The sequence below is a fragment of the Paenibacillus allorhizoplanae genome (assembly GCF_927798215.1).
Classification (GTDB): domain Bacteria; phylum Bacillota; class Bacilli; order Paenibacillales; family NBRC-103111; genus Paenibacillus_E; species Paenibacillus_E allorhizoplanae.
Window position 1 is genome coordinate 8,544 of sequence record NZ_CAKMMW010000013.1, and the last position, 57,671, is coordinate 66,214.

The following is a 57,671-nucleotide window of genomic DNA, read 5'->3' on the forward strand; positions in this document are numbered from 1 at the left end:
AACTTCACCTACTGCAGTTCCCGTTAATAAGCCAGTCGACTCGTTTATCTCCGCATTTCCTGTACCTGGCTCGATGCTCCATACAACGGTAGCATCCGTCGCATCCTCGGGATATACCAACGCTCTCAATTGCAGCGTTTCTCCATTTCGTACGTTTGTTGTTTCGCTTTCACTTATTACGTCTATACCTGTAACAGGTATCGCTTTAATTGTAACTGTCAGCGTTCCCACAATGTCTGGATTATCATTCGCCGTTGCCTTAACGATAACTTCACCTACTGCAGTTCCCGTTAATAAGCCAGTCGACTCGTTTATCTCCGCATTTCCTGTACCTGGCTCGATGCTCCATACAACGGTAGCATCCGTTGCATCCTCGGGATATACTAACGCTCTCAATTGCAGCGTTTCTCCATTTCGTACATTTGTTGTCTCGCTCTCACTTATTACGTCAATACCTGTAACCTTTTTAGGTGCAATCGTAATACTCTGCGTCCCAACTACACCAGAACCATCTTTAGCTGTTGCCTTGACAAGTACCTCGCCTAACGCTATTCCAGTCAATAATCCGTCAGAATTAATACTCGCATCTCCCGTACCAGCAACTACACTCCAGGTTAGTGTCTTGTTACCAGCGTTCTCGGGTAAGACGTTGGCACTCATTTGCAACGTTTGTCCAATCGTCACAGATGCTGCATTATCACCACTTAATACTTCAATACTACTCACAACAGGTAAAGCACGATTCACGGTAACCACAGTCGTAGTCGTTGTTCCATCTTCTGCTCTCACCGTAATAGTAATCTCTGTATTACCTACCAGAAGAGAAATAGGTTGGCTCAAAGTTCCACTTTCAACTGAACTATTGTTAACTGTCACTGTTGCATGTGATTCATGAACAGTTGGCATAACTTTCAAAGTGTCGTCCACATAAGGAAGGCTTACTGTGTATGCCCTTTTACCTGCGTCGAAAGCTGGTGCTAATATGCCTTTAGAAACTGTTAAATTACTTAACAGGGAATCATTACTCACAACGGTTGTAGTATATGACGCACTATTATTTGAAGTATACATCTCCGTGCCGCCAGATACTGTTACCGAACTTGTTAATGTGCGGGCTGCATTTGCTGCAACATTCACAGTCAAATCAATAGGTGGATACGCAGATTGACCTTGCGGAATATCGGATCGTGAACAAGTCCGTGTAGTATAAGTACAAGACCATCCATTCCCACTCATGGCTGTTGGTGTCAATCCTGTTGGCAACGTAACTACCGTAGTCACTGGACCACTCACGGGTGGCGTCCCGGAATTATAAACCGTAACCGTATAATGTGCTCCCGTTTTCCCTGGTGAAAAAATTCCGTTTGACCCAGACGCTGGCGCTATGGCTACTTGCAAATCTTTTTTGTCTGGATTAATCGTAAGATCCCCGCCATTATTTCCGCTCATCACAACACCATTAATCAGATTAGGTATTGATAAGCCAGTTACATAGATCGCTCCGCCACGAACAGCGGTATTACCTGTTAATGCCACAGTATTTAAAGATACCGATCCGAAATAATGATCAACAACAAGACCGCCACCATCTCCATCAGCCACATTATTAGTTATCGCTGTCTGTGAAATAATCGCAGGTACACCTAAATATATACCTCCAGCTTGCCCCTCGGAGCCTGCACCGGATGCTTTACTGGCTGCCCTATTCCCAGTGAACAAACCATCTGTGATAGTAACTATCCGCGAGGTTGTAGTCTCCGGAGTTATCGCCATACCACCCCCAAGTCCATAAGAGGTATTGTTTGTAACGGTAACATTAACCAGATCAAGGTTCATATCCCCCTGCAAAAATACTCCTCCGCCTTGCGAACTATAGGACGAAGAGCTAGAAATTCCGGCCTCATTATTTTGGAAAGTAACATCATTTAGTTTAACTGTCCCACCTGCTGCACCCGATAAATAAGCGCCACCTCCGAAACCAACTCCAGACGTGTGGTTATCCTGAATGATCGAATGAGCTATCTCAATCGTACGGGTTCCCGCGTCTCCATCTATTCCACCTCCACCATATCCAAGCGGGGCTTTACCATAACGAATCGTGAGTCCTTGAATCTTGACATCATATCCAGGAGTACTGACATTTGGATTAATGGACAATACACGGTTCGTTGCAGACGCAGCATTGCTTGCTGCTTGAATAATCGTATTCGCAGGATTACCTAAATTCCCATCTAAAATGACGTCGCTACTTATCACCAACTGCCCGAGCGTTGAATTCAACGTATATGTGCCAGGCGGTATCGTAATCGTATCAGTACCTGCCAACTCATTTGCTTCCATTAAAGCTGCTCTGATCGAGCAGTCTCCATTGCCATCATCACAAATCCCGTTTCCAGGATAAGCATCTACAACGTCCATCGTTGTATTTACTGTAAATGTGGTAGCAGCTTTAGCTGACCCAACAAAGCTAAACCAAACGCCAACAATCGCAACCAACATTAGAAAAAAAACTAACAAACTCCTATTAAATTTCTTAAAAGCCAATGGTTCCTTTCGACCGAATGCCACTTCCTCGCCCCCCTCTCCCTCATTAAAAAACAATAAAATAAGCTATTTAATATCGTGGTGGAAATATTCCTTGCGTAGCAATACAAAAATTAAGAGTCAGATACGGTTGCATATTATTATGAGGCTGGCTATTTCCAGTTGGAGCAACGGCTTGTGCTCCCATTGGCTTCAAGTTAGTCATCTCTGTATAAGCAGCTGCCCCACGTCTACCTTGAATATCCATTAACATCTGATCTTTCGGAGATTCCTGAGCAAATCCAGATCTTTCATATTGCATTGCATGAGAGTGCGCTGGTATTTGCGAAGTCAGCAACGTGACTGACTCAGAACCCTCCGATTGACCCAGATCATACTGCGACAATCCCGGTCCTTGTCCTGGGTGCAAGGGAACTTTCCCTTGTAAATTCGGAAGGGCAAAGGTAGTTCTCCCATCTCCTCCATACGTTGTGCCTAATAATGAAAATAATGCTGCATTTTGCTGTATAGATAGTATTTGGCCGTTGCACTGCACCCACCCTGTAGGAGCGAAATTAAACGGGAAAATGCGAATTTCTCCAAGATATTGATCCATAAAATCTCTCCTTAATTTCTACTAGGGAAAATCCCCTCAGTTGCGATAATTGCATTCAGACAAAGGAACGGCTGTCTATTCTCATGTGGTTGCCCCCCGCCTATATAAGCAACCATGGAGCTGTTAGATGCATTATCCGCGATATAACCATACGAGCTCGTAGTGGTCATAGCAAATGTATGATTTGCGAGATTTTTGGAATCCGCTGTGTTTAAACTTGCGCTAAGTGAATGCATGTGGGCAGGCATTTCATTTGTAGTTAAAGTATGGATTTTCTCTCCGCCCGACTCACCAATTGTAAACCCCTCCCCCATATGAATGGGGATTCTATTCTGTAAATTAGGTAAAGCAAATGTCGATTGTCCATTTCCGCCATAAGTTGTCCCCATTAAAGCGAAAAGTGCTTGATTCTGAGCAATGGGAAGTGTTTGACCGTTACAAAGTGCCCAGCCACGTGGCACAAAATTAAATGCAACCCAACGTATTTCAGCCAAATACTCTTCATCATACATGCCTCCTTCTATGCTAGGATAGTCCCCCTCCACACAAATAATATAATTGATAGCCAAATATGGCTGAATATTAGAATGCGCCCCACTTCCACCAGTACTTCCGAGGATTCCTGTAGTTTGCGTCGCCCCAACGCTATCCGTGAATTGATTGAGTGTTGATCTTGCTAGGACAGTCCCCTCAGGTGTGTTCGTACTTCCAAATTTGGACGATACACCAAAAGCATGTGAATGAGCAGGAATTTGATTTACGGTTAGCGTAACCTCTTCCACACCACCTTGTTCACCAAATGTTGCCTCATTCCCTACGTGTAGCGGTACCCTGCTCTGTAAATTGGGCAAAGCGAAGGTACTAATTCCATCACCGCCATAAGTCGATCCTATTAAACTGTATAAAGACTCATATTGGGAAATCGGGAGTATTTGACCATTACAAAACATCCATCCATACGGAGCAAAATTACCTCCAAACATTCTAATCTCACCAACATAGGCCATTATATGTATCCTCCTAATTTTGAATTGACGGTTGCATGCTAATTAAACAAAAACGAGTTATCTTCCACTCTAAAAATTTCGACAATATTCTCTATTATTCTAGCAAAATTTAGGTAATAATACATGCATATTTTTTATTTTATGGTATGTTATTACTATAATAAGCTCATTCAAGTCGGGGGGAACGTCATGGAGTCAAAAAAAACATTTTCACGGCGACATTTTTTGCAATATTTAGGCTTAAGTGCAGTTTCAGTTGCTTCCACCTATACAGGTCTCGCAGCATTCACTCAGAAAGCAAGTGCTTCAGAGGTCATTGATGCCTATGAGCAGTTGCCAGAAGTATTCAACCCTACCTTACATACAGCAGCTGATGCGGATCAACTTCTATTAAGTAATGGATACTCCTATCAGGTCATAGCGGCATACGGGGATAAAATCAACAAAAATGGTGATACCTTTGGCTTTAACAGCTGCTACACCTCCTTTTACCAACTGCCTCATTCAAATAATGAAGCCTTGCTATGGGTCAATCATGAATCAGGTCAGTATCCTTGGCTCATAGATCGTTCTAAACCTATCGTATGGGAACAACAGAAACAGCTGCTTTACGAGCAAGGTGGCTCCTTGTTACATCTCAAGAAAGATACCTTCGGAGCGTGGAAACTTGTTGACGATTCCTCCCTTGCACGACGGATCTCAGGCTTATCTCCGATCGAGTTAACAGGACCCGTTCGAGGAACATCATCGGTTCATGGTGCTACGCGTGTCCAAGGGACATTCGCTAACCGCGGTGGCTCCAAAACCTTATGGAACACGCAGCTTGCTTGCGAAAACCAGTATGAAGCAACTTGTCGTGATGCCGGATTAGCACTGTCTCATTACGGCTGGATCGTCGAGATCGACCCTTTCAATGTGCAGAATCAACCCGTGAAACACACAGCTCTAGGCAGATTTCATCACGGCAGTGCGGCTATGACTTTAAATGCGAGTAACCAAGTTGTCCTTTACATGGGGGAAGACTCACCGACCGGATTTGTATACAAATTCGTAAGCAAAGACCAATGGAGCAATGGTCAAGATAAAGAAAATCTTTTAGCAGAAGGTAATCTATATGCCGCAGACTTCATTCAGGGGCGTTGGATTGAACTCTCCCTTTCGAATGTCAATAAAATGCTAAAAAGCTTTACCTATCAAGTACCTGAGTCTATGTATAAATCGAAAGAAGTCCTGCTTGAACAGTTCACAACCCAAAGTGATGTGCTTACTTATGCCAATGAAGCAGCACAAATTATAGGAGCAACCATCTGTGATCGTCCTTCTGAGCTTACCCTGCATCCCATAGATAAATCTGTATATATTGCTTATACGCAGAATACTAACCGAGGCAACCTTCATGGTCAGATAATTCGTCTAAAAGAAAAAGGCAGCACTAGCTTTGAGTTCGAAACGTTTCTTACAGGTGGACGACAAAGCGGTTTTAGCTCTCCTGGCAGTTTATCCTTTGATAAACATGGTAACCTATGGGTCGGTTCAGATCTTGCTCCTGACCAATTAAATTCCGGTGCTTGGTCCGAATTTAAAAATAATGGCATGTATCTCATCCACCGTGCAGGTGTTGCAAGTAAAACGAAACAGTTCGCTTCTGCCCCAACGGAAGCTGCACTTAGCGGCGTTTCCTTCACCGAAAACCAGGATACTGTATTTGTGTCCGTTAACCATCCAGGTTCAGCAGGTGCAGGTACGGACAAACCTACAAGTCAATGGCACCGTAAGTTTGGAGATAAAAACCCACGTTCAGCAGTCGTGACGATTACGCTTTAAAACCAAACAAAAAAGTCGTGTGCATCATGCACACGACTTTTTTGCATATCAATTCCCTGGTCATTTTCACGAACATTAACCCATTGACAACCAATAATGTTCGTATTATGATAATCAAGGCAATGATAATCAGCCACATAACTATGAATCGTTCGTATATCCTCGAGGATTGGCTTGGGGGTCTCTAGAGGAAGCCATAACTTCCTAGCTACGACGGGTGCTCTTTTTCGCATACCCGTGTGGCTAGGTTTTTTTGCGTCCAAATATGATTGTTCCAGAGGAGATTGCTGCTATGAAAGCTTATGATTTTATCGTTGTTGGTGCAGGACCTGCCGGTATTTTTGCTTGCTATGAGATGACATTGCTTCACCCTAACGCGAACATTTTACTCGTTGACAAAGGCCACGATATTTACAAACGCAGTTGTCCGATTCTTGAAAATAAAATCAAACTTTGCCCACCTCCAGCTGGTAAGAAGGACTTCTCTGGTTGTCTCCCTGCGTGTTCCATCACCTCCGGTTTTGGCGGAGCTGGTGCTTACAGTGATGGCAAATTCAATATTACAACCGAGTTCGGTGGCTGGATGACAGATTATTTGGCACCTAGTAAAGTTATGGAGCTGATCCGATACGTGGATAGTATCAATCTCCAGCATGGAGCTACAGAAAACATTACGGATCCTACAACCGAAGCAGTGAAAGATATAGAGCAACGCTCCTACGCGGCGGGCTTAAAGCTGCTTCGCGCTCAGGTTCGTCATTTGGGCACAGAACAAAATCTAATGATTCTCAAATCCATCTATGAATATTTAAAAACACGCATCGATATGCAGTTCAAAACCGAAGTCGATGATATCATCACAACGAAAAAGGAAGATAAAAATGTCATTCAAGGCATTCGTTTGAAGGATGGCACGGAGCTCCTTAGCAATTATGTCATGCTGGCTCCAGGACGAGACGGTTCAGCTTGGTTAACGCAGGTTCTCAAGAAGCGCCGACTCAAAATGTCCAACAATCAAGTCGATGTTGGTGTCCGTGTTGAAACCTCTGATGTCGTCATGCGAGAAATTAACGAACATCTGTATGAAGGTAAATTTGTGTATAACACTTCAGTTGGTACACGAGTTAGGACCTTCTGCAGCAACCCTTCTGGACATGTCGTTGTTGAAAATCACAGCGGCATCATGGCAGCAAATGGCCATTCTTACAAGGATCCTGCACTTGGATCCAACAACACAAATTTCGCGTTACTCGTTTCTCATAAGTTTACGGAGCCTTTCGATAAACCGAATGAATATGCGAGAGAAATATGTAAACACGCGAATGACTTATCTAGCGGTGGCGTCATCGTTCAGAAATTCGGCGATATTATGCGAGGACGTCGATCCACCGCTGACCGGATACGTGAAGGCTTCTTAGAACCAACGCTTTCGGAAGCAGTGCCAGGGGATCTCGGACTTGTCCTTCCCTACAATACGATGAAAAGCTTAATCGAAATGATTCATGCTCTTGAAAAAGTTACACCAGGTATCGCATCCGAACATACGCTTTTCTACGGTGTAGAAGCGAAATTTTACTCGGCTCGACCTAAGCTGAGCGAGAGTTTTGAGACTGAAATCAGAGGTCTCTTCTGTGGTGGGGACGGTGCTGGTATTACTCGAGGATTAGCACAAGCAGGTGCTGCTGGCGTATGGGTTGCACGTAACATTCCACTGTAAATTATTTCCGAGGAAATAAGTGTTCGTTCGTCAAAATTAGCGAAAAACCAACATACTCAACCTAGAAAGGGAGAAACATGTTGGTTTTTTTTCGATGAAAAAGCCTTCCCATGCCTCACAGATTATGGTAAGATAAAACCGTCACAGTGAATGTAAGCGTTATCATTTTAAGAAGGGGGCAAATAAAATGAATGTAGCGCTCGAGCTCGAAGTAAAAAATACGTATGAGGATTTTATTTTAGAAAAGGACATCATGTATTTCCGCGTTGGTGAGCATGGCCTAGTCTCCTTTCATGGGAAGAACTATCATGTCAAGAAACGTCTTAATACGGAAGAGATCCAGAATATAACCTCAGATAGTAGCTTTTTCAAAGTAAACACAGATAGTTATGTAAACACTCGTAAAATTCAACATATTGGGGACGGTAAAGTATTTTTCGAAGTTAGAGGATCCGAATCCAAATACACGTCGATTACGAAGCTTCGCCAACATAAGCTGAAAGAAATTGTTTTACAACAAAAGGCTGATGCATAAACACAATCAAATATAAGCGCCAAAAAAGGAGCCGTGCGAATTGATCGCCAGCTCCTTCCTTGTTTTTAAACCATTATGATATTTTAGCTAGTGTCTCTTGCTGATGCTCGCGGATCAGAAAGCGTATGTAATCGACGGTTGTATCTTTCACTTTTTTGGCTTCTTCCAACGTAGCGAAGCTGTATTCAGCATAATCTGTGCTTTCATACTTGTTCAACTCTTCATTGTTCATGCCAAGCGTGGAAAAGTTATGAATGAGCTCATAGGATGTTTTCGAATCCACATTTTTCACAAAAATATCTTTCGAAAAGAAGGAGCCTTGTTTCTCTACTTTAAAGATGACTCGAAACGGCTTCTCCTTATCCGAAACAAAACATTTAATGACAACGTCGATTTCCATCGTTTTGTAATCCACAGTGTGCTTCGGTTCCTGCATTGGTTTCTGCATCCATTTCTTCAATATCCCCAGCACAAGATCCCTCCTCACACATGAACTTATCCTCATATTGTAGCGAATCCCTAGTTAATTGACAACCCAAATGATAGAATCTTTATAATATAAAAAGTCGAATTTACTCTTTTTAAGCCATTTCCTGCTCTTTAAGAGATTGTGTTGAGAGCGACGACTTATATTTCCAAGTAATAAACAAGCAAAGCAGCCCCGTTAGAACTCCACAAGCAACAAATGCGCCATTCGCCCCAAATCGATCCGCAATGAACCCAGAGAACAGACTGCCAATCGGTGTAGAACCCGCAAATACAAGGGAATACACACTCATAACACGTGCACGATACTCATCCTTTGCATACATTTGAAGTGCAGAATTACTATTTGTCGCGAATAAAATATTAAAGAATCCCGTGAACGCAAGCAGCGTACCACAGACCCAAACGGAACCGCTTAGACCATTAAGAATTAAGCAAATGGCAACCATGCAGCTTGCTGCCATACTCAACTTCAGCTTTGGTCCTCGCTTACTGCGAAACGACATCGTCAGTGCCCCAGCAAGAGAACCCACACCCAAACAAGACATCAACGTACCGTAAGTCGTCTCTCCCATGTGCAGGACATTTTTGGTGAACACAGGAATTAGAATATTAAAGTTAAAAGCGAGCGTACCAATAACAGTGACGAGCAACACAGTTGGTGAGAGAATCGGATCTTTGGCAATGTAGACGATACCATCTTTAATTTCCTTCAGAATACCTTCTTTCGCTCTCATCTTACGTACGTAGGGCGCTGCTTCAATATGAATCAGTCCATATAGAACAGCTATAAAGCTGACTCCATTTAGCAAAAAACACCAACCTGCACCTAACCAGGCCATCATAACTGCACCAATCGAAGGACCAACAATTCTTGCCATATTAAACGTCGTTGAGTTGAGTGCAATCGCATTCATCAAATCTTCCTTACCCACAATTTCTACATTAAAAGCCTGCCTTGTAGGCATATCCAATGTATTATTTAAGCCTAGAAGCAATGCTAAGACAAGAATATATTCATATCGAACCGTATCCGTTAGTACCAATGTCGCCAATGCGAAGGCAAGTATCATCGAAACCGTTTGAGTTAGTATAAGAATCTTCTTCTTCGGAAATTTATCCACAATAATGCCGGCAAACAGCGAAAACAATAGAATCGGTAGAAACTGACACGCAGCCACAATCCCAAGTTTGAGAGATGATCCCGTCAGTGTGAGAACGAGCCAGGACTGCCCGATATTTTGCATCCATGTACCGATCAGCGATACACATTGCCCTAACCACATATAGCGATAATTCTTGTGTGTCAACGCATGGAAATGCCGATCAATGAACACAGCTCCCGCAACTCTCATATTCATTGGTCTACCTCTTCCTCAGCAAAATGAGCCGCATTATGACCCATTTTCTCTAAAATCGTAAGAGCCATCTGCTTCTCCTCATCCGACAATCCGAACGTCAACCTCTCTCGCCAATCGGTGAGTACTTTCCGCACATCTTCTTTAATTCCGCGAGCTTTATCCGTCAATAAAACCTCGTAGCATCGCTTATCTTTTTCACTGACAGTGCGCGTTATGTAGCCTTGCTCTTCTAGCTTTTTCAGCGCTTTTGCCGTGGTTCCTTTATCGATTTTCAAATAGTCGGACAGCTCCTCTTGCGTTAAACCGTCCTCTTTATACAACGCATTGAGGAAAATATGCTGACCTCTACCAATCTCGAATTTCTTCAAATGATCACCAATATACATCTGTCCGTAACGGTAAATCAGCGAGACCCACCTTGGAATCGAATTCCTCGTTTCAATCATTGCAACAACCCCTCCTAGTATCTGATTGTACAACTAACATACACTTACCTACCGAATCGTTGCACTTGCCACTAATTTAGTGTACGCCGAATACGTTGCATGTGCAACTAATTTTTGGCGGATTTTTTAGCCCTCGCATCGCGTTGGGGTGGGGGCATATTTCATGAGTGTAGTGATGTTTTTCATCACTACAGAATGACTTTCGGCGGATTCATCCACCTCCAACCTCTGTAAGCGTGTTTTTCAATGTTACAGCTCACGCCACACAAAAAAAAGGAGGCGCAAGTCGAAACTTGCCCCTCCTTTTTCAGAAATAGCGCCTAACGCCGCTGCGCGTTCAGCGCTTCTTATAGAAACCTCACGCAAACCGGTCGCGATACCGCTACGGTGTGCTCCGTTTCTTGCAGCATCCCTGTCTCCGCATCCCTGCGGAAAACAACGATGCTGTTCGAGTTCTGATTCGCCGCGAGCAGGAATGCATCCTGCGGCGAAAGCGCGAAGTTCCGCGGCCATTGCCCCCGCGTCGACTGCCAACCCACGACCGACAGCGTGCCGCTGTCTCGGTCGACCCCATAAACCGCGATACTATCGTGTCCGCGGTTCGATGCGTACAAGAAACGGCCATCCCCTGAGAGGTGGATGTCCGCGCAATAGCTGACACCGCCTAAGTCCTCCGGCAGTGTCGACAAGTTCTGGACCGCGGCCATGCGGCCCGCGTCCGCCTCATAGGACAACACGGTCACCGTGTTGTCCAGCTCATTGATCGCGTACACATACGTGCTGTCCGCGTTAAACACCACATGCCGCGGGCCCGCGCCCGGCTTGACCTCTGCTCCGCCATGCGGCTGCAGGTCACCGCTCTCCGCGTCAATGCGGCTAACGACCAGTCGATCAAGTCCCAGATCGACCGATACAGCAAATCGATTGTCCGGTGACGGGACAATCGCGTGCGCATGCGGCGCTTCTTGGCGATCCGCTTGCGGTCCAAGCTCGCCATCATGCTTGATCAGCTGTGTAGGCTCGCCTAAACCACCGCCCGCTTCAACGGGAAACACCGTCACATCGCCGCTTAAGTAATTCGCCACATACACCCTGTGGCCGGTGGCATCCAAGCTAACGTAGCAAGGGGCAGAGCCATCAGCTGGCTGTTGGTTGATTTTGCTCAATCTCCCCGTGCCCGGTTCAATCGCATAGGCTGCTGCCGAGCCTCCGAATCGTCCCTCATATATCACCGTTTCACTCACAGCGTACAAGACCGTTTTTTCCTTGTTAACCGCTAGAAACGAAGCATTCGGCAAATCGCTGTACGTTTCAATCAGCGTCAATTCACCATTTTGCCCATTAAAGCTATATAAAGAAATGCCTACCGGATGCTGATCATCCGTGTATGAACCAACATACACAAATGCCTTTGTATTCTCATTTCCCATACCCAACGCAGCCTCCCATTTTCCCCTATAAGTTATCTTCCACACGCCTTCGTTTCCCAAAAGCCGTCACACACATCGCGATAACTGCTCCGTACAAGGCGAGTTCCATATCATGCTGAGCATCCCAAGGATCCCCTTGCGCACCAACGAATAACGTACCGATCTCAGGAGCTACGATCATGGCAACCCACATTTCGATAAGCTCATAGAAAGCACCCATAGCCAAAACGATAACACACGTCATCACATAAATCCATCTTCTCCCAAGTGTTGTCCAGACCCTCAAACCTTCATAGATAGGATAGGCGCAAAGCAACCCGAAACTCAAATGAACAAGCCGATCGAAGTGATCCCGCTCAGACCCGAATATATGCCGCAACCAGGGATCGAACCACGTGCCGTTGTACGAAAAGTGAGCCCCTACGCTATGCAGCAACAGGAAACTCGCCAATAAACCATACGTTAGATTTGAAAATGTAAAAACGCTATATGTTGCGATTAATCCAAGTAATGTTGCCCATGTCAAAAGATTTTCTAATACCCAATCCCCACGACTATGCGGCGCAATTGCCAACCATCCCCACACACCAAGCCAAACAACCAGAATCATATGCAATATCCAATTGGTTTGAAAAGGTTTCTTATTCGCTTGATTTTGCATCTGCTCAGCCCCCTTATCGTCTCTACAGACTAAGAGTACCGCGCTAGCATGCCTTCCAAAAGTACTAACTTTTTCTAGTACCGGGTACTGCATCCAAGCCTTTTTTCAACTAAATGATCCTTTCATATATAGGCTGCGGAACTCACTCGGTGTCATCCCTTCATGTTCATGAAATCGCTGATTGAAATAACTCGCAGACGTATACCCCGCTTCACCTGCGATGTCTTTGATCGGCCAATTCTCTTTCTCAATTAAACGCTGCTTAGCGAATTGGATTCGGCAAAGTGTAATGAACGACAGCGGCGTCATCGAAGTAGCTTTTCGAAATATTTTGCAAAAATAATACGTACTGACGCCCGTTAGCTCCGCCCACTCTTCGAGATTAAATGGCTCGCAAGCTCTACGCTGCATCTCTGGAAGCAAGGCTAGAATCCGATCCACGGATTCCGTCCCTCGATTGACCGTTAAGGGCGAGGCGTAGCTCATGAATTCGCACAAAATCATATACATCAACGTGCTCAACTGTGTAGGTCGAAGTATTTGATGGGCTTCCGCTTCTAAAAGCAGCTCATTGAAAGCTTTCTCAAGCTCTGCATTTCTTTTTAACGTCCATAAATTGCGCAGAAATCCCTTCTCCAACAGGAACTCCTTGATCTGATCCCCATAAAAATGCACCCACCGAACATCCCATGGATCATCTTTTGAACTGTAATAACGCTGCTCTTGATAGGGCGGAAATAAGAAGGCATCTCCCTTTTGCAAGGTGTATAGCTGACCCTCGATTTCCACATAACCTTTTCCTGAGATCACAAAATGCAAACTATACGTTGACCATAAGCCCTCAGGGCGCTCGACTTCATGCTGAGCTTCATCGCGATACCAGCCTACGGATTCTGGGAATATGAAATACATGGATTGCTGTAAGGTTGGTAACATAACATGTCTGCGCATCGAATAAGACCTCATCTCTAATGACAATATTACGATAGTCGATTCAATATATTGTTATATTCATTTTAAATAACTCATTTTATAATAGCAATATAACGTTACACATTCCGCAAGAAAAAGGAGAACTGCTGTCATGACTAAACTTCGTTGGGGAATTTTAGGATGCGCGGGTATTGCAATCCGTGCCTGTATCCCGGGGATTAAACAGTCCGAAACTGGTGTTGTAAGCGCGATCGCTAGTCGCAATCTGGAGAAATCTCAAGAGGTTGCCGCCAGGCTTGATATCCCGAAAGCCTATGGAAGCTATGAAGAATTGATTGCGGATTCGGATATTGATGCGATCTACATCCCACTTCCGAACCATTTACATAAAGAGTGGACGATCCGCGCAGCGCAGGCTGGAAAGCATGTACTATGTGAAAAGCCCGCTGCACTAACAGCCGCTGAAGTTGGGGAAATGGTTACGGTTAGTGAAGAGGCTGGCGTGCTATTCGCTGAAGCTTTCATGTACCGCCATCATCCTCGTTACGAGCGTGTGAAGGCCATCATGCAATCTGGCGAAATCGGAGATATTCGCGGTATTCACGGTACATTTACGTTCAGTAATCCCGATGATAGCAAAAATGTTCGTTACGTCCGCGAATGGGGCGGCGGCTCGGTCTATGATGTTGGCTGTTATCCGCTAAGTGCGGCTAGATTTCTACTAGAGCGTGAACCTGAAGCTGTTACCACGCATGCGTTCTTCTCTCCGGAACATGATAACGTCGATATGATGATGTCCGGACTTGTTGAATTCAGTGGCAATGTAGCCCTCACGTTCGATTGCGGGATGTGGGCTTCGTTCCGAAATACACTTGAGATTCTAGGTTCCAAAGGACGCATTGTAATTCCATCGGCTTTTGTAACACCAACGGAAGAATCTGGTCATTTCCAAGTTTTTGTTGGGAACGAACAGCGCGAAGAAAAAGTTCCTTTCCTTAACCAATACGCCTTGCAAGTCGATGATATGGCCTATGCTGCATGGGGTGAAAAAGCGCAGCGTTTCCCTGCAAAAGATGCCATTTTAAATTTGAAGGTTATCGACGCTTGCTTGAAATCCGCAACAGAACGCGCTCGCGTTCAGCTTTAATAATTCAAAACGAGAGGCTGGGGAATATACATGAAGCATATTCAAATAAAAGGATTAGATAAACCGGTATCCAAATTAGTGATGGGATCTGACTTTTTCAGACTAGATAACCCGCACGAGGTTAGTGAAATCCTCCATCATTATTTGGCGATTGGCGGGAACACGATTGATACTGCTCATATTTATTGTGGCGGGCAGAGCGAACAAGCGCTTGGTATTTGGCTGGACGAAACGGGCAAGAGAGAAGAGATGGTGTTATTCACCAAAGGTGCTCATCATGATAACAACGGCCCTCGTGTGAATCCGGAAGCCATTCGTCATGACTTACTGACAAGTTTAGATCGGATGCGTACCGATTACATCGATTTGTACGGTTTACACCGTGACGACCCTGCAACACCTGTTGGCGTCATTGTCGAAGCTTTGAATGAGCATCTGGAAGCTGGCCGTATTCGTGCTTTCGGTGGGTCCAATTGGACGCATCAGCGTTTGCAAGAAGCGAATGAATATGCCGCGCAGCATGGCCTCGTTGGCTTTAGTTTCAGCTCACCTAACCTTAGCCTCGCTAAGCCAAATGAGCCGTTCTGGGCTGGCTGCGTTTCTGCCGACGCAGAAGCCTTGCGCTGGTACGAAGAGCAGCAGTTTCCACTGCTGTCATGGTCTTCGCAGGCGCGCGGTTTCTTCACGGGCCGGTTCTCGCCGGAAATCCGCGATAACGCTGATCTCGTTCGCGTATTCTACAGCGACGAGAACTGGACGCGGTTGCAGCGTGCGCAGCAACTCGCACAAGAAAAAGGCGTGAGCGCGATCCAGATCGCCCTCGCTTACGTGCTAAGCCAGCCGTTTCCGGCGTGCGCGCTGATCGGACCGCGCACCGAAGCCGAGATGGTCTCCTGCCGCGATGGCGCAGAGCTCGTGCTGTCGGCGCAGGAGCTGGCCTGGCTTGATTTGACTGGAGCTGCGGTGTAGCTCTAGGTTATGATGTTCTTGTGAGGGCTGTCTCAAAGGTCAATTTAGACCTTTTGAGACAGCCTCTTTTTCCGTTAATAACCGATGAGTAAACCTGCTTCACGGAATCTAACTGGATTTTCTCCATCTATTTGAAGCGGATTTCTTGGATTCGAAGGATTAGCTGTAGTTTATCTCACACAAATCAAACCGAAATCAATTAGCCTTCGTTACCTTTATAAGTACATACAAAGGAGTTGGAACGATTGAACAAATGGATGCAAGCAAGCCTTTGTGGGATGATCCTCCTCGCAGCTTCAGGGTGCAGCGGAAAAGAAGCCAGTCCAGCGGGCGCCTCACCTGCCGCCGCTTCGGCCACGCAGTCGCCTGTAGCGACAACGACGGCAACAGCAACACCGACTCCACAGGTGTCGGTGACCGTAACGCCTGTGGCAACGACAGCGCCTGCCCCTACAGCAAGCCCAGTAGCTGCAGCCAGCGCAACGCCTCAACCGCATGCATCTGCGACGCCAACAGCGACGACGACGACACCGGCCCCAACGCCAGTTCCTGCTAGCGCGACGCCTGCACCTACTGCAGCCCCTACGCCTGTGCCTACTGTCAAGCCACAGGACACGCCGGCAAGCATCCCAAGCGCAAAAGCCGAGCTGCTCTATAAAGACAACTGCTTGGTATGCCATGGTGTAGGCTTGGCAGGAGATTACGGCCCGAACCTAACGAAAGTTGGTTCACGTAGAACAAAGGAGCAGATCGTCACACAAATCATGAACGGTAAAGTCGAGATGCCAGGATTCAAAGACAAGTTAAAGCCAGATGATATCGAATCATTAGCTAATTGGCTTTCGGGCATGAAGTGAACGAAACACAGGCCTCCTTTTCAGAAAAGGAAGCCTGCTTTTTCGTTAAGTTACGTAGATCCTAACACTTTTTTCCCTCGTGGTTGACTGCCATTCGAATCCGGCTCCAACGTGACACCAATGGAGTCAATTATCAATTCTTTTGCATGAACATCATAGGACAACACACCTTCACCTCTACTATCCACGAGAAGCGTGCCGCAGTTGTATTTCTTTCCATTGTGGTTCAACCAAACCTGATATGTCCAATTTCCTTGTGTTTCGTTCAGTCCAGATAGATTGACCACCACTTTATTAAGATCCCCATGCTTCACGACCCAAGCCGTTCCTGAAGCTGAAGGCATCGACGTGTCCGCTGATTTCAACACGAACGTATTAACGACTTCCGATGGCTTATCTAGTAAAACACTTGCCGATTCTTTGGGGGACGAAAGCGGATAGTAATTCCAGAGAACACCTACAACGATACCGAATACGACTACAGCGGTTAACCCATAGATCCATGTAAAAGACCGCCGCTTCTTGCGTTCTGGTTCCATTGTTGCAATAGAATTCATCACTTGCCCCTTCAAATCCGGCGGAAGTTCCACCTCTTCCATGTGGTAAGGTAGCGTAAGCCAGACAGAGCGCAATTCTGGCAATTCCTCTCTGCATGAGTCACAGGTGCGCAGATGCCGTTCGAAAGAAGCACGTTCCCATTCTGTGCATTCGCCTGTTAAATAATTGATGAGATAGCTGCAGTCAATAGGTTCTTGTTCTTTCATACGTCATCCTCCCCTCGTGATGTCAAATGCTTACGAAGTATTTTTAAGCATTGATGTAGTCGGCTCTTTACGGTGCCTACTGGTTCATTCTTTTTAGAAGCTATCTCACTTAACGAATAGCCTTCCCAATACATCATTTCGATCAATTCAATCTGATTCGTTGATAAATGCACATAGGCTTGTTGAATTTGTTCAACCGTCGACTTACGGGATATGACCGACTCCGGATTCGCATCCCCCGAAACGAGTGCTTGTTCCCACTCACGAGGCTCAAATCGAACGACTTGACCCAGTTTACGATTCTTGCGTACATAGTCAATCGTAATATTGCGTGTGATCGTAATCATCCAATTGACGAATACGCCTTTGCTGGCATCATAGCCCTTGCCTGTTGTCCACAGACGCGTAAACACCAATTGTACGATTTCTCTAGCTTCCTGCTCATTCTTCATGGATTTCATAGCAAACGAGTACACTAGCTTAGCATAACGATCGTAGAGCTCTTCTAAAGCAGAGTGCTCTTTCGCCATAATTAGCTGCATAAGCTCCCCATCTGTTCGATTTCGCATAGCTTGGCTCTCCCCGAGTGAAATTGATGTCTAATTAACTCTTACATTACCATATTTTCAGCTCGAATAGACAAAAACTCCAACCTTTCTGCATCAAGCAGAAGGTTGAAGTTCATAGTTATAGCATTTCTGTTACCTGTTACCTGATTTCAGTTTTTGCAGGATCTAGAACGAACCACACTTTTCCAACGTTTTGCCCTGTCGTATCCCCAGGATTTTTATCTTTAATCCAATAGTACAATGGCCAACCTTTGTAGGTGTTTTGCTTGGTTCCGTCAGTTCGAGTGAATTCTCCGAAATCACTCCCATTCAAATCACTCGACACCGTCAGATTCGCATCATAGAAAATCGGCCAATTTACAATACATGCACCAACACAAGAGTTTACATCTGCTTTATCCTTGGTAAACAAGTACAGCGCCATGCCATTAGCATCGACTAGATATGTGCCAAGTTGATCCGATTTGCTTGTTTTTACCGAACTGTTGATAGCTTTCGTTCCGCTGAAAGTCGCTGGATCTACGACGAACCATACATTACCCACATTTTGTCCCGTCGTATCCCCCATCTTCTTATCGTCTACCCAATAGTACAAAGGAAAGCCTTTGTAGGTTGTTTGCTTCTTGCCATCCGCACGAATGATCGTTCCAAAATCAGCCGAGTTCGTACCCGTAGGTGCAGCAATGTGGTCGGCATTATATAAAGGCCATTTCTCCAAACATTTTCCAGCACAATTGCTGACACCTTTCGTATCTTTGTCGTAATAATAAAGTGTCATTCCCTTGGTGTCCGTCAAATAGTTGCCAAGATCGGCTTTGGTCCCTATGGCAATTCCAGCTGCTGGCTTGATGACATACCAGAGCTTACCAACCGCATCGCCTTTCGTATCCCCTGCTGCTTGATCCAAAGCATAATAATATAAAGGCCATCCTTTGTACATCAATTGCTGCTTACCGTCTTTACGCAGTAATACACTAAAATCGGCTGCTTGAAAGCCTGCTGGCACCATAAGTTGATCATCGTAATAGACGGGCCATTTCGCTAAGCAAGCATCCACACAAGAATTCAGATCAGCTGCATCTTTTGTAAACGTGTAGAGTGTCATTCCTTTGGAATCAGTCAAATAGCTGCCAAGTGCATCGTTTTTCTTTAATTGAAGTGATTTGTATGTAAGTACTTCCAGCTTATTCGCAGCAAGGATACCTTTTTCTGATAACACAGTTGCAAGTGTTTTGTTACTGCCTTTCAATGATGCGTGCAAGGCTTCGATTGTTGCAGTTGCCACATTCATATTGACGACTTGCCCTACACTTGCGATTTTGGATAATCCCTTTTGTTCAGCGAAAGCAAGTACCTGAGCGAACTCAAAATCTGTTCCTTGCTTGTAACCGAGGGCTTCCAGTAATACCTTATAATAAGCTTGAGCTGTGATGCCAGATACGGGATCAAATTGATCTCCACCTATGCCTTGCCAACCTAGCTCAGGGTGATCTTTGAGGTAACCAAGAACCGCTTGGCCCTCTTTGTAGACAAGACTCGCATCCTTGAAATTATTCATCCCACTGTAAGCTAATGCTTCAGTTTCCAGTCCTTTTAATCGTAGAAACATGATCGCTGCTTGAAATCTCGTTGTAGACTTATTTAGATATTCCGTCGTAAGTCCGTTGCCGTCTCCTTGTAAAATACCCAGATCGCCTGCCACATCGGTCTCTGATTTCACATGCATTTGCTCAGCTGCAATCGCTGTCAAAGCGGTCAGACCCATGATAACACCTAGAAGTACAACAGCTGAAATGACTAATTTCTTTAAATACCTCATACCCGTACACGCCTCCTTAAATGGGGTGAAGCAAACTCAATTTTGAGTGGAATGCTTTTCCTATTTAAGGTAACGAAGCGGAATGGATATCGGTTTGTACTTCTTTCATAAATTAATTAAAGAGAAGAAATGATACAACATTTGATCGGATAGACGACCTTCCTTCGCCATGATAAGATAGAAGGAAGCGTTATTTTTAGCCAAAAAGCCTATTAACATAGAATCGTTACTTAGCTTTCCAGAAGGAAAGCTGTCAGGAGGTACCATGGGAAAGACCGATGTTCGCCGAGATGCCATCATGCATGCAATTAAAGATAAAGGCTCCATTGCCTTGACGGATATTGTGAAGCAATTCAATGTCTCTGAAGCAACTGCACGACGAGATCTAGAAATTCTCGAGCAAGAGAAACGCTGTATCCGCACCTTTGGCGGAGCTGTGCTTGAGAGCTTGAAAGTGGAAGTTCCCTTCTTTAATAAAATGGACCTCTACACAGATGAAAAGAAAGAGATCGCTGACAAAGCCCTTCGTTACATCGAAGATGGCGATATTATCGGGCTAACAGGTGGAACGACTACGACTTTCATTGCCAAAAAACTGAACCAATTCAAAAACTTAACCGTCATTACGAATGCCGTGAATATTGCCTACGAGCTCATCGGCACGCCAGGGCTGCAGTTGATTCTAACCGGTGGTGTGATTCGCACACAAACCTTTGAACTATCAGGCCCACTGGCGAATGCCACACTTGAGAATCTCAGTATCCGCAAAACATTTATGGGCTGCGACGGTATCTCCCTCTCCCGCGGCATGATGATCTACAACGAGCTTGAAGCCGAAACGAATCGCCGGATGATGAAGCAATCGATGGAAACGTATCTAGTGGCTGATCATTCCAAATTTAGCCGAAGCTCTTTGTTTGTTATTGGCGAGGTACAGGAAGCGGTTGGAATCATTAGCGACTCCTCCATCACGCCTGAAATGAAGCTGGCGTTCAAGGAATCGGGAACACCATTCCTCTAAAACAATAAAGCGATATCCCTAGCCATCAGGCCAAGAGATATCGCTTTTTCGCTTTTCATGCTTATTTCAGTTCACTGCTCGGCTGTGGAATTGGAGCAGACTTCATTTTCAAAGACGGCACCATAATACCAACACCGATAACAAAGAGCAACGCCGATGTGAGGTAGATCGATTCAAGTGAGAAAGACGCTTTAATCGTCCCTGCCAGACTCATAGTAATAACCATCGAACCCATAAAGAGCGGTGTTAGAATACCATTCACGCGTCCAACGAAAGATTCCTCGGTATTCCCTAGAATTAATGTACTAATCCCGATCTGAATAGCTGGCATCACAAGTCCTGAGATAAACTGCATCAGAAGTGCCAACCATACCAAATGCGTCACACCTAGCATGGCAAAAGTGACTGCGCTAACCGCCATACCGACGGTGAGCATCGCTTGTGGGGATATTTTTTTGGCAAAGGCCATCGTTACACCACCGCCTATAATCATCGCGGCCCCATTCGCCGCCATAAACCACTGCAAGCTCGACTTCTCTAAGCCTAATTGCTCAGTTACTAGAAAAATGCCAAGTGGGCTTATCAACCCAATCGCTAGACCAGCAACTGCAAAACAACCGCCAAGGATGACTAGCATACGGTTCCTTAGCACATAACGAAAGCCTTGACCCATTTCCATGAAAATATGCGTAGTGCGCGGCTCCGATGTATCTTCTTTCATATCTTTAGGTAGGAACGTAAGAACCAGAGCTGATAACAGGAAGCATGCTCCCATAATCGCCACAGCCGTTTCGATCCCGAAACGATAATAGATGAATGAGCCCAGCATCGGCCCCAAAATCATGAAAATCGCCATCATCGATTGAAACATCGACATCCCCAGTTGCATTTGCGAAGCAGGGACATGCACTTTAAACAGCTTCATGTTGGAAGGTTGAGAGAATTGGGAAAGAATCGATGACACCAACGTGGCAAAGAAGATCGCTTTCCAGGACCCCATATACAACGTGATCAAAATAACAAAAACAGATGCTGCGCTAAGTAAATCGCACCAAACCATCGTCAGCTTGGGCCTCCAGCGATCGGCGAATGCCCCACCGATAAAAGAGAAGATAAATATCGGCGCAAACTCCGCTACCGAGATTAAGGAAAGCGAGTATGGATCATTATTCGTCATGTCTGTGACATAGAGCAGAATCGCAAAGTTACGTATCCAAATTCCGATTTGAAGCAAAATGCCCGATAGCATAATCGTTTGAACGAATCGATTCGCAAAAAAAGATCGCATCGTTGGCTCAGATTGAGCGTTTGCTTGACTCATTTGAAAAAAAACACCCCTTCATAATTAGATCGCTTGTGAAATGCGTGAAATGTGCGCATTGTTCCTACGTAATTGGAAACGAAAAGTTTCACAAGCCTTTCTGATTTTACTAAGAGATGCATTAAGTTGCTAGATATAAATTTTGTATATTTATTTTCCCCTAGTCTTGTCTCCAGCCAATCGGATATTGCTCGGATAAAGTCACAGGTAATCGACCGACAGCTGCTTCACGACCAAGCAACACATTAGCTAGAGAAACCATCGCCAGCGGTCGATTCTCATAACAAGCATAGTACGTTTTCACTTCAGGGAACGCAAGCAAGTCATACGGATTACGCCCTGCTGCGACAATGAGATGCACATCTTCTTTCTGTGCCAAAGCCTTAACCAGCTGTGTTTGTCCCTCAGAGAACGTCGCATTGTAGGTCACAATGACCACTTGCTCATAGGATGCGCAACGCTTCAATGTCTCGGCAATATCCTCCTCGGAAGGAAATAAACCCAAGTACATCTCTTGCACAGGCTCCCCAGTCAACTCAGACAATACACTGCCAAGAGTTCCTTCACGATCAACAACCTCATCGATTTCCGTCCCTGATTGGACTTCCGTCCATATTACGCAGGTTTTATCGTTCAATTGGAGGTCCTTGCCAACTTCATCCTTGACCTTCGTGATGCTCTTACGACTTAACTCCTTCGCCAGCAGCTGATGTTCAGGTGTCGAGATGGGCCCATCTGGAACCTGCGTTAGTGTATCATAACGGATTTCACGCTTGTATTTGTATGTCATAATGCGTAGAACAGACTCATCAATGCGTGCTTCTGAAACCCGACCGCTTTCCACAGCTGCAATGACCGCTTCCATAGCCGCGATCTGACGCTCCAACTCATGGCTTACCAGCAAAATATCCGCTCCCGCTTCGAGTGCACGAACTGCCCCTTCCGCTACGCCAACCCCTTCAGAGATCGCCTTCATTTCTAAGCAATCCGTGACAATCAGCCCTTTGAAGCCAAGCTGACCGCGCAGTAATTCAGTCAGTATCTTGTACGACAACGTCGAAGGTACAGTGCTGTCTTCCAACGCTTCAAAGACCACATGTGCGGACATAATCGCATCTACGCCGCCTTCAATGGCCTTAATGAACGGGGCTAGCTCCAGCTCCATCAATCGCTCCATGCTATGCGGTACCACAGGTAAATCATGATGCGAATCAGCTGTCGTATCCCCATGCCCAGGGAAGTGCTTCACGGTTGCGATTACGCCCATATCTTGCAACCCTTTGACAGCGTGCGTGCCCATATCACTGACAATTGCCGCTGTTTCACCATAAGAACGGACCCCAATTACGGGATTTAACGGGTTATTATTGATATCTAAACAAGGCGCCAAGTTCATGTTCACGCCCATTTGGCGAAGCTCTTTCCCCATCACCTTCGCGCTGGCGTATACGCCAGATGGTGCAAAGGCAGCACCTAATGCCATATTCCCCGGCAGCAAAGTTGCTCCCTTTTCAACTCGTGACACCATTCCGCCTTCTTGATCCACGGAAATAAATAACGGCTGGCCGCCACTATTGAGGCTGATGGCTTGTAAATCAGCAGACAACTGAGCAAGCTGATGAGCATCCTTCACATTACGACGGAAATAAATAACGCCGCCAATCCCATACTCCTCAATTAGTTGCTTTATATGAGGATTCGGTTCCAGTGCGTCAAACCCACAAGCGAATAATTGGCCTACCTTTTCACGTAACGTGAGTGGCTTATAGTTCGAATTTCCTGCTGATGACATGTATGTACACGCTCCTTGAGAGTTTATTTAGGCTTTGATATTTTCCATGATGCCTCTCTGTAGAAGGAGATACATCACAACAACTGGAATCATGCTGATCATGATCGCCGCGCATAGCGAACCATAGTTCATATTCAATTGGTCATAGAAGGCCACCATACTCACAGGGAGCGTCCTCAGCTTCTCTTTGGTCAGAAATAAATTAGCCATGATGAATTCATTCCAGCTCGTTAGAAAGTTCAACATGAATACGGTAAATAGGGACGGTAGTGAAATAGGAACGATGATCCGACACAACAACCCGTATATGGAGAGCCCATCCATAATGCCCGCTTCTTCCAGTTCATTGGGTATGGAGGTCAGGAAGCTGCTTACCATGAATACGGTCCAAGGCAATCCTACTGTCACATATGGCAGAATTAAAGCTAACGGTGTGTTATACAGATGCATGTTCCTTAACAGCATATACAAAGGGACCAGCAAGGAAGCGGCAGGCACCAGCAGAGCCAGGATTAGAATCCTTTTCAGAACAAGACTTAACTTTGGAAAAGACATCCGAGTCAGCGCATAGGCGGTCGCAGTTCCTAGCGCTAACGAAACAATAGCTGAAACCGTCGAATTGATCACACTATTCATAAAATAATGGCCCACATGTGCACCAGTCCACGCATTCCAATAATTCGATAACGAAAGCTCTGTAGGAAAGGACCATGGGGAAGTAATGATTTCTTTATTCGTTTTGAAAGATGAATTCAACGTCCACACAAGTGGAAATAAAATCACCCCGATGTAGATCAACAATACCGCATGTGGAAAAACACGGCGCAGGAGGCTTCCTCTCATAAGCGTACCTCCTCCTGGTTCCTTGTGAACCATCCGAATACGGACGTTAAGATAGCCGTAAAAAAGAGGATCAATACCGCGATACTGTTAGCGTAGCCATACTCACCGATACGATACGCTTTTTTGATCATATAGGACGCCATAACTTCCGTAATACCATAGGGATTCCCACCTGTCATGACAACTACAATGTCCATGGCTTTCATGCCGCCTGTAATGGATAAAAGCATCATAACCACAATGACGGGTCTTAGCAGCGGCAGAATGACGAACCATGCTTGTCTCAGGCTGCCTGCACCATCCAATTGAGCGGCTTCTACCAAATGTTTCGGAATGGCATAGATCGCAGATACAACGAGCACCACATAGAATCCCATCCATTGCCAAGCATTTGTAATCAAAATGGCGAGCATTGCCGTCGCCCCGTCTGCCAGCCAAGCATGCTGCCAGCTCGATAAACCGACAGCTTCTAAGACTTGATTAAGCAGCCCCGCCTGTGGATGATAAATGAATTCCCAGAGTACACCTACGACTGCAGTCGATAGAATCGTTGGAAGGAAAATCAGGGCTTTATAAAACCCGACCCAACGCTTTATTTGACTCACAAGCAGTGCAATGGCTAGTATAATAGGAATTTGAATCCCGATTGAAAAGCTAATGAAATACATATTATTTCGCACGGCAATCCAGAAATAAGGATCTTGGAAAGCAGCAACGAAATTGTCCAGCCCATTAAATATTGCCGGGGAGATGCCGTTCCACTCTGTAAAACCGTAACGCAGCGACATCAGCATGGGATACAAGAAAAAAGTCGCAAATATGAGCAGCGTCGGCAAAGTAAAGAGCGTGTATGCCCATGCATGTCTTCCCATTTTGTTCATATGTCATCCTACTACTATTTGGTATGGGTTTCTTCTTTATTCGAAGCCTCTTGCTGCTTCTGTAATTCGTTCATCAGCGAAGCTGGATCTGTTCGTCCACCAAGCAACTCCTGCATCCCGCGTTCAAGCTTCTCGCGAACCTTCGTTTGAATGCGGGAATCGAAGGCTGGGAAGGTTCCTTTACTATTCGCAAACACATGCAATATTTCCGTAATCAAGGGGTTCACTTGACTCGTATCCTGCAGCTTCATCGCCGGTGGCATACCCTCTTCAACGAGCTGCCTCTTCTGCATGGATTCCGTATACATTTGCTTAATAAACTCTTTGATTGCCAGCAATTGTTCTGGCGTTACTTTTTTGGAAAAGCCATAGGCATTGGACCAGCCCCCATTGATATACCCGTCACCAGGCCCACCCATGGATGGGAAGTTCATGAAGCCGACATCACGAGCAATGACTGATTTCTCAGGATCAAGGAGTGGCGTGTTCGCCCAGCTGCCATCAAACATGAAAGCTGCATTTCCACTGCTGAATGTATTTTGCTGTTCGGCATAAGCAAGTGCTAGACTGCCATCTTGGAAATAGTCTTTTTGAATGAGCGTTCTATACTGTTCAAAAGCTTTCAATACCTCTGGATCCGTCCAATGCATGCTCCCATTCAAAAATCCCTCGATCGAATCCGCACCTGCTGTGCGCACCCACATCGTATTAATCATCATATTAATAACCCAGGAGTCCTTAGCCGCCATGGCAAAAGGGGTAATTTTGGCAGCTTTCAACTTTGCCGCTGCGGCTACTAGCTCGTCCCAGGTTTCCGGCAGCTTGATTCCCTGCTGAGTCAAAATCTTTTTGTTATAGTACAGGCCTTCCACATAACCAGCCATCGGGATCCCATAGATTTTGCCATTCACCGTGAACTCATCGAAGCTATAGAACTTATCTGTTAACCCAAGTTCTTGCAGGATAGGGGTAAGGTCCAGCAGTCGATTCGCCTTCACATAATCCTTCGTATCCGTACCTCCGAACAGGTCGAATATTTCTGGCGGATTCCCTGCAGCCATTTCTGCTCGCAGCTTTTCAAAGCGATTCACCTTATCTTCCACACCATCTAATGTAATCGTTAAGCCAGGCACTTTGGCTTCGGTCGCTTTGACAACATCCTGCAGCATGGCGAGGCGTTTCTTCTGCGTATCCTTTACCTGTGTATGCCGGATGGTCAGCAAAATTGGCGCATTCTGGATACCTTTTCCGTTAGACGCATCACGCCCTGGATCCGAATCATCCGAAAATATACTGCATCCCGACAGCATGAACGTGAGAGCCACGGCACCTGCGCTCCAAATTAGTGTTCGTTTTCTCATCCACTTGGTTCTCCTTTAAACTTACCATTTAAGTATAATTGAACCCCTGTATGTACTAAAGACAGATAAATTCCTAATCTAGGGGCAAATTCCTCTAGTTCCCTTCCTTGCGCTTATCACGATACTCGGAAGGAATTTCGCCAGTAAACTTCTGAAATACCTTAGTAAAATAGCGCCGTTCAATGTAACCGACACATTTCCCGATATCCGTAATGCTTTTGTCACTGTGAAGCAACAAGGACTTCGCCTGCTCCATCCGATGTTTCGTCACATGCTCCACAAAGGTTTCCCCAAAGTGTTGTTTAAATAACAAACTGAAATAACTCGAACTAATCCCTAAGGAGCTGGCTACATCCTCAATGCCGAAATCCGTTGAATAATGCGTTCGAATATACTCCTTAGCAGCTGCCATGAGGAGCTCACTATTTTTCTTCTTATTCGTACCTTCTAGCCCGTTCGATACAAGTTGTACCATAACCTGCAGCAAATGCGGGATACTTTCGCTTTTATCCAGCTCACGCCAAATCTGTTCTTCTTCCTGGCTATCGAGGGCATTCATTTCACGCAGCTCTCTCAGCACATGCAGGATCAAATAGTGCAGCATCTGATAGGCGCGAGCGAATGATCCCTCCGACAAACCTTCCAGCAATAATTTAAGACGATTCAACGCATCCTCGGTCTTTGGACGATTTAACTGTTTCATGCCTGTAACAATTTCCTCTACCAAAAACCAAAGCGAACTACTCGCATCCGAAGATTCTTTGGCCTCTTTATATGGCAGCACAGATTGCTGCTTATCTAAATTTAACTGCATGAATCTCTGCAGCTTTCGATAGGTATCCGCTAACTGCTGTAATCCTACAGGCTCTGGAAAGTAGCCCACGCTAATCCCCAGTTTCACAGATTGACTAACATTTCGTTGAAGCTTAGGGGCTAACTCAAGCAATTTCATTTCTACGGACGTAGGGTCTGCTTCCTCCCACGCCATGAGCAGTGACCATTCCCCTTCTCGCATCTGAAGAACGGTGTGGTTGGATATCTCGTCCGCCAAGGAATCCTGTAGGACATTGCGCACAGCGAAGTTCCACAGCTTACGTTCTTGCTCGGTCCACAGCAACGATTTCTGGGAATAATTATCTACATCAATAATGGCGAACACATAGCGCAGTGTCTCTAAATCCCCTTGGTCAATAGGAAGCTGCGTACTCGCTGTAATATCTGCATAGTCCATCATGATATCCTGCAAAATCTTCTCGTAAGCTAAGCTTCTGATCTTCCCCCACTTAAGGAGTTCTTCTTGATGGTTCTGTTTCTTCGCACGAATTTCGCCTGCAAGCTTACGAATCGAATTCTCAAGTTCTTCGTAATTGATCGGCTTCAGAATATAATCACTCACCCCCACCCGCAGCAGTGAGCGCACATAGTCGAAATCCTGATACCCCGTCACCATCAGCACCGTGCAGTCCTCATTGATTTCCCGGAGCTTATGGATAAACGTAATACCGTCCATTTGCGGCATCCGAATATCACTCATCACGATGTCCGGGATATGCTGAATACATAGTTCCAAGGCCTCAAGACCATTTTTGGCTGTGCCTACAATATCAATTTCGAGCTCTTCCCAAGGAATGACCGCTTGCAAATTACGTAAAATGTTAGGCTCATCATCTGCCAAAATCGCTTTTAACCTCAACATGCATCCCTCTTCCTTTTCGGAATGATAACCTTCATCGTCGTACCTTGACCTTCTTGGGAACAAATAAACATCCCATAGTGCTCGCCATATTGAATCCGAACGCGATCGGCAACATTACTTACACCAAGGCCTCTGCGCTCTTCATTCGATTCCAGAATCTCATGAAATGGCGTCTCCAGTTCGGTTTTATAATGGAATTTCGCAAGCTTATCGTTACTAATCCCAACGCCATTGTCAGTCACATATAGCCCAATCCGATCTCCTTCGTCCACAACTTTCACCGAAATTAAGCCCATGTAATCAATCGGTTCAAAGCCATGCTGTAAGCTGTTCTCGACCAAAGGCTGCAAGGTTAGCTTCAGAATGTCCTCATGGAGCAGTTCCGGAGGTGCTTCGATCGTATATTGAAACTGATCTTCAAAGCGAAACTCCTGAATTTCCAAATAGCTGCGCAAATGCTCAAGCTCCTGTTTCAACGTAATCTCTTCCCGATTTTCCATCCCGATTCTCAGCAAATTCCCAAGACGAATCACCATCTGACTGACTTTCTTCCCTTGGTTTTGAATGGCTAGCACATTGATGGACTCGAGTGTATTAAAAAGAAAATGAGGCTTAATCTGCGCTTGCAACAGCATGAGCTCTGCCTTGTTTTTGCGGTCCTGCTGACGTTTCACCTCTTCGAGCAAATCCTCAATCCTTACAACTAGACTATTAAACCCTCTCGCTAGCGCTGTGGTTTCATCCTTTCCGCTCACTTCCAAACGGGTAGTCAGATCACCACGTTCCACCTTTTTCATAGAGGACAGCATACGAAGAATCAGTTGAATAATACGTCTTACGAAGACAAGGTTATAGACCAGGGCAAAGAACAAACAAATAAACGTAATTCCTGCCACCAGCTTCATAATCGTCTCGATTTCCCCAGCGACATATTTCCATGACGTGATCGACACGACACTCCAATCCTGAACCCCCATCCCATTAATATTCAAATGATAGAGGGAAATCAGACTTTTTTCATTTTGAAAATCGGCCTTGAAACTGTAATTGTTGAATCCAAGATCCAATTTACCCTGGGTTAATTGAAGGACATTCGCCCCTTCTAAGCTTTGTTTATTATCGTAAAAAATAAGACCGTTTTTGTTGATCAGCAGATAACGTTTGGAGCTTTGCTCGCTCGTATTAAAAGATTTGAATATTTGATCCAGCTCATTAAATTTAAATTTCAACAGCATATAGCCGAGATTATCCATTGTCCAAAAATCTTTCACCATGCGCGCTTGGTAGAATTCGCCGCGGCCTGAACCGAACTCCTTGAACTCGGAGGGTCCAATCCAGAGTGGACTGCCATTCAGTTCCTGAATATGCTGGAAGGCCATGCTTTGCTGAATCGTTTGCCATGGAATTGAACTTCCGCTCGTTCGCCCTGCGCTAAAAGATCTGCCGCTATTGTTGTAAATGACGACGGATTGAACCGGTGAATACGTCAGAATCGAGCCGCGAAGCAGCGTATCAAATGTGTTCAAATCATAGGAGGAGAGAGGATCCGCATTCGGTTTCGTTGCATCTATCGTACGATAGATGCCTTGGATGCTATCTTTTACCATCCAGAAATCGGAGAAATAGTTCGCTTCCTTGAACATGTAGTAAATATTACGAGAGATCGCTTGCAGCGTGACTTCTGTTAAGTCTCCGTATTTCTTCTCAATAAGCTGCTGGGAGACCGTGTACACTGCTGACCCTAGGACGAATAAAGGGATGATGATGAAAAGTAAAAAACCGATAAATACTTTTTTGTTCAGATTCATCGTTGCGCTGCTCTCCTTCTAGATCGAATCGGACACCGGATTAGTTCAAAGCTACTCTCCAGAGATTCGAATCTCTGGCTCTACATTTATATGTACATTGCCTCGTAAGGCTTTGCTAATCATGCAAGTTTGTTCTGCACGGAATGCGGCTTTGCTTATTTTATCCAGTTGAGCTTCGGTCATATGTGGTGGCACAGTAATAAGAGGACGATGGACGATCGCATTCACTTTCATCGTTGGTCGGTTCTGGACGTAGATGTGAGAACTGAGTTCAAGGGATTGGATCCCTTCTCTTGCGAGCAGCGTGCCTAAGGTGATTATGTAACAGGTTGCCGCGGCGCCGAGCAGCATTTCTTCGGGATTCGTCCCCACGCCGGGTCCGTCAAATTCGCTTGGCACGGAAAAGGATGTCTGTAGGTCATCAGCCTGAAGCTGACCGGTCCCATGAAGACCGCCTGTCCATGTTGCTTTAAGTTCAAATACTTGTTCTGGCATGGGAAGTGTGCCTCTTTCTATGTATGATCAAAACCTTACATTAAAACAAACCCACAATTCACAATCAACCTTTCGTAAAGCCTTCCACTTTCCAAACTTTTCAAACTTTCCAGACCTTCCGAACCTCCAGCAAACCATTGGTTGATTTGCTTTTATTGTAAATGAAGTGCCTATGATTCACCAGCCAAAATCAACATAAAAAATCGTTCCCGCACCTGATCAGCACGAAAACGATTATCTAAACATCAATTGATCTCTATGAAATTGCGTAATTCATGTGTTGGAATATCAAAACAATGAAAGCCCTACCTCTCTTTCATCCTTGCGGCTCCAATGACCGCGCCAGTGCGAATTGCGTTACAAACACTTACTGCCGAAACACTTACGTTGCCTCGGGTTTACCATAAATGAGCTGATGGACTGCGCATTGGGAGAAAAACAAACAAGGAGAGGGGGTTACTTTCTTCTCGCTAATCGTTCGTGTGGGGTAAATGAGGCTAAATATGAAGTGTTTATATGGTTTCATTTCAATCAACTTTAATATTATATAATAATTGTACAAGCGTGTCAATACGGTGGTGATATAAGGAGTGTGTGTGCTACAATGTTGACATAGTTGGTCGTAAAGCATACGCCGCTTTTCAAGTTCAGCCTTGGCTGCTCATGAGAAGCGGCTTTATTGATTTCAAGGAGGTATCCACATGAAAAAAGCATTCGAAGTTGCACATGATGTATTTATCGCTTACCACGCATCTACTCGAAAAGGGGACTCTCTTCGCAGACTGTTGGAGGGCCATAGTCATGCTGAAAAACTATTTCTCTTGCAGGTTTGGTGGCCTGCTTTTAAACATTTCAACGATCTTCATCCCGAATATGAAGTGAAAGACTTCCGAGATGGAACCCGATTCCTTGATTTTGCTTTTATCAAACATACACTCAAACTTGCCATCGAAATCGATGGCTTCACCACTCACGCCTCGCAAATTAGCCGCTCCCAATTCTCCGATCACCTCATTCGTCAGAACCACCTCATCATCGATGGCTGGCGAATCCTCCGTTTCTCCTACGACGATATCAAAGATCGCCCTCGCATGTGCCAACAAATCTTACAACAATTTATGGGCCGTTACCTGGGTATGAACGACGCTTCGGTCAAAGTGATAAGCTACGTGGAGAAGGAAGTTTTGCGTTATGCGATAAACTTAGAGACATTACTTACAATTCAAGATGTGTGTCAGGTATTGTCCATAAAGGAGCAGAAAGCGCGCCGAGTACTCAAGGTCATGCTTGAGAAAGAACTCCTTGAAAGCGTGGGAAAGGGCACGCAGAGGATAAAATACTACCGTCCGACAGCTGAAGCGCTAGAACAATTAATAGGATAGCGCGCGAAATACAGCTCGACTCTTGTTACCGGCAAATTCCTAGCCGTTCTCACGCTGTAAGCGTGTTTTTCACCGTTGCATCTGGCTCGGCGGCGGATTTCTCGCCATTCTCATGCTGTAAGCGCGTTTTTCACCCTTACAGCTAGCTCGGCGGCCGATTCCTAGCCCTTCTCTCGCTGTAAGAGTGTTTTTCACCGTTACAGCAACACAACCAAAAACCCGCAGGCACAACGCCCGCGGGTTCACTCTACACCTTAAATTTCTGCAGCGAAATTTGCAATTCTTCCGCTAGTCCAGCCAAGGACTTCGCGGAGTTCTCGATTTCCTCCGTGGTCGACATTTGCTGCTGACTCGCAGCGGATGTCTCTTGGCTGACGGAAATCCCCGTCTCCGAAACGGAGCTCACGATGCGCATCACTTGCTCGATGCGCAAGTTGGCATCTACAAGCTGGTGGATGTTCCGATTCACATCTTCCACTTTCGTATTCACTTTCTCGACCGAAGTCTCGATATGTACGAACGATTCCTGTGCTTCCGTCGAAATCGTCAATCCCTCTTGCACTTTGCCTGCTCCTGCATGCATGGAGCTCACAGCTTGATTGATCTGTCGTTGGATCGTCGAGACCAGATCCGTAATATTTCGCGCAGAAGTGGACGACTGCTCCGCAAGTTTGCGTACTTCCCCAGCAACGACCGCGAAGCCGCGTCCTGCTTCCCCTGCACGAGCTGCTTCAATCGCTGCATTCAAGGAAAGCAGATTCGTCTGCGTCGAGATCTCGTTTATGACATTGACGATTTCTCCAATTTTGTGTGCATTTTTACCCAAAGCTTCGATAACCACATTAACGTCACGGACCGCGTCTGAAATCTCAGACATCTGTCCCGCGATCGAAACGACCGATTGCTTACCATGCTGAGCGGCCTGTGTCGCTTGATTCACGAGCTCAGCAACCACTTGCGCCGACTCATCAATTTGCTTCGTGCTAGTCAGCATAAGACCAACAGCCTCATTCGCTTGCGTCACACCAGCAAATTGCTTATCGAAATCCTCCGATAACTGCTGACTAGAAGTAGCAACCTGCCTTGCCGCCAAAGAGCTTTGCTCTGAGCTAGCTAGAAGCTCTTCGGAACTCGCTGAAAGTGTTAAAGCATTATCCGAGATTTGCATAACTAGGCTGCGCAAGCTCCCTGTCATGACATCAAAGGAATTCGTTAACTTACCTACCTCATCCCCATAAGGGTAGTCCCCTTTAACGGACAGATCTCCACCGGCTGCCTTTTCCATGTTTTCTTGAAGTTTGCGAATAGGTGTAGAAATGATCATATCCAACGTCAATGCACCCAAGGTCATCACAATAATTGCAATGATGATCGTCAGTATAATGACCCAATGCGAGGTTGCTGAATCCGAACTACTAGATTTCTGGAATTGTTCAGCCGCGGATTCTTTGAGCCCTACAAGCTTATCTAATGCTTCTACCGTTTTATCACCTTGCGGGGATACTTCATTATTGTAAACCTGATAAGCAACTTGATTATTTTGCGTCGCTTGATCCATGGTTTTAGTGACGAATTCACGATATTTCAGGTTCAACTCCTCGAAGCTTTTGAAGGCCCCAGCCTCTTCCTCATTGAGCGCAATTCCTGCAATTTTCGTAACCAAATCTTTATTCGTACCCGCATTCTCATCCAACTTGGCTTTTAACTTAGCCTTATATTTCACATCCGTGGAAAGCATCATCTCTAGCAAATTAGACTCAGTTTCATTGAAATTTGTTTTTAGTTGATTAATCCATTTGACAGATAGCAGACTTTCCTCGTACATTCTAGTAGAGTTGCTAGACATCTTGTCCATATAATGATAGCCCGTAATCCCTACAATTAATAAAAATAAAATGGCAATCGCATTCATGAACAGCAATTTAAAACGAAGTTTCAGATTACGAAGGATGGACAGGTTGACGTTGAGCTTTCCTGTGCGATGCATGCTGTTCAATTCCGATTTCAATTTCAAAGTTACCCATTCTCCCCCCGAGTGTAAATCATATAGAAATCTTTTCCATGGCATAAAATCTAACATCAAAAATAATTAATTTACCTATGGTTTATTTTACAAAACAGTGCCCCTTATGTAAAGGAAAATTCGTATAAAACCTACATACAGCAATCATTTTACTTACCAAAAAATACCACCTCAACGAAAAGATAAGGGGCAAATACACATGGAATCAATCGGAATTATTGTGAACCCGCTTTCAGGCAATGGCAGAGGAGCTAACATCTGGGGAGACATCCAAGCCTACCTCCAAGCAAATCGAATCTCTTATTTAGCCAAATTAACAACCCAAGCAGGTGAAGCAACGCAACATGCCATTACACTGATTCAAGAGCATCACGTTCAGCGGATTATTATCATTGGCGGAGATGGCACCGTTCATGAAGCAGCAGGTGGCGTTTGGCAGCATCAGAATAGCAACGGTTCCTCTCCAGTCTGCTCCCTCGCGATTATCCCGGCAGGAACAGGCAATGATTTTGCAAAAGCCTACGGTATACCTAATCATCCATTGGAAGCACTACACATTGCCCTACATGCCGCCGACACATTGCAAATTGACCTACTTTATGCCAGTCAGATTAATCAAGTGGCAGTTAATAGCATCGGCGCAGGCTTTGACGGCATGGTCGCCAAACTTACGAATGAAGCCAGCTACAAAAAGTTCCTCAACCGCCTTGGACTAGGTAGGTTATCTTATTTCATCTCTATCCTTCGTGTGTTCACAACCTATCAACCTTCCACCGCATGGATAGAGGTAGATGGAAGCGTAACGAAATTACCCTATATGTGGCTGGCTGCCGTTGCGAATATCCCTTTTTACGGAGGCGCCATTCAAATTTGCCCGACAGCAAGTCCAACAGACGGTATGGCCGATGTTGTTGTTATTCAAAGCAAAAGCCGGATTCGCCTCCTGCCCGTTCTTTTCACCGTGTACCAAGGTAAGCACACCGAGCATCCCGCTGTAACTTTTTATAAAGGAAAATCGATCTCTATTCGGACTGAAAAGCCCTTGCTTGTCCAAGCAGACGGAGAGTTCGCCGGTTCCACTCCTCTTCAAATCGAACTCCTACCTGCCGCCATTACCGTCATACGTTCAAAACCCACAGCTTAAGCTGTGGGTTTACCTTTACCTTCACCATCGCCTGTCAGTGCCCATTGCTTCATCGTCACATAATCAATCTTCCCACTCCCCAATAGCGGCAGCTTCTCGATATAGCGAAACTCAGAAGGCATATAAATCACGGGCTGCCCCTCCTGCCTCATCAACTCGCGGAGCGCTTCAAGAGGACTCACCTTACTGGTGTGAAAAACAATGATTCGCTCGCCTTTTCGCCGATCAGGCACATGGACAGCAGCGCAAACCGCAGGTGCGGCCAAACTCTTTGCTACGAGCTCTTCGACCATGAGAAGTGATACTTTTTCGCCACCTATTTTAGCAAAAGACTGCAAACGCGCTTGAATGAACAAGTAACCTTGATCATCCAACGTCACAATATCCCCGGTGCTATACCACTCCGACGCAGGAACGAAGCCCCGACTATGAATCAAATACCCTTTCATCACATTCGGGCCTCTTACGAGCAGATGACCACCTGTCGCAATCCCATCTACCGCTTCCACCACAGCCTCAATCCCTGGCAGCAATTTGCCTACTGAACCTTTCTTCCCGTGCATCGGTGTATTTAGTGATATAACGGGCGTCGTTTCCGTCGTTCCATAGCCCTCTAGAATGCGAATCCCGAATTTATCCTGCCAAATTTGACGCACTTCCTCTTTCAGCCTTTCGGCACCAGCCACAACATAACGCAGGGAATGAGCAAAATCATAAGGATGCGCCGTTCTCGCGTAAGCACCAAGAAACGTTGACGTGCCGAATAAAATCGTAATATTCCGGTCATACACGAGCTCTGGAATGACTTTGTAATGCAAGGGATTTGGATATAGAACCAGCTTCACCCCCGAAAGAATCGGAAGCATCGTGCCCGCAGTCAGCCCGAACGAATGAAACATCGGCATGCTGCCAAGCACACTATCTGAACTATTAAAGGCAATAACAAGCCTTGCCTGCTGAATATTCGCGCAAATATTTCGGTGCGTCAGGACGACACCCTTCGGTTTACTCTCACTGCCTGAAGTGAATAGCACAGCTTCATTAAGACCAGCACCCACTGGCCCCTTCTTCCGCATCAAAAAGTCCAACAAACCATGGAACTTATCTTGTAAAGTTAGCGCTTCCTTAACATCCTCCAGATAAATAAGTGTGAATAACCTGCTAGCACTCTGGATAAAATCGGATAGACCCGCCTTCTCGATAAAAACTCTAGATGTCAGCACCGTACTCACTTCGGCCGTTTCACACGCTTCCAGCATCGCCTGCCTACCGGCAGAGTAATTCAATATCGCTGGCGTAATTCCTAATCGGAATACTGAAAACAACGTCACCACATGTCCCGCGGCATTGGGAAGCAATAAAGCAACCCGCTTTTGTCCATCCAAAAACTTGCCCAACCGAACTGCCAATGTATAGCTACTCAACTGCAGCTTCCGATACGTCAATGCAGAATGACTCATCACATCTTCGCAAATGACTCTCGATTGACCGTGCCTTCGAGCCGCCTCCAGCAGCTCGTTGAATAAGTTAACCTCGGGCTGTAGCCGACTATCCAGCAAATGATCTAACAGTTTAGTGCGGATCACCTCGGTCGCTTGCTCCTTTTGAACTTTTCTAGTGAAGCGCTCATCCCCTGCGGGGACCTGAAAAGCTTCACCAAACGTAATGTTCACCTGCGGAAACCATCGTTGTTTTATTTTCCCACGTAAATACGATAGCTTCGAATACTCCAAACCTGCAATAGAAATCGGTACAATTCGAGCCTGAGATCGTAAGGCAAGGTACCCTATGCCGCTGTATATTTTCATCATGCCACCTGTTGTCGTGATCCGTCCTTCTGGAAAAATGACAAGGGGTGTTCCACTTTGAATCGTTTTCAGCATTTTACGTACCGCATAAGGATTCGAGGTGTCTACAGTAATATGCGCTCTGAAATGGAGTATCCACGCAAATCGCTTCGCAATGTTCGTATTCACTACGAATGCCACGTCTTTAGGCAAAATTAAAGCGAGCACCACCGCATCCAACAACGATACGTGGTTCGGAATGAGCACTGTTTTTCCCGTCATATCGAGTTTTGCCATGCCAGTCACTTTCACCTTAAAAGCAAGCAACACAAACAGACGCAAGCACGGAAGTAAAAGCCTTACTAGCGTAACGAACATCCATTTGAACATGGAAATTCCCCCTATTGGTATCTCGTTCGAGTCTGTCAATAGTTCATTGTATGCGGGAAAAAGAAATAAGACCTCGGCATGTGTATGCTTCGATCTATTTATTCTTGGCTATGTATGCAACCAATGGTCATCCGTTGATAGTCTGAAAGTTCATTCCATATTCCTCCCATGAAATAAAAGAGTCCCGTAGAGCGGCTTTACAGCCAAACTCTCGGGACTTTTATCTAAAGGCATCTAATAACCGTAATTAAAGAATTATTTACCAAGTTGGTGAATCGGGTGTCCAAGTGCACCTTCAGCGGCATCCATAATCATTTCAGTCAATGTTGGATGTGCATGAATCGTAAGTGCGATATCTTCCAGGTTAGCGCCCATCTCTACAGCAAGCGCTAGCTCACCGATCAAGTTCGAAGCTTCTGGTCCTACGATTTGTCCACCAAGCAGTTGGCCTGTTTCTTTGTCGCCGACAAGCTTCACGAAGCCTTGAGCCGCATTCAAAGAATTCGCACGTCCGTTAGCCGCATAAGGGAATTTACCAATGGTAACATTGATTCCTTGCGCTTTCGCTTCGGTTTCGCTTAGACCAACGCCAGCAATCTCCGGATCGGAGAATACGACAGCAGGCATTGCTTTGTAATCAACGATGCTTGCGTGACCAGCAATCGCTTCAGCCGCCACTTTTGCCTCATAGGAAGCTTTGTGCGCCAAGGAAAGACCAGGAACAACATCACCGATTGCGAAAATGTGAGGAATGCTCGTTCTACCTTGCTTATCGACTTCGATCAAACCGCGGTCTGTCATTTTCAAGTTAATAAGATCTAGACCAAGTTCGCCATCTGTGTTCGGACGACGACCAACAGTTACAAGTACGTAATCTGCCGTGACTTGTTTCTCTTCGCCTTTAACTGTGAATGTAACCGTAACATCGTTGTCTGTTTTCGTACAGGATTGCGCTAACGCTTCGGTATGAACCTCTACGCCAACTTTCTCTAAGTTCTTAGCAACCAGCTTCGTTAATTCTTTCTCGAAACCAGGAAGCACGTGATCAGAGCCTTCTAACACAGTCACTTTCGTACCGAATTTCGCATACGTTTGGCCAAGCTCGATCCCGATATAACCACCACCGATAACGATCATGCTTTTCGGGATTTCAGGCAAGTTCAACGCTTCTGTTGAAGAGATGATTCTTCCACCGTAAGGGAAAGCTTTCAACTCAATCGGACGGGAACCTGTTGCGATAATACAGTTTTTGAAACGGTAACGCGGTGCTTCTGCATCATTGAACACACGTGCTTCGTGCTCGTTGATAAACATCGCTTCACCTTGGAACGTTTGGATCTTGTTGCCTTTTAGTAAGCCGCTAACGCCGCCTGTTTGTTTAGCAACAATGCTGTTTTTCCAAGCTTGTACCTTCGCAAAGTCCACTTTTACGTTCTCTACGGAGATCCCGATGCTATCGGCATGCTGAGCGTGCTCATACGTATGTGCTGCTGAGATCAAAGCTTTGGATGGGATACAGCCGCGGTTCAAACATACGCCGCCCCAAGCGTCTTTATCAACAATAAGAACACTTTGTCCAAGCTGTGCTGCGCGAATCGCAGCAACGTAACCGCCAGGACCCGCACCGATAACCAATAAATCTATATCTAAAGAAGCATCTCCTACAACCATGATGTTACACCTCCAAGACGAGAAGCTCTGGATCAGCCAGAAGCTGTTTGATGTAGTTCAAGAAGCTTTGTGCTGTCGCTCCGTCTACGATACGGTGATCGAAACTCAAGGAAAGCGCCATAACGTGTGCGGCAACGATTTGTCCGTTTTTCACAACTGGTTTCTCTGTGATACGGCCTGCACCTAGGATCGCAACTTCAGGGAAGTTGATAACTGGTGTGAAGAACATACCGCCAACGGAACCAATGTTCGTGATGGAGATTGTGCTGCCTTTCAACTCATTCGCTGCCAATTTGCCATCGCGTCCGCGAGTAGCCAAATCTTTGATCGAAGAAGCGATCGACCATACGTTTTTACGGTCAGCATCATGGATAACAGGAACGAGCAAGCCATTTTCTGTATCTGTTGCGATCCCGATGTTGTAGTACTTTTTGTAGACGATTTCTTGCTTCTCTTCGTCGATCATCGCGTTCATGACCGGGAATTGACGGCAAGCTGCTACCAATGCTTTCACGATGAAAGGAAGGTATGTCAGTTTCACGCCTTTTTTCTCTGCTAGAGGCTTCGTACGCTCACGAAGAGCGACAAGTGCCGACACGTCGATCTCATCCATCAATGTCACGTGCGGAGCCGTGTACACGGATTTAACCATCGCGTTCGCGATGATTTTACGGATGCCCTTGAACGGGATCCGTTCTTCGACGCGATCGCCAGCTGTTACTACCTGCACTGATGACACTGATGACGGTGCCGCAGTTGTTTCAGCTGCTGGTGCTGCTGCTTCTGTTGCTGCCGGAGCCGCTGTGCCAGCTCCTCCAAAGCCTTCCACGTCCTCGCGTGTTACGCGGCCGTGCTTCCCTGTAGGCGTCACCTCTGCGAGTGTGATGCCTTTCTCTCTTGCCAGCTTGCGCACGCTAGGCGTCGCAAGCACTTCGCGGCCCGCGCCACCTGTTGGCGCGGTTGGCGCTGGTACAGCTGCAGCAGGCGCTGCTGCAGGTGCTGCTACTGCTGCTGGCGCAGGAGCTGCTGCAGGTGGTGTTGCTACAGCCACGGCTGGTGCCGCGTGGCTGGATCCGTGATGCATCGAAGCCGCAGGCATCTCGCCTGTCACTTCAATCGTCATCACAAGCTCACCGATTGTGCAGACTTGTCCATCTTTGACTGCAACGCTGACGATCTTGCCTTCAACTGGACAAGGAACTTCAACGACTGCTTTATCATTCTGTACTTCCATAAGAATCGTTTCGTCAGTTACGGTGTCACCCGCTTTAACTAACATTTTCACGATCTCGCCTTCATGTATGCCTTCACCAAGCTCTGGGAACTTGTATTCAAACAATGCCACGTGTACGACCTCCTGTTACCTTCGACTGGGTGAATTAGAATTCAAGTACTTTCTTAATTCCAGCAATAACGCTTGCTGGACTTGGCAACCAAGCATCTTCGATCTGTGCAAATGGATACACCGTATCTGGTGGTGAAATACGTAGAACTGGCGCTTCCAGATGTAGAATCGCTTTTTCATTAATTTGAGCAATAACCTCTGCAGCTACTCCAGATGTTTTTTGCGCTTCTTGAACGATAATCGCGCGATTTGTTTTCTTAATGGAAGTGACAATGGTATCAATATCCAATGGAAGAAGTGTACGAAGGTCGATAACTTCTACTTTCACGCCTTCTGTTTTTTCGATTTCTTCAGCGGCTTTCATGGAAGTGTGAACCATAGCGCCGTAAGTAATGATGGTAACGTCTGAACCTTCTTTGACAACATTCGCTTTACCAAGTTCGACTGTATATTCGCCTTCTGGTACTTCGCCGCGGAACGCACGGTATAAGTTCAAATGCTCCATGAAGAAAACAGGGTCATTATCGCGAATAGCTGCAATTAGTAGTCCTTTCGCATCATAAGGATTGGAAGGAACAACCACTTTAATCCCTGGTGTTTGAACAAGTAGACCTTCAAGTGCATCAGTATGAAGCTCAGCCGCTTTTACACCGCCGCCAAATGGCGTACGGAATACGATTGGGGAGTTATAACGTCCACCGGAACGGTAACGCATACGAGCCGCTTGCACGCAAATTTGGTCAAGTGCTTCGTAAATGAAACCTACGAATTGGATTTCAGCGATTGGGCGGAAGCCCTGTACGCCTAAACCAACCGCAAGTCCGCCGATTGCGGACTCAGCAAGAGGCGTATCGAATACGCGCTCTTCGCCGAATTCTTTTTGTAAGCCTTCTGTTGCACGGAACACGCCACCAACATTACCAACGTCTTCACCGAACAAAATAACATTAGGATCTCTTTCTAATTCTACGCGCATCGCGTCTTTTATCGCTTGAATCATTGTCATTTGTGCCATGACTACTCTGTGCCTCCTAAATGTTTTCGTTAGAAAACTTGCCCCGTAAGCATAATCTTAGTTAAAACTTGTTTCGAACGTTTGCTCTATTTATACAATTCTTTTTGTTCTTCCAAATGTGAAGGTGTTACTTCGAACATGGAGTCGATCAAACCAGCGACTGTCATTTTCTCTGTTTCTTCCGCTTTTTTGATGTGCTCAGCAACAGTAGCTTTCGCTTCTTCCTTTACTTTCGCTTCCTCTTCTTCGCTCCAAAGACCTTTTTTCGTCAAGAACAAACGCATACGTGTAAGCGGATCTCTTGGTTCCCAATCGGACTCTTCGTCTTTGGTACGGTATTTCGTCGTATCATCCGCCAAGGAATGTGGACGGAAACGGTATGTCAATGCTTCGATCAACGTAGCGCCTTCGCCTCTGCGTCCTCTTTCAGCAGCTTCAGTAACCGCTTGAACAACAGCTAGAACGTCCATGCCGTCTACTTGCACGCCTTTGATACCCGCAGCAACGGATTTATGTGCAACAGAAAGTGCTCCTGTTTGTTTCGAATATGGTGTTGTAATTGCGTAACCATTGTTTTGTACAAAGTAAATGACAGGCAACTTAAATGCGCCTGCAAAGTTCATACCTTCGTAGAAATCGCCTTCGGAGCTTCCGCCGTCACCTGTATATGTGATTGCTACACGCGGTTGGTTGCGCTTTTTGAAAGCCATCGCTACGCCTGTTGCGTGAAGAATTTGTGCGCCGATAATAATTTGTGGCATAAGTACGTGAACATCTTGCGGAATTTGTCCGCCGTGTTGATGACCGCGGGAATACAAGAATGCTTGATAAAGCGGAAGACCGTGCCATACCAATTGCGGCATATCGCGGTAACCTGGGCAAATGAAATCGTCTTTATTCAGGGCAAATTCACTACCAATCATGGATGCTTCTTGACCAGAAACTGGTGCATAGAAACCAAGACGGCCTTGACGACCTAGATTGACTGCTCTTTCATCCCATACGCGTGTGAATACCATTCTTCTCATTAATTCTTTTAATTGTTCATCGCTAAGCTTCGGCATTTTGTCGGGATTTACAACTGTGCCATCTGGAGCAAGAACCTGCAATGGTTCAACCTTTTCTGTGGTCACTTCATAATTTGCTTGGCTGACAAGTGGCTTACTCATACCATTTCACCTCTTATATGATTTTGGTGCCTACTATCTGAACTTCTGTTATAGTATTATTATAATCCTGTTTTGGTGAATTGTACACCAGTAGTGGCGGGGGATCTCACCTTTTTTACTGTCAGTGAATAGTACAGTTTAACAAAATATATAATACAGTTTATAGGGAAACAACAACTGCTATAATACACCTACCCCAATTGCGAAGGAGATCCACGATGCTAGACGACTCCCGTTTGTATAAGCGTACTATTGTAAAAGATGAACTAACCTCGAGCCTGCTTGGAGAAAATCGTCCCCTGCGGATCTATCTCCCCCCTGGTTATAACGAACTGCTCTCTTATCCCGTTATTTACTGTCAAGATGGTGAACAGTTCTTTAATTTCGGCAGAATTGCTACAACCCTTACTCGATTAATCCTTGATGAGGATCTGGAGCCTGCCATCGTTGTCGGAGTCGATGTGAATAATGCGAATCGAACATCCGAATATGCCCCTGAAGGAGAGCGTCATGATGCCTACTGTCAATTCTTCGCAGAGGAGCTTCTCCCTTATGTAGAAAGCCGCTATCCCGTCCGTACGGACCGATCAGAACGCATTCTTGCAGGAGATTCACTTGGTGGAACAGTTTCCTTGCATCTCGCCTTAGATTATCCTAGCCTTTTTTGCCGAGTTATATCCTTGTCAGGCGCATTTTTCGACATAACTCGTGAAAGAATTAAACAAGAAGATGACTTATCTTGGCTTGAGATTTATATGTTAATCGGCACAGACGAAACTGACGTTCCAACAGAGCGGGGTACCTTCGATTTCGTCCGGGAAAACAGACTGACGCACACGTTTTTGCAAGACAAAAATGCCACGCTTCATTATACAGAGAAACCTGGCAAGCATTTATGGGGTTTTTGGCAAATTGAACTGCCAGCGGCGCTGCATTATTTTTTAGGATGAAATCGCATAGCGCTCCTTCATTAGCGTAATCATTTCATGTATCTGAGAATCGTCGGGATAGCCGGCGATTTCCTCAGCTTGAGCAAACGGAATGCCTCGATTGTTCATTACCTGTCGCAGCTGTTCAACAAACAACTCTGCTGTTAATGGCAAATGCAAACACTCCGCTAAGCTTGACATGCTTTCCTGAACCACAACCGGATAGTCATGTTTGGTTGCTGATATGGCAGCTCTCTCATAAAAACCACGAGCTAATGCAGCCTTCTCCTCGCCGCGCCCTTCAACAATCAGAAAAGCTTGTACTGAAATAGCAAGCTGCTGTCTGCGTTGTGCAATACCGCAAAATTTACGCCCTCCAATGCTCAGATCGAATTCACCTGGGCAAAATGAACCAATAATTTCCCCTTGGTCAATTCGGTTCGTAATGGAAGCCATTACTTCTCGAATCACTCCGACCATTAGGTCGAAATCTTTGCGATGCTCCATATCTCCCGCTCCCTTCGGGAGCAGCAGAGAAATATTAACAACTCCCTTATCTAAGGGTACTGCCGCTCCACCAGAGTTACGTACAGCCGTATCATAACCTTGGCTTCGCAGCCATTCATCTGCATTCGCTGCGCTTGGCAATCGGCTATCTCTTAATCCCATAACGAACGCACGCGGGTGCCGCCAAATATGTAAGATGGGAGGTGTTCCTTGCCCGATTGCACGACATAAGAGCTCTTCTAAAGCAAAAGCGTATAAAATTGGTTGGGCTTCGGTATCATTTGAACGATCTAGCAAGCGTAAGGTTGAAGGCAGTTGGGTCGCCATAATGTTAGGTCTCCTGAGTTTAGTATGTGTCATCAGCTTGGATAGCCAAATAGGCTTAACATCCATCATACCTGTTATTTGCTGTTTGACAACCCTTGGCTCGCCAAAATGTCCATGATCCCCTTAAATAAAGGAATCGCCTTATTACTTTCTGTTGGGTCCGTATTTTTAATCACGACGGATACCGCATAACGAGGAGTCTCCACAGGTCCATAGCCAATGAACCATTGATTTACTTTCTCTTGATTACCATTTTGAATCTGTGCTGTCCCTGATTTACCTGCCAGCTTCCACTTCGCACCTTGCAGACTTTGACCTGTTCCTTCAGTAACAACCTCCCTCATCCAGTTCAGTAAGGTTCGACTCGTTGCTGCTGATATTTTGCCATCATCCGAAGCTAAGCTTTTAACAGGAAATGCTTCCATCTCACGTCCCGTTTGATACTGAATTTCTTTCACAACTCTAGGGGTAAAGCCCTTCCCATCATTCAACAAGGTCACAACCATATTTGACGCCTGTAGTGGCGTCATTCTGACGTCCCTTTGACCAATCGCCGTTTGCATGAGTACCCCCTCATCATTCTCTGGGGTATGTGCAGCAAATAATTGCCCTCTCTCTTCGGAATCAAATTGTTCAAAAGCATCTCTCGTATCCGTTTTCCCTGTCCAGCCAACCTCATTTAACACACCTAGTTTATCGGCATATTTCTCTAGTTGAGTGGCTGTTAGACGCCGCATGACATTCGCGAACACGATATTACACGATTGCGCATATCCCTCTTCTAAGGTTAAAGGTCCATGTCCATCTTTCCGCCAGCATGTAAAGCCGTACTTCCCAAGCGCGCCTTCACAATCAAACGTTTCCGTAGGTGTCACAACCTTCTCATCCAACGCTGCCGCGGCTACAATTGTTTTGAAAATCGAACCAGGCGCCGTCGCCTTGATTGCATAATTACTCCAATTATTACTGGCAAGATCTACTTGTAAAGGATTGTAGTTCGGCCTGCTCGCCATCGCGATAACATCGCCTTGTGCTGCCTCTTGCACAACTGCCGCTCCCTCACGAATATTCAGCTTATCCATTAGTGCTTCAATTTGCTGCTGCACATGGCTGTCTAAGGTCGTAATTAGCTTTACAGGGTAGAAAGAGTTATCCGGTGCAATCATCCGTGCGTCCAATCCCGCTAGAGGCCTCTTCCCCGCATCCGTGAAATAGGATATCGAGGTTTCACCCACACCGCGAAGCCATGCGTCGAACGACTTCTCAAGGCCTGCTCCGCCAATCTTCGAAGTCAGAGCAAGTCGCCCTTTTTCCAAATCTGAGCCGTAGAGTTGCATGACACGATCTGGATTTTGACCGATAAAGCCAATTAACTGACGAGCTGTCATGCCAGTAGGATAACGATCTTCCATTTCAACAACCTTAATATTCGCTAACCCTAACCGATCTATCTCCTTCACCTGTTGCGAACTCAACGAGAGTGCCTTCCCCCCATCTTGCGTCCCCCATACTTGCGGCTCCTTCAAATTACGAGCAAAGGATAACCAACTTTCTTTATTCGTCTTCAAAATACGTGCTAGTTGGCTCACTTCCTGACCATTCATAGCAAATTCGCTATTGATCGGGAAAGCGACTAGTGCTTTCACAATATTACCAGTCAAAGGCTGTAAATTGCGATCCAGGATCTCGCCTCTTCCGCTCTCTAAGACAAGTGCGCGTTGCCTTTGAACCACGGAATTTTTCACCAAATTGATTCCTCGTGAGGAGTAGCTTTCCGTTGCCGCGATTTGGATCCAGAACAACTTGCCGAATATACCTGCAAATAAAAGCAGAATCAAAAAGAGCATCAAAAACATACGTCTCTTCTCCATCGATGATAATTGATTCTCACTCATGATACGATCCCCTTTTATATGCTTCAAATGACCTTATTGCTTTCAGTATCGGCATTCTGGCTTCACATCAAACCGCTTCCGCACTTCGAAAACACAAAAAAATCCACCCTCCTAATGGAGAGTGGACTTGACTTGCTATTACACTTCGAATTTGGATAAAGTATCGGTCAATGATTGGGACAGTTGATCCAGCTTGTCCGACAATTTCACCAAACCATCACTAATACTCAGCTGTTCGGAACTTAGGGAAGCCACTTCCTCGGAAGTCGCCAACGATTCCTCAGCAACTGCACTAACATTCGTCATGGCATCTGACAGTACCACTTGTGATTGTTCTAGTGTAGAAATGGAATCACTAACGGTACTCAACTGAACAATAAAGCCACCCATGTGATTCGTTACTTGTTTGAAAATCGTATCTGCTTCTTTAACAGCCATGATCTGCTCTTGGAAGATTGGGGTTGCTGTTGAAAGAACTTTAACGGTTTCATCGATCTCGCCTTGAATCGTTTCCGTAATTTGCCCAACAACATCGATAGATTGTTTGGACTGATCAGCAAGCTTACGAATTTCATCCGCAACGACCATGAAGCCTTTGCCCGCTGTACCTGCACGTGCCGCTTCAATTGTGGCATTCAAAGACAAGATATTCGTTTGCTTCGAAATGTTATTCAACAGATCCAAAATTTTACGGATCGAACGTGTGCTTTCTTTCAGTTTATCCACTTTATCAACCATGGAGCGGATCATTTCTTCCGTCAGATTCGTTTTGGCAATCAACTCTGACATGTACTTCGTTCCAAGCTCACTGGACGTTTGTACATCGGCCGCCGCAGTTCCCATTTCAAGATTGGCTTCAATAACTTGCTTCATTTGAATGCCGATATGGTGCGTCAGCTCGTTGCCCTTCTCAGACTCCGTCGCCAAACCGCCTGCGCCATTGGAAATCTCATCCGTCGCTACAGCAATTTCTCTTGCAGCTGTTGCCGTTACTTTAGAAGAGTTCGTCAATTCTTGCGCTGTTTCAAATACAGCTTGTGCAGATGTACTTGTTTGCTGTACCAATGTCGTGATCTGCTGCATCATGACGTCAAAGCTTGCACCTAACTGTCCAATCTCATCCTTGGACTTGTAATTAGCGCGAACCGTAAGTTTACCTTTGGCACCTTGCTGCATCAGGTTACGCAGATTAATGAGTGGACTACCAATCATTCTAGCTACGATGATACCGATGATGACAGCTGCAATCGCTGCAAATAAGGCGATCAGAAGCGTGTAGTTGTAAATTTTCTTCGCATCTTTCACTAGCGCACTAACTGGAATATCACCAACCAAGTTCCAACCAGATACGGCTGACTTGTAGAATGCAACCAAGTGATCATCTTTCGTGATAAAGGAACCATGTTCTTCTTCAAGTTGTTCCTTCGTAAGTTGGATAGATGATTCCTTGCCAATTTGACTCAAATCTTTTAATGCGATATTTATATTTTTCTGATTCGTAATGATGACATTACTGTCATCTCCTAAAGACATGCCGCTTAACTCTTTCGTCAAGATGTCTGTGCTCAGCTCTATAACTAAAACAGCTGTTGACGAGTTCGTTAACGTATTACGCATCAGACGGCTGATCGCAAACGTATTCGTTGAACTGCTTGAGTATCCTTTGACTTGACTGTCTAACCAAGTTACTTTACCCGCGTTTTCTACAGTTGCTTTAAACCACTCTGTCGAAGCTGAATTTTCAGTTGCCGGAGAGCCACCAGCTCCAGTAATCACAATCAACTTACCATCTGGACGATACAAATGAAGCGTTTTAATTGATTTGTTGGAGAAGGTCACTACGTTTAATTTTTCTGTCAATTGACGTGTAACATCTAGTGCTTCATAGGAGGATGCCTCCAATTTAGGAACCTTATCAAGTAAATCCTGCAATTCTTTATTGAGCATAATTTGTAACGATACATCATCAAAGGTCTGATACAGGAAATCTAATTTCTGACCTGCTTGTGTCACGGTTTGTAAACTGGATTCGGACACCTTATTCTTAATTACACTTTTGGAGACAGAATACGAAATCATCCCTACTACAAGAACGAAAAACAAAATACTAATAAAAAACATCAGAAATAACTTCATACCAACAGATTTCACAGGATTTTCGAGCTTAATGTTGCTCGGACCTTTGAACGCGTATGTACCATTCGGTGAAGCTGATCCACCACCTGCAGTGTCAACATTTCGACCCCTTCGAACTTGACCAGTTGCTTGAACTACTTTGTTTAAAATGGAGCGGATACCTTGGAGTTTTTTTGTCATTTCGTTCACCACCATTAGTTTCTAATTACCTTCTTTTGATTGTTTACTCAAATGAAAAGGTTTACATGCATTGTTACACGTAAATTTCGACATTCATTTCCAATATCCTCTATAAAACGATATAAAAGAATAAAAAAAGCTTTCTCCAATATAACTCACACTGGAGAAAGCTTCCATGGTACTATTTTCCTGTTTTCTTACGCATCATATCCCATTTTTTTACAGGTAAATCCACTTTTATCTGAACTAACTGTAAGGGATGTCTAGCCGCGGTTAATTCTTGACCCGCTTCATCTTGGATTACGCCAACCGTTTGTTTAAAATGCGTCCCTTCAGGGCCGAAAAACTCAATTTCTTGGCCAGGCTTGAAATGATTCCTTTGCTGAATAAGAGCAACTCCAGTATCTGCGTTATACCCCATAACCAATCCAACGAAATCAAAGCCAACGACCTTATCCTCTGGTTCAAAAATGTGATCCTCATGACCTGGCGCTTCATAAAAGAATCCATCGTTCAAAGGTCGATTCGCCGCTTTATGAATCTCATCCTGCCACACAGGATTGAGCTTGAAATGCTCCGGATCTTCGAAATAAGCATCGATCGCCTGACGATAGGCATTCACGACTGTTGCCACATAGTGAATACTCTTCATTCTGCCTTCGATCTTAAAGCTATCCACACCCGATTCAATCATATCCGCTATATGATCAATCATGCTTAAGTCCTTGGAGCCCATGGTGAATGCATCGTCATCCTCAGCAAACATAGGAAAATCCGTTGCCAACGGTGCATCAAGCGGATGATCCTTGGTGAATAGATCATATTTCCAACGGCATGATTGGGAGCAGCCGCCACGGTTCGAGTCTCGATCTGTAAAGTGATTGGACAACACACAGCGACCCGAATACGAACTGCACATGGCGCCATGAATAAAAGCTTCAATTTCGACATCCACATGCGCTTTGATTTCATCGATTTCCTGCATGCTAACCTCACGCGCCAATACGACACGTTCGATCCCTTGATCTTTCCAGAACTGTACCGTTTGCCAGTTCATTACCGACTGCTGCGTACTAACATGGACTTCCAGCTCAGGAGCAACACGTCGACACGTTTCCATGATGATGGGATCTGCGGCGATGATAGCTGAAATACCAACCTCCTGCAGTCCTCGTAAGTACTCATCTAACCCTTCTATATCCTCATTATGTGCGTAGATATTCGTTGCTACGAATACTTTGGCACCATACTGCTTCGCAAATTCGACGCCTTCACGCATTTCCTCTTTGGAAAAATTGTCGGCGTTTGAACGCAAACCATACTTTTGTCCTCCAATATATACAGCATCTGCGCCATAATGAATCGCAAATTTCAGCTTTTCCAAATTACCAGCTGGAGCTAGAAGCTCCGGCTTATCAAGTCTTACACGTTTACCCCTGGCTCGTGCTTCTACGGCTGTCGTCATCTAGGAGTGCACCTTCTTTCTTCGATCAATATACCTGTTCTTTATAGAAAAATCCGAAACTAAGTTCACGTTCAGGATCCTGAAGCTCCACAATCGCATCCAGCCACTCTTGCTGAAACTCATAGCCTTCGGGATTCGCAAGATAAGCATCAATCGCAGCGCGATAGCTCCTCACGACCGTTTCATTGTACTGCGATGATTTGAGCAAGCCTTCAATTTTCAAACTATCCACATTGCCGTCGATAAGCTCTGGCAAATTTTCCAGCATACAAAAGTCTTCAGAACTCATAATGTGCGTGCCATTGCAATCCTCGTAGACAGGATACCGTTGGTCACGTCGTTCGTGCTCAATGAGGAATAGCCCTCGTCCTTTCGAACGATCCTCTTCCGGCGTTGTTCCTTGATGTGCCATATAATTTTTGACAAGCTCACGCTTGGAGTGATAAATGTTCGTAATTCCATGCACTTGAACTTCAACAGGAATATCTGACTTCGCTTTAAAATCCAGCACCTGCTCCATGTTCAACTCTCTTGCGAGAACAACTCGAACTGCGCCTTGCTTGCCCCAATAATTCCCTGTTGCGTAATTCGTTGAAGTCATTTCCGCATTCCAATGAAGAGGCAGCGACTTAGGTAATTGACGAACCGTCATAAGGACTGCTGGATCTCCGAAAATAATGGCGTCAACATCATTTGCCTGAAGGGCGGCTAAGTACTCTTTTAAACCTTCGAGTGTTTGATTGTCCAAAATATTGTTGACCGCGACATACACTTTCGCGTTCCGTTCGTGAGCCCATGCGACGGCTTCCCCGATCTCGTCCAGCTTCACTTCACCTGGCAGCCGAAGCCCATAGCGATCTTCCCCGATAATAACGGCATCTGCACCTGCAAGTATCATTTGTTTCAAATCAGCGACTGAACCACAGCTGATGACTAATTCTGGTTTATTCACGTACTTACCTACCTTCTGTCAACTTAATTCGTGGCCTTCTTACTATTGGCAATATTCTTCTTATGCTCTTCAAAGGTTTCTGCAAACAAATGGCCCATAGTTCCATCCTTCTTCGTTACATAGAATACATATTTCGTTTCTTCCGGATAGATAGCTGCCTTAATCGAGGCTAGACTAGGACTCGCAATCGGACCTGGTGGCAAGCCAGTATTCAAATACGTGTTATATGGACTCTCGATTTGAAGATCCTTTTCCAATAAACGCTCCTTTGACTTATCGAATAAATACTGTACCGTCGCATCAATCTGAAGCGGCATGTTCATTTTCAAACGATTCACGATGACCCCGGAAACAGTAGCACGCTCCGAATCAACAACAACCTCCCGCTCAATTAACGAAGCAATCGTCAGCATCTGGTGTATCGAGAGATTACGAGACTTTAACTTGTCCTTCCAATCAGGTGGAAGCGTCGCGAGCATCTTGTCTAGTTGGTCTAATGAACGTTCGACAAACTCCTTTTCGGTAGAGCCTTTCTTAAATTCATACGTTTCAGGGAATATATATCCCTCTAGTCGATGTCTGATATTTTTAGTGTCCGGAATGGATAGCGTTGACTCAGTTTTAAAGCCCGCAGGATCATCGATAAGCCCCAGAAACGTTTCTTTCTTCCAAGTGCTCTGTTCGCTCACTTTCGTGGCGATCTGCTCAATTGTAAAGCCCTCAGGAATCGTGATGCGAATCATTTCTTCCTTCACAACATCTCCCTTGTTGAGCTTATCAATCATCGCTTCAAATGTCATACCTGGCTTCATCGCATATTCACCAGCTTGAAATTTGGAGCCCTGCTTTTTAAACTTTAAATAGTACGTGAAAATGGAAGAATTCTTAATAAGACCTTTCGTTTCTAATTCATCTGCGATCTGTATCGAGCTGGAGCCTTGCGGAATCGATACACGGACCTCTTGGTCAGAAGCATCAACTGGCTGCAGCGCACTTGCAATAAACAATCCAATGCCACCTGCAGTACCGAGAACAAGCAACACGACGATGCTAAAGCTAATCAATACCCATTTCAGAACTCTACGCTTAGGCTTCTGTAATTCTTCATACTCATCATCCATATTCACAACGCTTCGATTCCTCCTAAAAACATCCATCATCAAGCCTTGGCTGTAGCTTACCATACTAGCATTAACCATATGCACAACAAAACCGAGCGGATTTCATCCGCTCGGTTATCTACTTCTCACAAATCGTCTTGCTCAGGGAAAACCATTTCGTCGTATAACTCCGAAACCGTTTCCCACTCATCGTCATCGTCAATGGTAACTAGTTCATATTCACCGTCAGCACCCGAAATGACACGAAAAAGAGCAACTTCCTCTTCCTTCTTCAAGGCTTCCGATTGCATAACAGCATATGTTTGGTTCTCATAGACGAATTCTTTCAGAAGTTGATACACCGTCGACTCACTTTGGTCGTCAGACAACAGAATATCATCCCCATAAGTTTTGCGCAATACATCAGAAGGTGTTGTCAAACTCATGCTTCTTCTTCCTCATCGAACTCCGCCATTAAGGTGTTGAACGTTTCTTCCACAATGTTCCATTCTTCTTCGTCGTCAATGGTGAATAGCTTCAAATCCTCACCATCGTCGTCTTCTTCGTAACGGAATGCATACACTTCGTCGGATTCTTCGTCTCCGCCGTCTGTAGGCACAACCATCATATATTTCTTATCTGAACCGTCCACTTCGAATTTCATGATAACCTCGAACTCTTCTTCGTTGCCTTCATCGTCCGGGATGTAAATGATTTCTGGTTCTTCTTCACGCAATTCTTCTTTGGACATGTTCATTCACCTCTTCATATTGGCATCCATATACCCTTGTAGAATTAGCTGTGCAGCCATCTTATCAATGACTAGCTTCCGTTTCTTCCGACTTACATCCGCTTCAAGAAGCGTCCGTGTCGCAGCTACGGTTGTTAATCGCTCATCCCATAGGTGTACTGGTACACTGATTTTTTGCTCTAATTCTTGCGAAAAGGCAATCGCAATCTCGCCGCGGGGGCCAATCGTATTGTTCATATTCTTGGGCAACCCCACTACAACCTGCGATACGCCATATTCATTAACAATCTGTATAAGCCGTTCAATGTCTTCTCCCGGCTTATTGCGGCGAATCACTTCAAGCCCTTGGGCCGTCCATCCAAGCTCATCACTTAATGCGACACCAATGGTTTTATCCCCATAATCCAAGCCCATCCATCTCATGCTGGTTCTCTTTTCTTCTATTTGTGTTGACCCAGATAAGCACGAACTAATTCTTCAATCAGTTCATCCCGTTCCCGTTTACGAATGAGGCTTCTCGCATTATTGTGACGCGGAATGTAGGCAGGATCTCCCGAAAGTAAGTAACCAACAATCTGGTTAATCGGATTATACCCTTTTTCCTGAAGAGCATCATACACCGCCAGCAATACATCCTTCGGCGAAGTTTCGATCTCTTCCGCCTTCACATTGAACTTCATCGTTTTGTCCATGGAACTCATCAGGAGCACCCCACTTCCTTGTGACCTTTGTAAAATAATTGAAAAAACTTGCGTTATACATGTGATATATTCTCTATGGTTTTAAAAATTCCTGTCCATTAGAAAAATAATTATACGAATTGGGAAAGCAGCCCCTCGACACTCGCTAACGCCGCTTGCAATTTCGATGCATCCTTACCACCGGCTTGCGCCATGTCTGGACGACCGCCACCGCTGCCGCCAACGGCCCCCGCGACTTCTTTAATAATTTTACCCGCATGGAAGCCTTTGGAAACCAGATCAGGTGTTACAGCAGCCACTAGATTGACTTTATCTTCTGCAGCAGCACCGAGAACGATAACAGCCGACCCCAACTTCCCTTTCATTTCATCAACGATGTTACGAAGAGAATCCATATCAGCCGCATTGACTTGTGCTGCTAGAACGGAAACACCTGCAACTTGTTTCACTTGATCCGTGAGCGAACCTGCTTCAATACGACCAAGCTTTCCACGAAGTGACTCATTCTCACGCGCCAGCTCTTTCAATTGCTGTAAGGTAGCATCAACGCGTTTAGGAACATCCGTGATGTTCGATTTCAGCAAGCCAGCTGCTTCTTTTAACAGTTGCAGTTGACCATCCAAATACTCATACGCACTGCGTCCAGAAACGGCTTCAATCCGTCGTACGCCGGAGCCAATCCCTGATTCACTTACAATTTTGAACAAGCCGATTTGACCTGTATTTTGAACGTGACATCCTCCACAGAGCTCTAAGGAATAATCGCCGACTTGTACAACGCGGACGATATCGCCATACTTCTCACCGAATAGTGCCATAGCGCCCATTGCTTTCGCTTCTGCGATCGCTTTGAGGGAAATATCTACATTCGTGCTATTCCAAATTTGTTGATTCACACGTTGTTCTACGTCTTGCAGCTCTTCACTAGTGATAGAGCCGAAATGAGAGAAGTCAAACCGCAAGCGATCTGGTTCAACGAGGGACCCCGCTTGATTAACATGCGTGCCCAGCACTTCCTTAAGTGCTTTATGCAGCAAGTGAGTCGCCGTATGGTTTTTAATGATATCCGTACGTGGTGCAGACGCTACAATCGCCTCTACCGAGTCACCTTTGCGAAGTACGCCAGATTCAACAATAACCTTGTGTACATGTTGGCCATGCGGCGCTTTCATCACATCAACAACCTGCAGAGTGACTTGTCCATTACGAATCGTACCATGATCACTAACTTGACCACCGCTCTCTGCATAGAAAGGCGTACGATCTAGAACAACTTGACAAGTCTCACCAACACCGACAAGCTCCACGAGCTCATTCTCATGCACAATCGCTTCGATATTAGCAGTAACTACCAATTCATTATATCCAACAAATTCGCTTTTAATCGTTAATTCGGACAGTGGTCCGCCTTGAACCTTCATGCCGCCTTCTTTGTTACTTGCTGCACGAGCGCGATCACGCTGCTCCTTCATGGAAGCATCAAAGCCAGAACGATCAACGGTTAACCCCTTCTCCGACGCAAAATCCTCCGTCAAATCAAACGGGAAGCCGTACGTATCATATAGTTTGAAAGCATCCGGCCCGCTGATTTGGTTCGTGCCTGCTTGCTGCGTTTTCTGAACCATCTCGGCAAGAATGATCAACCCGTCGCTCAACGTCTCATGGAAACGTTCCTCTTCGGTACGGATCACTTTCTCGATGAACTCACGCTTATCTACAACCTCTGGGTAATAAACACCCATGATGTCGCCAACCGTAGACACCAGCTTGAATAAAAACGGTTTATCAAGTCCTAGTACTTTCCCATAACGAACTGCTCGGCGCAGCAAACGGCGAATGATATAACCGCGACCTTCATTGGAAGGAAGCACGCCATCTCCAACGGAGAAAGCGACTGTACGGATATGGTCAGCGATGACTTTAAGAGCCACATCATGCTCTTCATTTACATGGTAAGTAACACCAGTGAGCTCACACGTTTTCTCAATGATCGGCAAGAACAGATCGGTATCGAAGTTCGAGTCAACATCCTGAAGAATGGAAGCGAAACGCTCCAATCCTGCGCCTGTATCAATATTTTTATTAGGAAGCGGTGTGTAGCTGCCATCGGAGTTATGGTTGAACTGTGTGAATACGAGGTTCCACACTTCAAGGAAACGCTCATTCTCGCCGCCAGGCCAGCACTCAGGATCCGACAAGTCACCGTATTTATCACCGCGATCGTAGAAAATTTCTGTACAAGGACCACAAGGACCTTCACCAATATCCCAGAAATTATCTTCTTTCAACTTATAAATACGCTCTTCTGGAATGCCGATTTGCTTGTTCCAAATGTCAAAAGCTTCCTCATCATCTTCGTGAACGGTTACTGAAATCCGATTCGGATCAAAGCCGATCCATTGCGGATCCGTTAGGAACTCCCAAGCCCATGGAATAACTTCTTTCTTGAAATAATCACCGATAGAGAAGTTGCCCAACATTTCAAAAAAGGTATGGTGACGACGTGTTTTACCTACATTCTCAATATCATTGGTACGAATACATTTCTGAGCATTCGTAATCCGTGGATTCTCTGGGATTTCACGTCCGTCCAGATATGGCTTTAACGGTGCAATCCCTGCATTAATCCACAATAAAGATGGATCGTTGTGCGGGACTAACGAGGAGCTCGGCTCAACCTTATGCCCTTTACTTGCGAAAAATTGCAACCACTTCGAACGAATTTCACTTGCTTTCATCTCTGTGAGCCTCCATATTTAGGATAAGTTTACAAAAAACAAAAAACGCCCCTGCAGCTAACAGGGACGAATCATCGCGGTACCACCCTGGTTATTGGTTTCGTGCTCCCTTTGCCAACGGCGTAGAGTGAATCCAATCTCCTTGTGCGGATTTGTAACGGGTCCAACCGGTGGAGTTCATCCACGCTCCGAAACGAGCTTTGGGCCATCCTTGCACCGAAAGGTTCTTCCAGCCGATCTTCGCAGTTTTCGCTGCCAAGCGGAACCTCTTCTCTGACGATGAGCTATGGCTTACTAAGTTTCATCAACGCTTTAATTCACATATAGATAAGGCAAATTATAACTTTATGGGGGGTGCCTGTCAATATGAGGGCATCATACTGTAGAATGTAGAAATAAGGAGGTGCTTCATATGGACATTTCAACACTTACTTTGCTCGGACTCATCTTCCCCATCTTCATCTTAATCATTTACATTATGGCGAAAACAGTCATTAAGAAGCAAATTCCGGACAGCCGATACAATCCGTTTGACTACATAACGGGGCAATCGCATGTCGAGTTTCAAGAACAAAAGGAACAAAAAGAGGAAGATGACAGCCAAAGTGATGATAAAGACAAGCATCTGAAATAGTCATTTACCTCGTTTAATTTTATCAGAAAATCACCGTTGACAATGATTCTCAATAGAAGTATACTAAGTTTATTGATAATGATTTTCATTACCACTTAAGAACGTATAAGTTTTCAGTTCCTGAAAACGGCTTTCTTAATGGCGATAAAATTTACCGCTCTCGGGGTCCCCACAAAGTAATCGGACTTTGCTTCGAAGATTATCGTCACTTTGTGGGGAAGAATAGCGGTCGCTCATCAATGAATGACTTCGATAGAAATTTTCTCATCGAACACATACTAACAGCTTGTTTATTACTCACTTATTCCGTAGTCCATTTTATGGTTTACGTATGGGCCACAACCTTTTCCTAACTCCTCAACCCTCGTGCAAAACCCTTTGGACCATGATCCCGCAAGTCATGGCTCAAGGGGTTTTGTGCGTATTTTGCTTGTTTCCAGATCAGTTTGCCTAGGTTGTTTGCTTATGTACGAAGTGAATGAACACATGCTGGATGATGACTTTCATTACGGCGAAGAAGGGTACCGCCAAGATCAATCCCACAACAC

Annotated in this window: 50 protein-coding genes and 1 riboswitch (1 of these 51 only partly in view); of the genes, 11 read left to right on the forward strand and 39 right to left on the reverse strand. The window is 45.4% G+C overall.

The genetic code is table 11. The features are described 5' to 3' along the window. From L6I86_RS20210 to L6I86_RS20220, 3 genes are all read right to left on the reverse strand, one after another. The coding region (locus L6I86_RS20210) for an Ig-like domain-containing protein (RefSeq protein WP_236290009.1) at positions 1-2,568 on the reverse strand (2,568 nt) is incomplete at its 3' end. Between the two features lie 46 nt (positions 2,569-2,614). Next, on the reverse strand, positions 2,615-3,139 hold the full coding sequence (locus L6I86_RS20215) for a phage tail protein (RefSeq protein ID WP_236290011.1): 525 nt from the start codon (positions 3,137-3,139) through the stop codon (positions 2,615-2,617). Between the two features lie 11 nt (positions 3,140-3,150). Then, positions 3,151-4,146, reverse strand: coding sequence for a phage tail protein (locus L6I86_RS20220; protein ID WP_236290013.1), 996 nt, complete (start codon positions 4,144-4,146; stop codon positions 3,151-3,153). Between the two features lie 189 nt (positions 4,147-4,335). On the opposite strand from L6I86_RS20220, the gene L6I86_RS20225 reads away from it, so the two are divergent. The 3 genes from L6I86_RS20225 (at position 4,336) to L6I86_RS20235 (ending at position 8,222) form a co-directional block, all read left to right on the forward strand. After that, positions 4,336-5,970, forward strand: a complete 1,635-nt coding sequence (locus L6I86_RS20225; protein ID WP_236290015.1) for a PhoX family protein — start codon at positions 4,336-4,338, stop codon at positions 5,968-5,970. Between the two features lie 132 nt (positions 5,971-6,102). Next, positions 6,103-6,201: riboswitch (purine riboswitch) on the forward strand. A gap of 61 nt (positions 6,202-6,262) precedes the next feature. Further along, complete coding sequence (locus L6I86_RS20230) at positions 6,263-7,687, forward strand: NAD(P)/FAD-dependent oxidoreductase (RefSeq protein ID WP_236290016.1); 1,425 nt, start codon at positions 6,263-6,265, stop codon at positions 7,685-7,687. A gap of 187 nt (positions 7,688-7,874) precedes the next feature. Beyond that, positions 7,875-8,222 (forward strand): LytTR family transcriptional regulator DNA-binding domain-containing protein, encoded by a 348-nt coding sequence (locus L6I86_RS20235; RefSeq protein WP_236290018.1) that lies wholly within the window; start codon positions 7,875-7,877, stop codon positions 8,220-8,222. Positions 8,223-8,295: 73 nt separating this feature from the next. Here the strand turns inward: L6I86_RS20235 and L6I86_RS20240 are convergent, their stop codons facing one another. From L6I86_RS20240 to L6I86_RS20265, 6 genes are all read right to left on the reverse strand, one after another. Further along, entirely contained in the window at positions 8,296-8,694 is a 399-nt protein-coding gene (locus L6I86_RS20240; protein ID WP_057311922.1) for a hypothetical protein, read from the reverse strand. Between the two features lie 109 nt (positions 8,695-8,803). Then, positions 8,804-10,069, reverse strand: a complete 1,266-nt coding sequence (locus L6I86_RS20245; protein WP_236290021.1) for an MFS transporter — start codon at positions 10,067-10,069, stop codon at positions 8,804-8,806. Further along, a complete protein-coding gene (locus L6I86_RS20250) occupies positions 10,066-10,515 on the reverse strand; it encodes a MarR family winged helix-turn-helix transcriptional regulator (RefSeq protein ID WP_236290023.1) in 450 nt (149 codons plus the stop codon). Before L6I86_RS20250 ends, L6I86_RS20245 begins: the two co-directional genes overlap by 4 nt. A gap of 347 nt (positions 10,516-10,862) precedes the next feature. After that, entirely contained in the window at positions 10,863-11,945 is a 1,083-nt protein-coding gene (locus L6I86_RS20255) for a lactonase family protein (protein ID WP_236290025.1), read from the reverse strand. Positions 11,946-11,970: 25 nt separating this feature from the next. Beyond that, a complete protein-coding gene (locus tag L6I86_RS20260) occupies positions 11,971-12,606 on the reverse strand; it encodes a DUF2238 domain-containing protein (RefSeq protein ID WP_236290026.1) in 636 nt (211 codons plus the stop codon). 105 nt (positions 12,607-12,711) lie between these two features. Beyond that, a complete protein-coding gene (locus L6I86_RS20265; protein WP_236290029.1) occupies positions 12,712-13,557 on the reverse strand; it encodes a helix-turn-helix transcriptional regulator in 846 nt (281 codons plus the stop codon). Between the two features lie 133 nt (positions 13,558-13,690). On the opposite strand from L6I86_RS20265, the gene L6I86_RS20270 reads away from it, so the two are divergent. The 3 genes from L6I86_RS20270 to L6I86_RS20280 all read left to right on the forward strand — a co-directional run bounded on the left by L6I86_RS20270 (position 13,691) and on the right by L6I86_RS20280 (position 16,512). Then, the gene (locus tag L6I86_RS20270) at positions 13,691-14,686 is read left to right on the forward strand and encodes a Gfo/Idh/MocA family protein (RefSeq protein ID WP_236290031.1); all 996 of its coding nucleotides are present in this window, start codon (positions 13,691-13,693) and stop codon (positions 14,684-14,686) included. Positions 14,687-14,716: 30 nt separating this feature from the next. Continuing rightward, on the forward strand, positions 14,717-15,655 hold the full coding sequence (locus L6I86_RS20275) for an aldo/keto reductase (RefSeq protein WP_236290033.1): 939 nt from the start codon (positions 14,717-14,719) through the stop codon (positions 15,653-15,655). 245 nt (positions 15,656-15,900) lie between these two features. Further along, the gene (locus L6I86_RS20280; protein WP_236290035.1) at positions 15,901-16,512 is read left to right on the forward strand and encodes a c-type cytochrome; all 612 of its coding nucleotides are present in this window, start codon (positions 15,901-15,903) and stop codon (positions 16,510-16,512) included. Between the two features lie 50 nt (positions 16,513-16,562). On the opposite strand, the gene L6I86_RS20285 is transcribed toward L6I86_RS20280, so the two are convergent. From L6I86_RS20285 to L6I86_RS20295, 3 genes are all read right to left on the reverse strand, one after another. After that, complete coding sequence (locus L6I86_RS20285; protein WP_236290037.1) at positions 16,563-17,276, reverse strand: anti-sigma factor; 714 nt, start codon at positions 17,274-17,276, stop codon at positions 16,563-16,565. After that, positions 17,273-17,845: an RNA polymerase sigma factor gene (locus L6I86_RS20290; RefSeq protein WP_056610566.1), complete on the reverse strand. Its 573-nt coding sequence runs from the start codon at positions 17,843-17,845 to the stop codon at positions 17,273-17,275. The genes L6I86_RS20285 and L6I86_RS20290 overlap by 4 nt, the downstream gene beginning before the upstream one ends. Positions 17,846-17,984: 139 nt before the next feature. Next, positions 17,985-19,664: a hypothetical protein gene (locus tag L6I86_RS20295; RefSeq protein ID WP_236290039.1), complete on the reverse strand. Its 1,680-nt coding sequence runs from the start codon at positions 19,662-19,664 to the stop codon at positions 17,985-17,987. 265 nt (positions 19,665-19,929) lie between these two features. Here L6I86_RS20295 and L6I86_RS20300 point away from each other — a divergent pair, with 265 nt between their 5' ends. Next, the gene (locus tag L6I86_RS20300) at positions 19,930-20,685 is read left to right on the forward strand and encodes a DeoR/GlpR family DNA-binding transcription regulator (protein ID WP_171632028.1); all 756 of its coding nucleotides are present in this window, start codon (positions 19,930-19,932) and stop codon (positions 20,683-20,685) included. Between the two features lie 61 nt (positions 20,686-20,746). On the opposite strand, the gene L6I86_RS20305 is transcribed toward L6I86_RS20300, so the two are convergent. The 8 genes from L6I86_RS20305 to L6I86_RS20340 form a co-directional block, all read right to left on the reverse strand. Beyond that, positions 20,747-22,006, reverse strand: a complete 1,260-nt coding sequence (locus tag L6I86_RS20305) for an MFS transporter (RefSeq protein WP_236290041.1) — start codon at positions 22,004-22,006, stop codon at positions 20,747-20,749. Between the two features lie 160 nt (positions 22,007-22,166). After that, a complete protein-coding gene (gene nagZ / locus L6I86_RS20310) occupies positions 22,167-23,798 on the reverse strand; it encodes a beta-N-acetylhexosaminidase (protein ID WP_236290044.1) in 1,632 nt (543 codons plus the stop codon). Positions 23,799-23,825: 27 nt separating this feature from the next. After that, on the reverse strand, positions 23,826-24,641 hold the full coding sequence (locus tag L6I86_RS20315; RefSeq protein WP_236290046.1) for a carbohydrate ABC transporter permease: 816 nt from the start codon (positions 24,639-24,641) through the stop codon (positions 23,826-23,828). After that, on the reverse strand, positions 24,638-25,522 hold the full coding sequence (locus L6I86_RS20320; protein ID WP_236290047.1) for a carbohydrate ABC transporter permease: 885 nt from the start codon (positions 25,520-25,522) through the stop codon (positions 24,638-24,640). The genes L6I86_RS20315 and L6I86_RS20320 overlap by 4 nt, the downstream gene beginning before the upstream one ends. Before the next feature lie 14 nt (positions 25,523-25,536). Next, complete coding sequence (locus tag L6I86_RS20325; protein WP_236290049.1) at positions 25,537-26,883, reverse strand: extracellular solute-binding protein; 1,347 nt, start codon at positions 26,881-26,883, stop codon at positions 25,537-25,539. 94 nt (positions 26,884-26,977) lie between these two features. Next, entirely contained in the window at positions 26,978-28,579 is a 1,602-nt protein-coding gene (locus L6I86_RS20330; protein WP_236290051.1) for a response regulator transcription factor, read from the reverse strand. Next, positions 28,573-30,387 (reverse strand): sensor histidine kinase, encoded by a 1,815-nt coding sequence (locus tag L6I86_RS20335; RefSeq protein ID WP_236290053.1) that lies wholly within the window; start codon positions 30,385-30,387, stop codon positions 28,573-28,575. Before L6I86_RS20335 ends, L6I86_RS20330 begins: the two co-directional genes overlap by 7 nt. Positions 30,388-30,438: 51 nt before the next feature. After that, positions 30,439-30,882, reverse strand: coding sequence for an OsmC family protein (locus L6I86_RS20340; RefSeq protein ID WP_236290055.1), 444 nt, complete (start codon positions 30,880-30,882; stop codon positions 30,439-30,441). Positions 30,883-31,583: 701 nt separating this feature from the next. Here L6I86_RS20340 and L6I86_RS20345 point away from each other — a divergent pair. Further along, positions 31,584-32,264, forward strand: coding sequence for an endonuclease domain-containing protein (locus L6I86_RS20345; RefSeq protein WP_236290056.1), 681 nt, complete (start codon positions 31,584-31,586; stop codon positions 32,262-32,264). A gap of 247 nt (positions 32,265-32,511) precedes the next feature. Here L6I86_RS20345 and L6I86_RS20350 read toward each other — a convergent pair whose 3' ends face one another. Beyond that, entirely contained in the window at positions 32,512-34,278 is a 1,767-nt protein-coding gene (locus tag L6I86_RS20350; protein WP_236290058.1) for a methyl-accepting chemotaxis protein, read from the reverse strand. Between the two features lie 208 nt (positions 34,279-34,486). Between L6I86_RS20350 and L6I86_RS20355 the strand changes: the two genes are divergently transcribed. Further along, positions 34,487-35,431 (forward strand): diacylglycerol/lipid kinase family protein, encoded by a 945-nt coding sequence (locus tag L6I86_RS20355; RefSeq protein WP_236290060.1) that lies wholly within the window; start codon positions 34,487-34,489, stop codon positions 35,429-35,431. Here the strand turns inward: L6I86_RS20355 and L6I86_RS20360 are convergent. The 5 genes from L6I86_RS20360 to pdhA all read right to left on the reverse strand — a co-directional run bounded on the left by L6I86_RS20360 (position 35,428) and on the right by pdhA (position 42,808). Continuing rightward, on the reverse strand, positions 35,428-37,608 hold the full coding sequence (locus L6I86_RS20360; protein WP_236290062.1) for an AMP-binding protein: 2,181 nt from the start codon (positions 37,606-37,608) through the stop codon (positions 35,428-35,430). The two genes, L6I86_RS20355 and L6I86_RS20360, sit on opposite strands and share 4 nt — an antisense overlap. A gap of 255 nt (positions 37,609-37,863) precedes the next feature. Next, the gene (gene lpdA, locus L6I86_RS20365) at positions 37,864-39,279 is read right to left on the reverse strand and encodes a dihydrolipoyl dehydrogenase (RefSeq protein ID WP_236290064.1); all 1,416 of its coding nucleotides are present in this window, start codon (positions 39,277-39,279) and stop codon (positions 37,864-37,866) included. 4 nt (positions 39,280-39,283) lie between these two features. Then, entirely contained in the window at positions 39,284-40,624 is a 1,341-nt protein-coding gene (locus L6I86_RS20370) for a dihydrolipoamide acetyltransferase family protein (protein WP_236290067.1), read from the reverse strand. Between the two features lie 34 nt (positions 40,625-40,658). Then, a complete protein-coding gene (locus L6I86_RS20375; protein ID WP_057311951.1) occupies positions 40,659-41,639 on the reverse strand; it encodes an alpha-ketoacid dehydrogenase subunit beta in 981 nt (326 codons plus the stop codon). A gap of 86 nt (positions 41,640-41,725) precedes the next feature. Then, on the reverse strand, positions 41,726-42,808 hold the full coding sequence (pdhA, locus tag L6I86_RS20380) for a pyruvate dehydrogenase (acetyl-transferring) E1 component subunit alpha (protein WP_068665588.1): 1,083 nt from the start codon (positions 42,806-42,808) through the stop codon (positions 41,726-41,728). Positions 42,809-43,026: 218 nt separating this feature from the next. On the opposite strand from pdhA, the gene L6I86_RS20385 reads away from it, so the two are divergent. After that, positions 43,027-43,758, forward strand: coding sequence for an alpha/beta hydrolase (locus tag L6I86_RS20385; protein ID WP_236290069.1), 732 nt, complete (start codon positions 43,027-43,029; stop codon positions 43,756-43,758). On the opposite strand, the gene L6I86_RS20390 is transcribed toward L6I86_RS20385, so the two are convergent. The 12 genes from L6I86_RS20390 to L6I86_RS20445 form a co-directional block, all read right to left on the reverse strand. Then, positions 43,750-44,571, reverse strand: coding sequence for a lipoate--protein ligase family protein (locus tag L6I86_RS20390; protein ID WP_236290071.1), 822 nt, complete (start codon positions 44,569-44,571; stop codon positions 43,750-43,752). The genes L6I86_RS20385 and L6I86_RS20390 overlap by 9 nt on opposite strands. Before the next feature lie 74 nt (positions 44,572-44,645). Continuing rightward, positions 44,646-46,466: a peptidoglycan D,D-transpeptidase FtsI family protein gene (locus tag L6I86_RS20395; RefSeq protein ID WP_236290073.1), complete on the reverse strand. Its 1,821-nt coding sequence runs from the start codon at positions 46,464-46,466 to the stop codon at positions 44,646-44,648. Between the two features lie 138 nt (positions 46,467-46,604). Continuing rightward, the gene (locus L6I86_RS20400; protein WP_236290074.1) at positions 46,605-48,782 is read right to left on the reverse strand and encodes a methyl-accepting chemotaxis protein; all 2,178 of its coding nucleotides are present in this window, start codon (positions 48,780-48,782) and stop codon (positions 46,605-46,607) included. A 181-nt stretch (positions 48,783-48,963) separates the two neighbouring features. Next, entirely contained in the window at positions 48,964-50,247 is a 1,284-nt protein-coding gene (locus tag L6I86_RS20405) for a peptidase U32 family protein (protein WP_236290076.1), read from the reverse strand. 25 nt (positions 50,248-50,272) lie between these two features. Then, a complete protein-coding gene (locus tag L6I86_RS20410) occupies positions 50,273-51,145 on the reverse strand; it encodes a peptidase U32 family protein (protein ID WP_236290298.1) in 873 nt (290 codons plus the stop codon). Between the two features lie 77 nt (positions 51,146-51,222). Continuing rightward, positions 51,223-52,320: an endolytic transglycosylase MltG gene (gene mltG / locus L6I86_RS20415; RefSeq protein ID WP_236290300.1), complete on the reverse strand. Its 1,098-nt coding sequence runs from the start codon at positions 52,318-52,320 to the stop codon at positions 51,223-51,225. A 125-nt stretch (positions 52,321-52,445) separates the two neighbouring features. Further along, complete coding sequence (locus tag L6I86_RS20420; RefSeq protein ID WP_056610487.1) at positions 52,446-52,745, reverse strand: DUF1292 domain-containing protein; 300 nt, start codon at positions 52,743-52,745, stop codon at positions 52,446-52,448. Further along, complete coding sequence (locus L6I86_RS20425; RefSeq protein WP_056610485.1) at positions 52,742-53,050, reverse strand: DUF1292 domain-containing protein; 309 nt, start codon at positions 53,048-53,050, stop codon at positions 52,742-52,744. Before L6I86_RS20425 ends, L6I86_RS20420 begins: the two co-directional genes overlap by 4 nt. 6 nt (positions 53,051-53,056) lie before the next feature. Beyond that, positions 53,057-53,473: a Holliday junction resolvase RuvX gene (gene ruvX, locus L6I86_RS20430; protein WP_056610483.1), complete on the reverse strand. Its 417-nt coding sequence runs from the start codon at positions 53,471-53,473 to the stop codon at positions 53,057-53,059. 17 nt (positions 53,474-53,490) lie between these two features. Next, entirely contained in the window at positions 53,491-53,751 is a 261-nt protein-coding gene (locus tag L6I86_RS20435; RefSeq protein ID WP_028555746.1) for an IreB family regulatory phosphoprotein, read from the reverse strand. Between the two features lie 110 nt (positions 53,752-53,861). After that, positions 53,862-56,489, reverse strand: coding sequence for an alanine--tRNA ligase (gene alaS, locus L6I86_RS20440; protein WP_236290078.1), 2,628 nt, complete (start codon positions 56,487-56,489; stop codon positions 53,862-53,864). A gap of 91 nt (positions 56,490-56,580) precedes the next feature. Continuing rightward, positions 56,581-56,748, reverse strand: a complete 168-nt coding sequence (locus tag L6I86_RS20445; protein WP_236290080.1) for a hypothetical protein — start codon at positions 56,746-56,748, stop codon at positions 56,581-56,583. A gap of 153 nt (positions 56,749-56,901) precedes the next feature. Here L6I86_RS20445 and L6I86_RS20450 point away from each other — a divergent pair, with 153 nt between their 5' ends. Next, positions 56,902-57,123 (forward strand): DUF3951 domain-containing protein, encoded by a 222-nt coding sequence (locus tag L6I86_RS20450; RefSeq protein WP_236290082.1) that lies wholly within the window; start codon positions 56,902-56,904, stop codon positions 57,121-57,123. Positions 57,124-57,573: 450 nt separating this feature from the next. On the opposite strand, the gene L6I86_RS20455 is transcribed toward L6I86_RS20450, so the two are convergent. Continuing rightward, positions 57,574-57,671: the final stretch of an AI-2E family transporter gene (locus L6I86_RS20455; protein WP_236290084.1), read on the reverse strand. The gene runs 973 nt beyond the window's last position; the window shows 98 of its 1,071 coding nt (coding positions 974-1,071); the start codon falls outside the window, past its right edge; the stop codon is at positions 57,574-57,576.

What these genes read in the sequence shown, in the direction of transcription:
- L6I86_RS20325 (WP_236290049.1), bottom strand. Translation starts at nt 26,883, where the DNA reads ATGAGAAAACGAACACTAATTTGGAGCGCAGGTGCCGTGGCTCTCACG.
- mltG (WP_236290300.1), bottom strand. Translation starts at nt 52,320, where the DNA reads ATGGATGATGAGTATGAAGAATTACAGAAGCCTAAGCGTAGAGTTCTG.
- pdhA (WP_068665588.1), bottom strand. Translation starts at nt 42,808, where the DNA reads ATGAGTAAGCCACTTGTCAGCCAAGCAAATTATGAAGTGACCACAGAA.
- L6I86_RS20330 (WP_236290051.1), bottom strand. Translation starts at nt 28,579, where the DNA reads ATGTTGAGGTTAAAAGCGATTTTGGCAGATGATGAGCCTAACATTTTA.
- nagZ (WP_236290044.1), bottom strand. Translation starts at nt 23,798, where the DNA reads ATGTCATCAGCAGGAAATTCGAACTATAAGCCACTCACGTTACGTGAA.
- L6I86_RS20300 (WP_171632028.1), top strand. Translation starts at nt 19,930, where the DNA reads ATGGGAAAGACCGATGTTCGCCGAGATGCCATCATGCATGCAATTAAA.
- L6I86_RS20355 (WP_236290060.1), top strand. Translation starts at nt 34,487, where the DNA reads ATGGAATCAATCGGAATTATTGTGAACCCGCTTTCAGGCAATGGCAGA.
- L6I86_RS20375 (WP_057311951.1), bottom strand. Translation starts at nt 41,639, where the DNA reads ATGGCACAAATGACAATGATTCAAGCGATAAAAGACGCGATGCGCGTA.
- L6I86_RS20395 (WP_236290073.1), bottom strand. Translation starts at nt 46,466, where the DNA reads ATGAGTGAGAATCAATTATCATCGATGGAGAAGAGACGTATGTTTTTG.
- L6I86_RS20220 (WP_236290013.1), bottom strand. Translation starts at nt 4,146, where the DNA reads ATGGCCTATGTTGGTGAGATTAGAATGTTTGGAGGTAATTTTGCTCCG.
- L6I86_RS20450 (WP_236290082.1), top strand. Translation starts at nt 56,902, where the DNA reads ATGGACATTTCAACACTTACTTTGCTCGGACTCATCTTCCCCATCTTC.
- L6I86_RS20345 (WP_236290056.1), top strand. Translation starts at nt 31,584, where the DNA reads ATGAAAAAAGCATTCGAAGTTGCACATGATGTATTTATCGCTTACCAC.
- L6I86_RS20270 (WP_236290031.1), top strand. Translation starts at nt 13,691, where the DNA reads ATGACTAAACTTCGTTGGGGAATTTTAGGATGCGCGGGTATTGCAATC.
- L6I86_RS20275 (WP_236290033.1), top strand. Translation starts at nt 14,717, where the DNA reads ATGAAGCATATTCAAATAAAAGGATTAGATAAACCGGTATCCAAATTA.
- L6I86_RS20295 (WP_236290039.1), bottom strand. Translation starts at nt 19,664, where the DNA reads ATGAGGTATTTAAAGAAATTAGTCATTTCAGCTGTTGTACTTCTAGGT.
- L6I86_RS20400 (WP_236290074.1), bottom strand. Translation starts at nt 48,782, where the DNA reads ATGACAAAAAAACTCCAAGGTATCCGCTCCATTTTAAACAAAGTAGTT.
- L6I86_RS20340 (WP_236290055.1), bottom strand. Translation starts at nt 30,882, where the DNA reads ATGCCAGAACAAGTATTTGAACTTAAAGCAACATGGACAGGCGGTCTT.
- L6I86_RS20285 (WP_236290037.1), bottom strand. Translation starts at nt 17,276, where the DNA reads ATGAAAGAACAAGAACCTATTGACTGCAGCTATCTCATCAATTATTTA.
- L6I86_RS20305 (WP_236290041.1), bottom strand. Translation starts at nt 22,006, where the DNA reads ATGAGTCAAGCAAACGCTCAATCTGAGCCAACGATGCGATCTTTTTTT.
- L6I86_RS20260 (WP_236290026.1), bottom strand. Translation starts at nt 12,606, where the DNA reads ATGCAAAATCAAGCGAATAAGAAACCTTTTCAAACCAATTGGATATTG.
- L6I86_RS20335 (WP_236290053.1), bottom strand. Translation starts at nt 30,387, where the DNA reads ATGAATCTGAACAAAAAAGTATTTATCGGTTTTTTACTTTTCATCATC.
- L6I86_RS20315 (WP_236290046.1), bottom strand. Translation starts at nt 24,641, where the DNA reads ATGAGAGGAAGCCTCCTGCGCCGTGTTTTTCCACATGCGGTATTGTTG.
- L6I86_RS20405 (WP_236290076.1), bottom strand. Translation starts at nt 50,247, where the DNA reads ATGACGACAGCCGTAGAAGCACGAGCCAGGGGTAAACGTGTAAGACTT.
- alaS (WP_236290078.1), bottom strand. Translation starts at nt 56,489, where the DNA reads ATGAAAGCAAGTGAAATTCGTTCGAAGTGGTTGCAATTTTTCGCAAGT.
- L6I86_RS20410 (WP_236290298.1), bottom strand. Translation starts at nt 51,145, where the DNA reads ATGATACTTGCAGGTGCAGATGCCGTTATTATCGGGGAAGATCGCTAT.
- L6I86_RS20390 (WP_236290071.1), bottom strand. Translation starts at nt 44,571, where the DNA reads ATGGCGACCCAACTGCCTTCAACCTTACGCTTGCTAGATCGTTCAAAT.
- L6I86_RS20425 (WP_056610485.1), bottom strand. Translation starts at nt 53,050, where the DNA reads ATGTCCAAAGAAGAATTGCGTGAAGAAGAACCAGAAATCATTTACATC.
- L6I86_RS20215 (WP_236290011.1), bottom strand. Translation starts at nt 3,139, where the DNA reads ATGGATCAATATCTTGGAGAAATTCGCATTTTCCCGTTTAATTTCGCT.
- L6I86_RS20435 (WP_028555746.1), bottom strand. Translation starts at nt 53,751, where the DNA reads ATGAGTTCCATGGACAAAACGATGAAGTTCAATGTGAAGGCGGAAGAG.
- ruvX (WP_056610483.1), bottom strand. Translation starts at nt 53,473, where the DNA reads ATGAGATGGATGGGCTTGGATTATGGGGATAAAACCATTGGTGTCGCA.
- lpdA (WP_236290064.1), bottom strand. Translation starts at nt 39,279, where the DNA reads ATGGTTGTAGGAGATGCTTCTTTAGATATAGATTTATTGGTTATCGGT.
- L6I86_RS20250 (WP_236290023.1), bottom strand. Translation starts at nt 10,515, where the DNA reads ATGATTGAAACGAGGAATTCGATTCCAAGGTGGGTCTCGCTGATTTAC.
- L6I86_RS20360 (WP_236290062.1), bottom strand. Translation starts at nt 37,608, where the DNA reads ATGTTCAAATGGATGTTCGTTACGCTAGTAAGGCTTTTACTTCCGTGC.
- L6I86_RS20420 (WP_056610487.1), bottom strand. Translation starts at nt 52,745, where the DNA reads ATGAGTTTGACAACACCTTCTGATGTATTGCGCAAAACTTATGGGGAT.
- L6I86_RS20320 (WP_236290047.1), bottom strand. Translation starts at nt 25,522, where the DNA reads ATGAACAAAATGGGAAGACATGCATGGGCATACACGCTCTTTACTTTG.
- L6I86_RS20245 (WP_236290021.1), bottom strand. Translation starts at nt 10,069, where the DNA reads ATGAATATGAGAGTTGCGGGAGCTGTGTTCATTGATCGGCATTTCCAT.
- L6I86_RS20225 (WP_236290015.1), top strand. Translation starts at nt 4,336, where the DNA reads ATGGAGTCAAAAAAAACATTTTCACGGCGACATTTTTTGCAATATTTA.
- L6I86_RS20235 (WP_236290018.1), top strand. Translation starts at nt 7,875, where the DNA reads ATGAATGTAGCGCTCGAGCTCGAAGTAAAAAATACGTATGAGGATTTT.
- L6I86_RS20230 (WP_236290016.1), top strand. Translation starts at nt 6,263, where the DNA reads ATGAAAGCTTATGATTTTATCGTTGTTGGTGCAGGACCTGCCGGTATT.
- L6I86_RS20290 (WP_056610566.1), bottom strand. Translation starts at nt 17,845, where the DNA reads ATGCGAAATCGAACAGATGGGGAGCTTATGCAGCTAATTATGGCGAAA.
- L6I86_RS20255 (WP_236290025.1), bottom strand. Translation starts at nt 11,945, where the DNA reads ATGGGAAATGAGAATACAAAGGCATTTGTGTATGTTGGTTCATACACG.
- L6I86_RS20265 (WP_236290029.1), bottom strand. Translation starts at nt 13,557, where the DNA reads ATGCGCAGACATGTTATGTTACCAACCTTACAGCAATCCATGTATTTC.
- L6I86_RS20385 (WP_236290069.1), top strand. Translation starts at nt 43,027, where the DNA reads ATGCTAGACGACTCCCGTTTGTATAAGCGTACTATTGTAAAAGATGAA.